Annotated in this window: 55 protein-coding genes, 1 tRNA gene and 1 other RNA gene (1 of these 57 only partly in view); 32 read left to right on the top strand and 25 right to left on the bottom strand. The window is 68.4% G+C overall.

The genetic code is table 11. From position 1 onward, the window contains the following. From KUV67_01780 to rplU, 4 genes are all read right to left on the bottom strand, one after another. On the bottom strand, nt 1-321 hold the start of the coding sequence (locus KUV67_01780) for a mucoidy inhibitor MuiA family protein (GenBank protein MBY6203597.1). It extends 1,347 nt beyond the left edge of the window; the window shows 321 of its 1,668 coding nt (coding positions 1-321); its start codon is at nt 319-321; its stop codon lies beyond the left edge, outside the window. 76 nt (nt 322-397) lie between these two features. Further along, nucleotides 398-1,528, bottom strand: coding sequence for a GTPase ObgE (obgE, locus tag KUV67_01775; protein ID MBY6203596.1), 1,131 nt, complete (start codon nt 1,526-1,528; stop codon nt 398-400). A gap of 114 nt (nt 1,529-1,642) precedes the next feature. Beyond that, entirely contained in the window at nt 1,643-1,903 is a 261-nt protein-coding gene (gene rpmA / locus KUV67_01770; protein ID MBY6203595.1) for a 50S ribosomal protein L27, read from the bottom strand. A 3-nt stretch (nt 1,904-1,906) separates the two neighbouring features. Then, nucleotides 1,907-2,218, bottom strand: a complete 312-nt coding sequence (gene rplU / locus KUV67_01765) for a 50S ribosomal protein L21 (protein ID MBY6203594.1) — start codon at nt 2,216-2,218, stop codon at nt 1,907-1,909. Between the two features lie 206 nt (nt 2,219-2,424). On the opposite strand from rplU, the gene KUV67_01760 reads away from it, so the two are divergent. From KUV67_01760 to KUV67_01735, 6 genes are all read left to right on the top strand, one after another. Next, the gene (locus tag KUV67_01760) at nt 2,425-3,027 is read left to right on the top strand and encodes a hypothetical protein (protein MBY6203593.1); all 603 of its coding nucleotides are present in this window, start codon (nt 2,425-2,427) and stop codon (nt 3,025-3,027) included. A 184-nt stretch (nt 3,028-3,211) separates the two neighbouring features. Beyond that, on the top strand, nt 3,212-6,064 hold the full coding sequence (gene uvrA / locus KUV67_01755; GenBank protein ID MBY6203592.1) for an excinuclease ABC subunit UvrA: 2,853 nt from the start codon (nt 3,212-3,214) through the stop codon (nt 6,062-6,064). A 102-nt stretch (nt 6,065-6,166) separates the two neighbouring features. After that, on the top strand, nt 6,167-6,568 hold the full coding sequence (locus KUV67_01750; GenBank protein ID MBY6203591.1) for an acyl-CoA thioesterase: 402 nt from the start codon (nt 6,167-6,169) through the stop codon (nt 6,566-6,568). Nucleotides 6,569-6,573: 5 nt separating this feature from the next. After that, nucleotides 6,574-7,740: a GGDEF domain-containing protein gene (locus KUV67_01745; protein ID MBY6203590.1), complete on the top strand. Its 1,167-nt coding sequence runs from the start codon at nt 6,574-6,576 to the stop codon at nt 7,738-7,740. Between the two features lie 110 nt (nt 7,741-7,850). Next, nucleotides 7,851-8,285 (top strand): hypothetical protein, encoded by a 435-nt coding sequence (locus KUV67_01740; protein ID MBY6203589.1) that lies wholly within the window; start codon nt 7,851-7,853, stop codon nt 8,283-8,285. A gap of 36 nt (nt 8,286-8,321) precedes the next feature. Further along, nucleotides 8,322-8,696 carry an RNA-binding S4 domain-containing protein gene (locus KUV67_01735; GenBank protein ID MBY6203588.1) on the top strand — a complete coding sequence of 125 codons (375 nt, stop codon included), beginning with the start codon at nt 8,322-8,324 and terminating at the stop codon, nt 8,694-8,696. 170 nt (nt 8,697-8,866) lie between these two features. Here KUV67_01735 and KUV67_01730 read toward each other — a convergent pair whose 3' ends face one another. Continuing rightward, nucleotides 8,867-9,331, bottom strand: coding sequence for a peptidylprolyl isomerase (locus tag KUV67_01730; GenBank protein MBY6203587.1), 465 nt, complete (start codon nt 9,329-9,331; stop codon nt 8,867-8,869). Nucleotides 9,332-9,458: 127 nt separating this feature from the next. Between KUV67_01730 and KUV67_01725 the strand changes: the two genes are divergently transcribed. Then, the gene (locus KUV67_01725; GenBank protein ID MBY6203586.1) at nt 9,459-10,064 is read left to right on the top strand and encodes a Slp family lipoprotein; all 606 of its coding nucleotides are present in this window, start codon (nt 9,459-9,461) and stop codon (nt 10,062-10,064) included. A gap of 74 nt (nt 10,065-10,138) precedes the next feature. Here KUV67_01725 and queG read toward each other — a convergent pair whose 3' ends face one another. Further along, on the bottom strand, nt 10,139-11,272 hold the full coding sequence (gene queG / locus KUV67_01720) for a tRNA epoxyqueuosine(34) reductase QueG (protein ID MBY6203585.1): 1,134 nt from the start codon (nt 11,270-11,272) through the stop codon (nt 10,139-10,141). Here queG and KUV67_01715 point away from each other — a divergent pair. Then, entirely contained in the window at nt 11,264-12,754 is a 1,491-nt protein-coding gene (locus tag KUV67_01715) for an NAD(P)H-hydrate dehydratase (protein MBY6203584.1), read from the top strand. The genes queG and KUV67_01715 overlap by 9 nt on opposite strands. A gap of 41 nt (nt 12,755-12,795) precedes the next feature. Further along, a complete protein-coding gene (tsaE, locus tag KUV67_01710; GenBank protein ID MBY6203583.1) occupies nt 12,796-13,221 on the top strand; it encodes a tRNA (adenosine(37)-N6)-threonylcarbamoyltransferase complex ATPase subunit type 1 TsaE in 426 nt (141 codons plus the stop codon). Between the two features lie 74 nt (nt 13,222-13,295). Here the strand turns inward: tsaE and KUV67_01705 are convergent, their stop codons facing one another. Further along, complete coding sequence (locus KUV67_01705) at nt 13,296-14,153, bottom strand: acyl-CoA thioesterase II (GenBank protein MBY6203582.1); 858 nt, start codon at nt 14,151-14,153, stop codon at nt 13,296-13,298. A gap of 211 nt (nt 14,154-14,364) precedes the next feature. Between KUV67_01705 and KUV67_01700 the strand changes: the two genes are divergently transcribed. From KUV67_01700 to KUV67_01690, 3 genes are all read left to right on the top strand, one after another. Next, nucleotides 14,365-15,327 carry a diacylglycerol kinase family lipid kinase gene (locus KUV67_01700; GenBank protein ID MBY6203581.1) on the top strand — a complete coding sequence of 321 codons (963 nt, stop codon included), beginning with the start codon at nt 14,365-14,367 and terminating at the stop codon, nt 15,325-15,327. Then, entirely contained in the window at nt 15,324-15,764 is a 441-nt protein-coding gene (locus KUV67_01695) for a hypothetical protein (protein MBY6203580.1), read from the top strand. Before KUV67_01700 ends, KUV67_01695 begins: the two co-directional genes overlap by 4 nt. A 64-nt stretch (nt 15,765-15,828) precedes the next feature. Further along, on the top strand, nt 15,829-17,529 hold the full coding sequence (locus KUV67_01690; GenBank protein MBY6203579.1) for an alkaline phosphatase: 1,701 nt from the start codon (nt 15,829-15,831) through the stop codon (nt 17,527-17,529). 46 nt (nt 17,530-17,575) lie between these two features. Here KUV67_01690 and KUV67_01685 read toward each other — a convergent pair whose 3' ends face one another. Beyond that, complete coding sequence (locus tag KUV67_01685; protein MBY6203578.1) at nt 17,576-18,259, bottom strand: nucleotidyltransferase family protein; 684 nt, start codon at nt 18,257-18,259, stop codon at nt 17,576-17,578. A gap of 102 nt (nt 18,260-18,361) precedes the next feature. Between KUV67_01685 and KUV67_01680 the strand changes: the two genes are divergently transcribed. Together KUV67_01680 and KUV67_01675 are read left to right on the top strand one after the other, a co-directional pair. Next, a complete protein-coding gene (locus KUV67_01680) occupies nt 18,362-19,642 on the top strand; it encodes a serine protease (protein ID MBY6203577.1) in 1,281 nt (426 codons plus the stop codon). Then, entirely contained in the window at nt 19,630-20,745 is a 1,116-nt protein-coding gene (locus KUV67_01675; protein MBY6203576.1) for an FHA domain-containing protein, read from the top strand. Before KUV67_01680 ends, KUV67_01675 begins: the two co-directional genes overlap by 13 nt. Here KUV67_01675 and KUV67_01670 read toward each other — a convergent pair. Next, complete coding sequence (locus KUV67_01670; GenBank protein MBY6203575.1) at nt 20,707-21,768, bottom strand: phosphotransferase; 1,062 nt, start codon at nt 21,766-21,768, stop codon at nt 20,707-20,709. The two genes, KUV67_01675 and KUV67_01670, sit on opposite strands and share 39 nt — an antisense overlap. Before the next feature lie 185 nt (nt 21,769-21,953). Between KUV67_01670 and KUV67_01665 the strand changes: the two genes are divergently transcribed. The 9 genes from KUV67_01665 (at nt 21,954) to KUV67_01625 (ending at nt 30,610) form a co-directional block, all read left to right on the top strand. Beyond that, nucleotides 21,954-22,421, top strand: a complete 468-nt coding sequence (locus KUV67_01665; protein MBY6203574.1) for an SUF system Fe-S cluster assembly regulator — start codon at nt 21,954-21,956, stop codon at nt 22,419-22,421. Between the two features lie 46 nt (nt 22,422-22,467). Further along, nucleotides 22,468-23,916 (top strand): Fe-S cluster assembly protein SufB, encoded by a 1,449-nt coding sequence (gene sufB, locus KUV67_01660; GenBank protein MBY6203573.1) that lies wholly within the window; start codon nt 22,468-22,470, stop codon nt 23,914-23,916. A gap of 82 nt (nt 23,917-23,998) precedes the next feature. Further along, nucleotides 23,999-24,763, top strand: a complete 765-nt coding sequence (gene sufC / locus KUV67_01655) for a Fe-S cluster assembly ATPase SufC (GenBank protein MBY6203572.1) — start codon at nt 23,999-24,001, stop codon at nt 24,761-24,763. Between the two features lie 4 nt (nt 24,764-24,767). Then, complete coding sequence (locus tag KUV67_01650; protein MBY6203571.1) at nt 24,768-25,982, top strand: SufD family Fe-S cluster assembly protein; 1,215 nt, start codon at nt 24,768-24,770, stop codon at nt 25,980-25,982. A 191-nt stretch (nt 25,983-26,173) separates the two neighbouring features. Next, nucleotides 26,174-27,424, top strand: a complete 1,251-nt coding sequence (locus tag KUV67_01645) for a cysteine desulfurase (GenBank protein ID MBY6203570.1) — start codon at nt 26,174-26,176, stop codon at nt 27,422-27,424. Between the two features lie 262 nt (nt 27,425-27,686). Further along, a complete protein-coding gene (locus KUV67_01640; protein ID MBY6203569.1) occupies nt 27,687-29,069 on the top strand; it encodes a class II fumarate hydratase in 1,383 nt (460 codons plus the stop codon). A 170-nt stretch (nt 29,070-29,239) separates the two neighbouring features. After that, the gene (locus KUV67_01635; GenBank protein MBY6203568.1) at nt 29,240-29,731 is read left to right on the top strand and encodes a PaaI family thioesterase; all 492 of its coding nucleotides are present in this window, start codon (nt 29,240-29,242) and stop codon (nt 29,729-29,731) included. Between the two features lie 31 nt (nt 29,732-29,762). Then, nucleotides 29,763-30,218 carry a hypothetical protein gene (locus KUV67_01630; protein ID MBY6203567.1) on the top strand — a complete coding sequence of 152 codons (456 nt, stop codon included), beginning with the start codon at nt 29,763-29,765 and terminating at the stop codon, nt 30,216-30,218. Next, nucleotides 30,215-30,610: a barstar family protein gene (locus tag KUV67_01625; protein MBY6203566.1), complete on the top strand. Its 396-nt coding sequence runs from the start codon at nt 30,215-30,217 to the stop codon at nt 30,608-30,610. The genes KUV67_01630 and KUV67_01625 overlap by 4 nt, the downstream gene beginning before the upstream one ends. Before the next feature lie 293 nt (nt 30,611-30,903). Here KUV67_01625 and KUV67_01620 read toward each other — a convergent pair whose 3' ends face one another. After that, a complete protein-coding gene (locus tag KUV67_01620) occupies nt 30,904-31,497 on the bottom strand; it encodes a GNAT family N-acetyltransferase (protein ID MBY6203565.1) in 594 nt (197 codons plus the stop codon). A 65-nt stretch (nt 31,498-31,562) separates the two neighbouring features. Here KUV67_01620 and KUV67_01615 point away from each other — a divergent pair, with 65 nt between their 5' ends. Then, on the top strand, nt 31,563-31,898 hold the full coding sequence (locus tag KUV67_01615) for a TraR/DksA C4-type zinc finger protein (GenBank protein ID MBY6203564.1): 336 nt from the start codon (nt 31,563-31,565) through the stop codon (nt 31,896-31,898). 84 nt (nt 31,899-31,982) lie between these two features. Beyond that, nucleotides 31,983-32,342 (top strand): hypothetical protein, encoded by a 360-nt coding sequence (locus tag KUV67_01610; protein MBY6203563.1) that lies wholly within the window; start codon nt 31,983-31,985, stop codon nt 32,340-32,342. Nucleotides 32,343-32,358: 16 nt separating this feature from the next. Here KUV67_01610 and KUV67_01605 read toward each other — a convergent pair whose 3' ends face one another. From KUV67_01605 to ffs, 6 genes are all read right to left on the bottom strand, one after another. Continuing rightward, entirely contained in the window at nt 32,359-33,192 is an 834-nt protein-coding gene (locus tag KUV67_01605) for a peroxiredoxin family protein (GenBank protein MBY6203562.1), read from the bottom strand. Next, nucleotides 33,189-34,049, bottom strand: coding sequence for a zinc-dependent peptidase (locus KUV67_01600; protein ID MBY6203561.1), 861 nt, complete (start codon nt 34,047-34,049; stop codon nt 33,189-33,191). Before KUV67_01600 ends, KUV67_01605 begins: the two co-directional genes overlap by 4 nt. Before the next feature lie 251 nt (nt 34,050-34,300). Then, nucleotides 34,301-35,743, bottom strand: coding sequence for a DNA polymerase Y family protein (locus tag KUV67_01595; protein MBY6203560.1), 1,443 nt, complete (start codon nt 35,741-35,743; stop codon nt 34,301-34,303). A gap of 13 nt (nt 35,744-35,756) precedes the next feature. Further along, the gene (imuA, locus tag KUV67_01590; protein ID MBY6203559.1) at nt 35,757-36,437 is read right to left on the bottom strand and encodes a translesion DNA synthesis-associated protein ImuA; all 681 of its coding nucleotides are present in this window, start codon (nt 36,435-36,437) and stop codon (nt 35,757-35,759) included. 297 nt (nt 36,438-36,734) lie between these two features. Then, on the bottom strand, nt 36,735-37,067 hold the full coding sequence (locus KUV67_01585; protein MBY6203558.1) for a ComEA family DNA-binding protein: 333 nt from the start codon (nt 37,065-37,067) through the stop codon (nt 36,735-36,737). A 281-nt stretch (nt 37,068-37,348) separates the two neighbouring features. Further along, an RNA gene (gene ffs / locus KUV67_01580) (signal recognition particle sRNA small type) lies at nt 37,349-37,445 on the bottom strand. A gap of 133 nt (nt 37,446-37,578) precedes the next feature. Here ffs and KUV67_01575 point away from each other — a divergent pair. Continuing rightward, nucleotides 37,579-37,671 (top strand) — tRNA-Ser (locus tag KUV67_01575). Between the two features lie 95 nt (nt 37,672-37,766). On the opposite strand, the gene KUV67_01570 is transcribed toward KUV67_01575, so the two are convergent. The 3 genes from KUV67_01570 to KUV67_01560 form a co-directional block, all read right to left on the bottom strand. Next, nucleotides 37,767-38,405: a MarR family transcriptional regulator gene (locus KUV67_01570; GenBank protein ID MBY6203557.1), complete on the bottom strand. Its 639-nt coding sequence runs from the start codon at nt 38,403-38,405 to the stop codon at nt 37,767-37,769. Nucleotides 38,406-38,609: 204 nt separating this feature from the next. Beyond that, a complete protein-coding gene (locus KUV67_01565; protein ID MBY6203556.1) occupies nt 38,610-39,848 on the bottom strand; it encodes an NAD(P)/FAD-dependent oxidoreductase in 1,239 nt (412 codons plus the stop codon). A 46-nt stretch (nt 39,849-39,894) separates the two neighbouring features. Next, on the bottom strand, nt 39,895-41,493 hold the full coding sequence (locus KUV67_01560) for an amidohydrolase family protein (GenBank protein ID MBY6203555.1): 1,599 nt from the start codon (nt 41,491-41,493) through the stop codon (nt 39,895-39,897). 239 nt (nt 41,494-41,732) lie between these two features. On the opposite strand from KUV67_01560, the gene dnaX reads away from it, so the two are divergent. From dnaX to pheA, 5 genes are all read left to right on the top strand, one after another. Further along, on the top strand, nt 41,733-43,508 hold the full coding sequence (dnaX, locus tag KUV67_01555) for a DNA polymerase III subunit gamma/tau (protein ID MBY6203554.1): 1,776 nt from the start codon (nt 41,733-41,735) through the stop codon (nt 43,506-43,508). Nucleotides 43,509-43,559: 51 nt separating this feature from the next. Continuing rightward, nucleotides 43,560-43,877, top strand: a complete 318-nt coding sequence (locus tag KUV67_01550) for a YbaB/EbfC family nucleoid-associated protein (GenBank protein ID MBY6203553.1) — start codon at nt 43,560-43,562, stop codon at nt 43,875-43,877. A gap of 19 nt (nt 43,878-43,896) precedes the next feature. Then, nucleotides 43,897-44,499, top strand: a complete 603-nt coding sequence (gene recR, locus KUV67_01545) for a recombination mediator RecR (protein ID MBY6203552.1) — start codon at nt 43,897-43,899, stop codon at nt 44,497-44,499. A 316-nt stretch (nt 44,500-44,815) separates the two neighbouring features. After that, complete coding sequence (serC, locus tag KUV67_01540; GenBank protein ID MBY6203551.1) at nt 44,816-45,883, top strand: 3-phosphoserine/phosphohydroxythreonine transaminase; 1,068 nt, start codon at nt 44,816-44,818, stop codon at nt 45,881-45,883. Beyond that, a complete protein-coding gene (gene pheA / locus KUV67_01535; protein ID MBY6203550.1) occupies nt 45,876-47,024 on the top strand; it encodes a prephenate dehydratase in 1,149 nt (382 codons plus the stop codon). The genes serC and pheA overlap by 8 nt, the downstream gene beginning before the upstream one ends. Before the next feature lie 322 nt (nt 47,025-47,346). Here the strand turns inward: pheA and KUV67_01530 are convergent, their stop codons facing one another. From KUV67_01530 to KUV67_01510, 5 genes are all read right to left on the bottom strand, one after another. Then, nucleotides 47,347-47,601 (bottom strand): hypothetical protein, encoded by a 255-nt coding sequence (locus tag KUV67_01530; protein ID MBY6203549.1) that lies wholly within the window; start codon nt 47,599-47,601, stop codon nt 47,347-47,349. 76 nt (nt 47,602-47,677) lie between these two features. After that, nucleotides 47,678-49,129, bottom strand: coding sequence for a hypothetical protein (locus KUV67_01525; protein ID MBY6203548.1), 1,452 nt, complete (start codon nt 49,127-49,129; stop codon nt 47,678-47,680). Between the two features lie 152 nt (nt 49,130-49,281). Continuing rightward, nucleotides 49,282-49,707 carry a hypothetical protein gene (locus KUV67_01520; GenBank protein MBY6203547.1) on the bottom strand — a complete coding sequence of 142 codons (426 nt, stop codon included), beginning with the start codon at nt 49,705-49,707 and terminating at the stop codon, nt 49,282-49,284. After that, entirely contained in the window at nt 49,704-51,074 is a 1,371-nt protein-coding gene (locus KUV67_01515) for a hypothetical protein (protein MBY6203546.1), read from the bottom strand. The genes KUV67_01520 and KUV67_01515 overlap by 4 nt, the downstream gene beginning before the upstream one ends. Nucleotides 51,075-51,120: 46 nt before the next feature. Beyond that, a complete protein-coding gene (locus KUV67_01510; GenBank protein ID MBY6203545.1) occupies nt 51,121-52,935 on the bottom strand; it encodes an endo-1,4-beta-xylanase in 1,815 nt (604 codons plus the stop codon). A 103-nt stretch (nt 52,936-53,038) separates the two neighbouring features. Between KUV67_01510 and KUV67_01505 the strand changes: the two genes are divergently transcribed. Beyond that, complete coding sequence (locus KUV67_01505; protein MBY6203544.1) at nt 53,039-55,450, top strand: tetratricopeptide repeat protein; 2,412 nt, start codon at nt 53,039-53,041, stop codon at nt 55,448-55,450. A gap of 71 nt (nt 55,451-55,521) precedes the next feature. Here KUV67_01505 and KUV67_01500 read toward each other — a convergent pair whose 3' ends face one another. After that, nucleotides 55,522-55,989, bottom strand: a complete 468-nt coding sequence (locus KUV67_01500) for a tRNA (cytidine(34)-2'-O)-methyltransferase (protein ID MBY6203543.1) — start codon at nt 55,987-55,989, stop codon at nt 55,522-55,524. Between the last annotated feature and the right edge of the window lie 104 nt (nt 55,990-56,093).

Genomic DNA, 56,093 nt, shown 5'->3' with positions numbered 1-56,093 from the left:
GAAGTCCAGCGCGCCGATCCGGAGGCCTTCGGGGCCGGTGGCACCGACGCGGAGACTGTCGCGATCCAGACCGACCGGCAGGTCGTCGATGACGAGTTCGGCCTGGGCGGGACCGACCCGTTCCGTGACCACGCGGGTCACGCTGGCGCGATCGGGATAGACCGTTACCGATTCGACTGCGGCCGATGCGGCCGGCACGGCAAGGAGCAGGGCGGCCGCGATCAGGCCGAAGGTCATCATCGGGCCGGCGGTCGTCGGGGTGGCCCGACGTGCGACCGGTCGTTGGAACAGGGCGGTGGAAGAGGGGGCGGGCGTCGGCATCGAATGCTCCTTGGGCGGCGGAAATCCGGGACCGGCGCTCCGGCCGCCGGTCAGGCCGTTGGAGTCGATCGCCGCCTCAAGGTTCCGCCGGATCGATGTTCGGCTGGTCGTCGGGCTTGTCGCCACGATTGTCGCGAGAATCGTCGCGAGAATCGTCGCCAGGCCTGCTGGCAGGGTCGTGGGCGGGCGATGCGTCGTCTTCACGGTCCAGAATGTGGCGGGCCATCTCCTGGACCAGCGACTTCAGTCCGTCGCCGCTGAGCGACGAGATGCCGAAGGCCGGGCCGTCCCAACGTAGCCGATCGACCAGGTCGGCCACGGCCGCGTCGCGGTCGTCCTCGGCGCGCTGGTCGAGCTTCGTGACCACCAGCCAGCGCGGTTTGCCGGCCAGCGCCTCGTCGTAACGCGCCAGCTCGGCTTCCAGCGCCCGCACCTGGTCGGCCGGGTCGCTGCTGTCGAGCGGATCGATCTCGACCAGGTGCAGGAGCAAGCCGGTCCGACCGAGGTGCTTCAGGAAGCGGTGACCGAGGCCTGCGCCTTCGGCCGCACCCTCGATCAGGCCGGGGATGTCGGCGATCACGAAGCTTCGGCCGGGCTCCAGGGAAACGACGCCCAGGTTCGGGTGGAGCGTGGTGAAGGGGTAGTCCGCCACCTTCGGCCGCGCCTTGGACACGGCGCGGATGAACGTCGACTTGCCGGCGTTGGGGAAGCCGAGCAGGCCGACATCGGCCAGTACCTTGAGCTCCAGCTGCAGACCGCGCTCCTCGCCGGGCGTGCCCTCGGAGAACTGGCGCGGGGTCCGGTTGACCGAGGACTTGAAATGGATGTTGCCGCGGCCGCCGACGCCGCCGCGCGCGACCAGCAAGCGCTGGCCGGGCTCGGTCAGGTCACCGATCAGCTCGCCGGTCTCGGTCGCCCGGACCTGGGTGCCCAGGGGGACCCGTACGATCACGTCCTCGGCCGACTTGCCGGTCTTCTGGCGGCCCGCGCCCGGTTGGCCGTTGCGGGCCTGGAAGAGTCGGGCGTGGCGAAAGTCGACCAGCGTGTTCAGGCCCGAATCGGCTTCCAGCCAGACGTTGCCGCCGTCCCCGCCGTCCCCGCCGTCCGGCCCGCCCTTCGGGATGTACTTCTCGCGCCGGAAACTGACGCAGCCGTGGCCGCCGCGGCCGGCACGGACTTCGATCGTGGCTTCATCGACGAATTTCATCGGCGTCCCTCGGTGACCTGCCCCGGGCGTGCTGCAACGATGCAGATGACAACGATAGCGCACGAAAAAGCCGGCGCAGGGCCGGCTCTTCCGGATCCGGATTGATCGACGACCTTATTCGGTCGGTTCGATCGAAACGAATTTCCGCGCGGGCTTGCCCTTCTCGCGGAACACGACCTTGCCGTCGATCAGCGCGAACAGCGTGTGGTCGCGACCGACGCCGACGCCCTCGCCGGCGTGGAAGCGGGTGCCGCGCTGGCGAACGAGGATGTTGCCCGCGTCGACCTGCTCGCCACCGTAGCGCTTGACGCCCAGGAACTTCGGATTCGAGTCGCGGCCGTTGCGTGTCGAACCGCCTGCTTTCTTATGTGCCATTGCTCAGCCCTCGATGCCGGTGATCTTGAGTTCGGTGTAGTACTGGCGGTGACCCATCTGCTTCATGGAGTGCTTGCGCCGGCGGAACTTGATGATCCGCACCTTGTCGCCGCGACCGTGCGCGACCACTTCCGCCTTGACCTTGCCACCTTCCAGGGTCGGAGCGCCGACGCGGATGTCGTCGCCATCGGCGACCATCAGCACCTCGTCGATCTCGACCGAGGAACCCATTTCGGCCGGCAGTTTCTCGACGCGCACGACGTCGCCGGTCGAGGCCTTGTACTGCTTGCCACCGGTTTTGAATACCGCGTACATGCTGGTTCGCTCCAGAAAATGCGTGACTAAAGAGCGGGAATGTTAGCGGAAACCGGAGGCTGGGTCAATATCCGGTTCCGTTCCGATTCCGAACGCCGCACCGTCGCCGGGCCGCCGGCCACTGGTATCCTGTGCGCGACCCGGACCGATGCCCCTCGGCCGGCGCGCTAGTGACTCCTCCGACGACCCTACAACCGGGAGATCCCGTGGACAAGGCAGCACGCAAGGACAGCAACGGTGCCCGCAAGAGCATGGACTTCTTCCGCGGCTTCCTGCGCAATCCCGGCCAGGTCGGCTCCGTGATCCCGAGCTCGCGCTTCATGGAGCGCCGGATCATCGAGTTCGCGAATCTCGAGCGTGCCCGCGTCGTCGTCGAACTGGGTCCGGGGACCGGCGGCACCACTCGCGCGCTTCTCGATGCGATGCCGGCCGACGGACGCTTGCTGGCCATCGATCTCGAGCCCCGCTTCACCGAGATCGTCGAGGCGATCGGCGATCCGAGGTTGATCGCGCACACGGGCAGCGCCGCGGACCTGCCGGCGATCCTGGCCGAGCACGGCCTGGGCGCGCCCGACGCGGTCGTCTCCGGAATTCCGTTTTCGACGATGCCGCGCGAGCTCGGCACGTCCATTCTCGCCGCCGTCCGCGACAGCCTCTCCGAGACCGGCGTGTTCGTCGCCTACCAATTCCGATCCGAGGTCGCGCGCCTGGCCCGGTCGGTGTTCGGACCGCCGGAACGGTCGGATTCGGTGATGCTCAACATCCCGCCGATGCGCATCTGGCAATGGGCGCGGCCCGACGCCCACTGATCGGGGCCCACGGCGCCGAGTCCACCGAGTCCGTCCCCGGCAAGCCCGGGCCGCCGCGTCGGCTCGTGCCTCAGCGGATCGGCACAGCGCCGACGAACTTCTTGCAGCGACCCATCCCTTTGCGCGTATTTCATCGCACCGGGTATAGTTGCTGGTTTAGCCGACCGGCGGGACCCTGAGCCACGTGGACAAGATCACCCTTCGCGGAGCACGCACCCACAACCTGGCCAATATCGACCTGGAGCTCCCCCGCGATCGCCTGATCGTGTTCACGGGGTTGTCGGGGTCGGGCAAGTCCTCGCTGGCCTTCGACACCATCTACGCCGAGGGCCAGCGCCGCTACGTCGAGTCCCTGTCGGCCTACGCGCGACAATTCCTGTCGATGATGCAGAAGCCGGACCTCGACCACATCGAGGGCCTGAGCCCCGCCATCTCGATCGAGCAGAAGGCGGCCAGCCACAATCCCCGGTCGACCGTCGGCACCGTGACCGAAATCCATGATTACCTGCGCCTGATGTATGCGCGCGTGGGGACGCCGCGCTGCCCCGAGCATGGCGAGACGCTGGATGCGCAGACCGTCAGCCAGATGGTCGACACGGTGCTCAACCTGCCCGAGGGGACCCGCATGATGCTGCTCGCACCGGTGGTCAGGAACCGCAAGGGCGAGCACGCCAACCTGCTCCAGGAACTCCGCGCGCAGGGGTTCATCCGCGCTCGGGTCAACGGCCGCGTCGTCGACCTCGACGACGGAATGCCGACGCTCGAGCTGCGCAAGAAGCACACGATCGAGGCCGTGGTCGACCGGTTCAAGGTTCGCGACGACCTCGCCCAGCGACTGGCCGAGAGCATGGAGACCGCGCTCGCCCTGACCGACGGCATTGCCGTGGTCGCTCCGATGGATGCGGACAGCGAACTGGGCGAACTGCTGTTCTCGGCCCGCTTTGCCTGCCCGGTCTGCGACTACAGCCTGCCGGAGCTCGAGCCGCGGATGTTTTCGTTCAACAACCCGAACGGCGCCTGTCCCGCCTGCGACGGCCTCGGTCACAAGCAGTTCTTCGACCCGAATCGAGTCGTGGGCAATCCGGAGTTGAGCCTCGCCGGCGGCGCCGTGCGCGGCTGGGATCGCCGCAACGCCTACTATTTCCAGATGATCCAGTCGCTGGGTCGACACTACGACTTCGACCCGGAGACGCCGTTCGGCGAACTTCCGGACGCGGTGCAGGACGTGATCCTGCACGGTTCGGGGAGCGACAAGATCGCCTTCCGGTACTTCGCCGACGGCGGCAGCCAGACCCGCAAGCACCCGTTCGTCGGGGTGATCCCGAACCTCGAGCGGCGCTACCGCGAGACGGATTCGCGGGTCGTGCGCGAAGAACTGTCGCGCTACATCTCCGAGCAGGCGTGCCCGGAGTGCGGCGGCCAGCGCCTCAATGCCGCGGCCCGCAACGTCTTCATTGCCGAGCGATCGCTGCCGGAAGTATCGGCCTGGTCGGTTGAGCAGTGCCTGACCTTCTTCGACGAACTGGACCTGGACGGCTGGCGCGGCGAGATCGCCGGGAGAATCCTCAAGGAAGTGCGTGAACGCCTGCAGTTTCTCGTCAACGTCGGGCTGGACTACCTCACGCTGGATCGCCAGGCCGATACGCTATCGGGCGGCGAGGCCCAGCGAATCCGGCTGGCCAGCCAGATCGGCGCGGGGCTGGTCGGCGTGATGTACGTACTCGACGAGCCGTCGATCGGCCTGCACCAGCGGGACAATTCGCGCCTGCTGGAGACGCTGACCCGCCTGCGCGATCTCGGCAACACGGTCATCGTCGTCGAGCACGACGAGGACGCGATCCGCTCGGCCGACCACATCGTCGACATCGGGCCGGGGCCGGGAGTGCACGGCGGGCAGATCGTGTATTCGGGCCCGCCCGACGGCATCGAGACCTGCGAGGACTCGCTGACCGGCGACTACCTGAGCGGCCGCCGGGAAATCGAGGTGCCGAAGAAGCGGACCAAGCCGAAGGCGAAGCGGATCTTCCGCCTCGACGGCGCGACCGGCAACAACCTCAAGAACGTCGACCTGGAAATTCCGGCCGGCCTGTTCGTGTGCGTGACCGGCGTGTCCGGATCGGGCAAGTCGACGCTGATCAACGACACGCTCTACAAGCTGATGGCGCGCGAGCTCAACGGCGCGTCCGAGAATCCGGCGCCGTACGTCCGGCATTCGGGGCTGGACCTGTTCGACAAGGTGGTCGACATCGACCAGAGCCCGATCGGCCGCACGCCGAGGTCGAACCCGGCCACCTACACGGGCCTGTTCACGCCGATCCGCGAGCTGTTCGCCGGCACCGGTGAGGCCCGGTCGCGAGGCTACAAGCCCGGACGATTCTCGTTCAACGTCAAGGGCGGCCGCTGCGAGGCCTGCCAGGGCGACGGCATGGTCCGGGTCGAAATGCATTTCCTGCCCGACATCTTCGTGCCCTGCGACGTCTGCCACGGCAAGCGCTACAACCGCGAGACGCTGACGGTCCACTACAAGGGCAAGACCATCCACGAGGTGCTCGAGATGACGGTCGAGGACGCGCTGCCGTTCTTCGACGCCGTGCCGGCCGTGGCCCGCAAGCTGCAGACGCTGATGGACGTCGGCCTGTCCTACATCACCCTGGGCCAGTCCGCGGTCACGCTGTCTGGCGGTGAAGCGCAGCGGATCAAGCTCGCGCGCGAGCTGTCCAAGCGCGATACCGGCAACACCCTGTACATCCTCGACGAACCCACCACCGGCCTTCATTTCCACGACATCAAGCAGCTCCTGAGCGTGCTGCATCGGCTGCGCGACGAAGGCAACACGGTGGTGGTGATCGAGCACAACCTCGACGTGATCAAGACCGCGGACTGGATCATCGACCTCGGCCCCGAAGGCGGCGTGCGCGGCGGCACGATCCTGGCCACGGGCACGCCCGAGCAGATCGCCGCCGAAGAGGGGTCCTGGACGGGCCGCTACCTGGCCGAGATGCCGGGCATCAAGCGGCGGCGGCGCAAGTTGGCCTGACGGCCGGGGCCTCGGCCGGCCCGCGCACGAGTACACTGTAGGTTCGGCCGCCCGGTCTCCGGGGTCGGCGGCTCATCGAATCGACTGCAAGGGGTTGGAACCATGTCGGATTTCAGCATCGAACTCGACGTTCGCTGGGGCGACGTCGACTCCTTCGGCCACGTCAACAACGCGGTGTTCCTGGCCTATCTCGAGCAGTGCCGAAGCCTCTGGATGGACAGCGTGCCGTGCCACTGGCAGGACGGCGATACCGGTCCGGTGGTGGCCAACGTCAACATCAATTACCGACGGCCCATCCACTGGCCCGAGCGCCTCGAAGTGACCCTCCGGCCGGAATCGCCGGGCCGTTCGAGCATCAAGTTGCACAGCGAGATCCGGTCGGTGCCGCAGGACAACGACGCGCAGCCGACGCGATTCGCGGACGCCGCCGTGACGCTGGTGTGGATCGACAAGACCAGCGGTGAATCGGTGCCGCTGCCGACCAGCATCCGCGAACTGGCCTGATCCCGATGCGACGAGGCAGGACGAAGGAACGGTGGACCGGAGCGATCCGGCGCCTCCTCGATCCGCCCGACGAACTCATGCTGGAGGCCGGCGCGATCGGCGAGGTGCTGGTGGCAAGGATCCGGCTCGTCGTGGTCAGCCTGATCGTGCTGATGCCGCCGATCGCATGGCTGAGCGGGGCGCGGATCGAGGAAGTGGTCACCGGCGGCGCAATGGCCTCCGTGGCGCTGGTCTTTGCCGTGGTGCTGCTGCACAAGGTTCGGCGCGATGGTGCGGCGGTCCGCTGGCGCTTCCTGTCGGCCGCCTTCGACATCACGTCCATTTCCCTCGTGCTTGCGCTGTTCCTGGTTCAGGGCCTTCCGCACGTGGCGATCAACAGCCGGGTGGTCTACGAGCTCTACCTGCTCTCGATCGCTGCGACCGCGCTGCGCGGCGACCGCCGCGTCTGCCTGTTCGCCGGCGGACTGGCGCTGGTCCAGTACGGCGCGATCATCGCGGCTGCAGTGAGCTTCGGCGACCTCAACGATGCGTCCTGGGCGCCGTTCCTGTACGGGTTCCACAGCTGGGGCGACCAGATGTCGCGGCTGATCCTGATCGCCGCGATGACCCTGCTCGCCCTGGCCTGCGTTCATCAGACCCGGAAGTTGCTGCAGCTCTCCAGCCAGGACCGGTTGACCGGGATCCGCAACCGCGCGTGGCTCGACAGCCGCCTCGAGCGTGAGCTCGGCGAGGCCGCGCTGACCCGTCGATCGGTGGCGCTGGCGATGATCGACGTCGACGACTTCAAGGAATTCAACGACCGGTTCGGCCACCTCGCCGGAGACGCCGCGCTGCGTTCGATCGCCGAACGGCTCGCCGAACGGATCGAGTCACCGGGCGTCGTGGCCCGTTACGGTGGAGAAGAGTTCACGGTGATCCTGCCGGATGTCGACCCGCCGGATGCCGGGCGTCGGCTGGACGTGCTGCGCGCGACCTTCGAATCCGACCGGATCGACCTGCCCGGAAACGAAAATCCGGTCGCTTCGCCGACGCTGAGCATCGGTGTGGCCGGCTGGGCGGCGGGAGATTCGGCCGAGGCGTTGATCGACCGGGCGGACCGTGCCTTGATCCGGGCCAAGCGGGCCGGGCGAAATCGGGTCGTCGTAGCGGACGCCGACGCGCCCGCAGCTTGACCGCCGGGGACCCGCGCGGGACGCCATCGTCGCCGCCACTGGCCCGGCCTTCGGTGTTGTGTCACGATTGGGACCGGCACCACGTTCGCTCGACCATCGAGGAGGGAGTCATGCACCAGGTCAATGCTCGCACGCCGATGCATCTTTGGATCGTCGGCATCCTGTCGCTGCTGTGGAACGCCATGGGAGCGTTCGATTACCTGGCCACGAAGCTGCGGCTGGAGTTCTACATGAACATGTTCACGGAAGCGCAGCTGGCGTATTTCTATGACCTGCCGCTGTTCTTCACCGTGTTCTGGGCCGTCGGCGTCTGGGGTGCGCTGTTCGGCTCGGTGGCGCTGCTGCTGCGCCGGCGGTGGGCGGTGGCCTTGTTCGCGCTCTCGCTGGTCGGCATGATCGTCGGCAGCATCTACACGCTGTTCCTCAGCGACGGCATCGAGATCATGGGCGCCGGGGGCGCGATCTTCTCGGCGGTGATCTTCGTGGTCGGTGTCTTCCTGCTGGTCTACGCGCGCAGGATGGCCGCCGCCGGCGTGCTGCGCTGACGCGCCGGGCGGGCGCAGCCTGCTAGCCTTGGGAGGATGGACTCGGTTCGTATCGACAAGTGGCTGTGGGCGGCACGCTTCTTCAAGACCCGATCGCTCGCCCAGGCGGCGGTCAGGGGCGGTCACGTGCAGGTCGACGGTCGGAGCTGCAAGCCGGCCCGGTCGATTTCCGTCGGGGATCGCCTGACCATCACCCGCGGCGAAACGGTCTTCGTGGTCGACGTGCGCGCGTTGTCCGAACGGCGCGGCCCGGCGCCGCAGGCGCGCGAGCTCTACGCCGAGACGGAGGCGAGCATCGCGGCACGCGAGCAGCGTGCCGAACAGCGGCGCCTGGCCGGTAACGTCGATCCCGGACGTCGCCCGGACAAGCGGCAGCGGCGCCGCATCCGGTCCTTCAGCGGAAAATCCTGACGCCCACCCGTCTGGTGCGCGTTCGCGCCGGACCCGGCCCGGACTCGCCGTGAGCGCCTGCTGCAACGAAAAACGCCGGGCGGGGCCCGGCGTTCTCGTCGAACTTCGGCGCAGCGGTCGACCTCGATCGGTCTACGGTCGAGCGACCCGCGCCTGCCGCAAGGGCGGGGTCAGCCGGTGACCTGGCCCGCTTCCTTCTCGGCGTCGGTGGCTTCGCGGATATCGCGAACGGTGACGGCGAAGTTCAGTTCCTTGCCGGCCAGGTCGTGGTTGGCGTCGATCGTGACCTGCTCGCCTTCGATCTTGGTGACCGTGACGACCAGCGGGCCCTGGGCCGATTCCGCGTTGAATTTCATGCCCGGCTCGACCTTGTCGATCCCGGCGAACGCTTCCATCGAAACGGTCTGGACGAGTTCCTGGCGATGCGGGCCGTAGCCTTCTTCGGGCTCGACCTTGACCTCGAGTTCGTCGCCTTCGCTCTTTCCTTCCAGTGCCTTCTCCAGGCCCGGAATGATGTTGCCGTGGCCGTGCAGGTAGGCCAGCGGTTCGCGACCTTCCGAGGTGTCGATCACCTCACCGTCGTTGTCGGTCAGGGTGTAGTCGATCGAGACCACGGTATCGGACGTTGCTTGCATGACAAAAATCCTGTCGTTGAAGTAGATGACCCCACAGGATAACACCCTGACGTTTGCGACCCCAGCGGTGGTTCCGCGGCCCGCCGTGATCTGGCAGGATGAAGGCATCCCGTACCGGAGCGCCGGAATGAACTTCATCGACCGCCCGATTCGCCCGTTTTCGCTGCCTTCGTCGATCGCGACCGTTTCACGCAGCTTCCGGTCTACAACAGTGCCTCGGTCACGCCCGGAGTCCCCGATCCGCGCCGCGCGGACGCGGCTCCTGCTGCCAGCCCTGCTGGCCGTCGTGCTGCTGGCCGCCGGCTGTGCGACCAGCCCCTTCTCCGGCGCCGGCCCGGTCGTTGCGAAGGGGCCTGCAGACGCGCTTCGCGGAGAGATCGCGCCCGGTGAACGGGTGCTGTGGGGCGGTCGCATCGTCGGCGTCGTCAACGCCTCGGACGTGACCGAACTCGAAATCCTGGCGCTGCCCCTGGACCGCGCCGACCGGCCGCGCGCGTCGGCCGAGGGCGGTGTGCGCTTCGTCGTTCGCTATCCCGGGTTCCTGGAACCGGTCAACTATGCGCCGGGCCGGTTGCTGACCGCGCTCGGGCGCTTCACGACGGTGGAGACGCGCACGGTCGGCGAGTTCGACATCGAGCAGCCGGTGATCGATGCCCGCCAGGTCGAGCTCTGGCCGGTCCGCGACCCGCGGCCACAGACGCAGTTCGGCATCGGGGTCGGGATCAGGCTCTGAACGGCAGGGAAGAGGGGAGAGGGACGAGGGGCGAGTGAAAGGCAGGGGGTGGGACGGGAAACGACGGGACCGCTCTAGGCTCCACGCGTTTCCGCTCCCCTTTTCCCGTTCCCCTTTCCCCTGCCCGGCACGCCGTGCTGGGCCAGCGCCCAGGCCACGTGCTCCCGGACCAGCGCCGAAGGGTGGTCCGCGCGGGCGCGCAGCGCCTCGAGCACCTCGGGCGAGGTCGGCGCATTGCCGAGGCCGACGGCGAGATTCCGCAGCCAGCGTTCGTGGCCGATCCGCCGGATCGCGCTGCCCCGGGTCCGGTCGAGGAACTCCTGCTCGCTCCAGGCGAACAGGTCGACGAGCTTCGGCGCATCCAGGCCCTCACGGGGCGTGAAGTCGCGTTCGCCGGTGAAGTCCGCGTAGCGGTTCCACGGGCAGACCGCCTGGCAATCGTCGCAGCCGTAGACGCGGTTGCCGATCGCGCGGCGGAACTCCACCGGGATCGCGCCCTTCAGTTCGATCGTCAGGTACGAGATGCATCGCCGCGCATCGAGCTGGTAGGGCGCGGTGATCGCGTCGGTCGGGCAGACGTCGATGCAGCGTCGGCAGGAGCCGCAGTGATCGCGCACCGGCTCGTCGGCCGGCAGGGCGAGATCGGTGTAGATCTCGCCGAGAAAGAACCAGCTGCCCGCATGGCGGTCGAGCAGGTTGGTGTGCTTGCCGATCCAACCCAGCCCGGCCTTGGCGGCGAGCGGCTTTTCCAGCACGGGGGCGGAATCGGTGAACACCCGGTAACCGAAGGGACCGATCCGTTCTTCGATCCGGCCGGCCAGGGACTTCAGCCGGGCGCGCAGGATCTTGTGGTAGTCGCGTCCCAGCGCATAGCGCGAGATGCACGCGCGATCGCCGCGCTCGGCCAGCTCGAGCGGGTCGGTCGCGGATTCGGGCAGGTAGTCCATCCGCGCGACGATGACCGAGCGGGTGCCGGGGACCAGTTGCTCCGGCCGGGAGCGCTTGTGGCCGTGCCGCGCCATCCACTCCATCTCGCCGTGCCGGCCGTCCGCGAGCCAGGCCTCGAGGCGGCGCTCGTCGGCCGCGAGATCGATGTCGCTGATGCCGATCTTCTGGAATCCGAGCGAGCGGCCCCATTCGCGGAGGTCGGACACGAGTCGCGCCGCGTCGAGCGGCGATTCGTTCTTATAATCGGAGCCATGCGACATGCCGACGGAGTATATCGGGCCGAGCAGGCCCGAGCGATCGACGCACGCGCGATCGACGAGCTGGGAATCCCGGGTCCGGAACTGATGGAGCGCGCGGGCCGCGCGGCCTTCGAAGCGCTCCGCGAGCGATTTCCGAAGGCGGGTCGGATCGTGGTGGTCTGCGGCGGCGGCAACAATGGCGGCGATGGCTATGTCGTGGCCTGGCACGCCCGGGCCGCCGGCCTCGCCGTCGACCTGGTCGCTCTGGCGAATCCCGATGGCTTGAGCGGCGAGGCCGCGAACGCGTGCGCGGCCTGGCGTCGGTCCGGCGGTGCGATCCACGCCGCCGAAGCACTGGGCGGGACACTGGACGGCGCCGACCTCGTGGTCGACGCGGTGCTCGGCACCGGGCTGGACCGGGCGGTTCGCGACGACATCGCCGCATCCCTGCGGGCGATCAACGAGTCCCCGGCCGCGGTGCTGGCGCTGGATGTGCCCTCGGGACTGAATGCCGATACCGGTCAGCCCATGGGTGTGGCCGTTCGCGCCGACGTGACCGTGACCTTCATCGCGATGAAGCGGGGCCTGCTGACCGGCTCGGCGGGGGACTGGACCGGAGAGCTCGTGCTGGCCCCGCTGGATGTTCCCGAGCAGGCCTTCGATGCGACCGAGCCGGACGCCGAGCGGCTGGACGCCGACGTCGCCGCGCGCTGGCTGACCCCGCGGCGGGCCTCGACCCACAAGGGCGATCTGGGCCACGTGCTGGTCTGCGGCGGCGACCACGGGATGCCCGGCGCCGCGCTGCTCGCCGCCCGCGCCGCGCTGGAGGCGGGCTCCGGCCTGGTGTCGGTCGCGACCCGGGCGGCGCACGCACCGGTCATGGCCTCGGGCCTGCCGGAGGCGATGTGGGCCGACGCCGAGGACGGCGATCGGCTCGATTCGCTGGCCGAACGCGCGGACGTCATCGCGCTGGGCCCGGGCCTGGGTCGGAGCGACTGGTCGCGGGCGGTCTGGGATCGACTGGTCCGGCGCGATACGCCGCTGGTGCTGGATGCCGACGGCCTCAACCGCCTGGCCGAGGGCCGTGACGGCCGCCGCCTGGAGCGCGATGGCTGGATCCTGACCCCGCACCCGGGCGAGGCGGCGCGCCTCCTCGGCGTCGACAGCCAGGAGGTTCAGAGGGATCGCTTCGCGGCCGCTCGCGAACTGGCCGGGCGCTATCACGCCGTGGTCGTCCTGAAGGGCTTCGGAACCCTGACCGCCGCGCCGGACGGCCGCCTGGCCGTGTGCCCCTTCGGCACGCCGGCGATGGCCACCGCCGGCATGGGGGACGCGCTCACCGGGATTCTTGCGAGTCTTCTCGGACAGGGCCTGGCGCCGTTCGATGCGGCGCGCGCGGGTACGGTGCTGCACGCACGCGCCGCCGAGGTCGCGGCCGGGGGTCGGCGCCAGGTCCTGGCCGGGCAGGTCATCGACGGACTCCACCGCGTTCTCCCGCGATGAACCCGGAATCGGAGACCCACCGCCCGGTCGGCGAGCCGGCGATGCTCGCGCTGGGCGAGACCCTGGCCACCCGCCTCGCGCCCGGGGTGCAGGTCTGGCTCTCCGGCGACCTCGGCGCGGGCAAGACCACGTTGGTTCGCGGCGTGCTGCGGGGGCTCGGCTACCAGGGCCGGGTCAAGAGCCCGACCTACGGCCTGGTCGAGAGCTACGACCTCACCGACGTCACGGTCCACCACCTCGATCTCTATCGCCTGACCGACCCCGAGGAACTCGACTTCCTCGGCCTGGACGATCTGATCGGCGCCGATTCGCTGCTGCTGGTCGAATGGCCCGAGCGCGGCCGCGGCATGCTGCGCGAGGCGGATGTCAGGATCTCCATCGAGCCGGCCGACGCGACGGACATCTCCGCGGGGCGGAACGTGACGGTGGAGGGGCTCGGGAACGAGGGGAAAGGGATCAGGGACTAGGGGCTAGTGCGATCGTAGCGAGGGTTTTACCCGTCTCGTTCCCCTGGTCCCTTTCCCCAGAATCCTGGCGCGCTTCACTCCCATACCCGGATCACGCCTTCCTGGACCGTCGAGGCCACCAGCGTGCCGTCGCGGGCGAAGATCTGGCCACGATTGAAGCCGCGTCCGTCGCCGGACGACGGGCTGTCGAAGGCGTAGAGCAACCAGTCGTCCACGCGGAACGGGCGGTGGAACCACATGCCATGGTCGAGGCTGGCCATCTGCACCGTCTTCTCGCCGAAGGGGAGCCGATGGGGGAGCGTCGCCGTGCCCAGCAGTTCGTAGTCGGACACGTAGGTCAGAAGCGTGCGATGGATCTCCGGGTCATCGGGAAGCCGGCTCCACGCCCGCATCCAGAGATGCTTGCGGGGCGGGCGTTCCGAGGGGTCGATCAGCTTCGGAGGCTCGACCGGCCGGAACTCGAAGGGCGGCTCGTGGGCCAGGAAGCGCCGCATCTTCTCGGGCACGCGGTCGAGCATCGATCGATTGATGTCGACCAGTTCGCTCAGGCCGTCCGGTCCTTCGACGTCCGGCATGTCGATCTGGTGCGAGGGGCCGTCCTCGGCACGCTTGAACGACGCGGCGAGGTTGAGGATCGGGCGACCATGCTGCAGTGCGACCACGCGCCGGTTCGAATAACTTCGGCCGTCGCGCGACCGCTCGACCTGGTAGACCACGGGTCGGTTGAAATCACCCGGCCGCAGGAAGTACGCGTGCAGCGAATGGGGCGCGCGGTCGTCGACCGTTCGGTGGGCGGCCGACAGCGCCTGGCCGAGAATCTGCCCACCGAAGACCTGAGGCGATCCGATATCGTGACTGCGGCCCCGGAACAGGTTGTCCTCGAGGCGCTCGAGTTCGAGCAGTTCGACCACGCGGGCCAGTACGGGGTTCATCGCTGCGTTCCTCGGGTTGGCGGGGCGGGCGTCGCCGGGTGGGCCGGAACCGCGGCTCGTCGTCTCCCCGGCGCCGCATCGTGCACCGGAGCCGATGGCGGTCCTTGTCTTCGGTCGTCCATCGGGCGGCGGAGCCTCGATGTCGAAGGGTACCCCGGGCGACCGCTGCATCGGGTACCTTGAAGGCTGGTGTGCGACGGTTCGAGATTCCATGACGACCTGGTTGGTGGGCAATCCGGCTGCGGGCGACGGCGATCGCGGAGTCGACTTCTGGCTGGAACGGCTGCGGGACGCGGACCTGGAGGTCGACGAGACGATCGATCCGGGCGGTCTGGACGGCGCGGCGATCGAACGCGACGACCGCGTGCTGGCGGCCGGTGGTGACGGAACGGTCCAGGCGGTGGCCGGAGCCTGCGCCCGCGCCGGGGCCGTGCTGGCCGTGCTGCCTTCGGGAACGGCCAATGACTTCGCCCGCAGCCTGGGCCTGTCCGGCGATCCGGACGAGGCCTGCCGGGCCGTGGTCGACGACCGCCGGGAGGTCGTCGACCTGGGCCGCATCGAGGCCACGAGCGGGCGCCGCTCGTTCATCAACGTGGCCCACATGGGGCTGGGCGCCGAGGCCAGCCGCGCGGTGGACGACCGGGACAAGAAGTGGTTCGGCGCTTTCAGCTACGCCCGCCGCCTGGTCGAGCGCTGGCGCGAACACCGCGGCACCCGGGGCCGGTTGCGCTGCGATGACCGGGTCTTCGGCGGCCGCTGGCTGGAGATCGCGGTGGCCAACGGCGCTTTCTACGGCGGCGGCAATCGCGTGCCGGAGGCCGTGGTCGACGACGGCGCCTTCGAGGTCTATGCGGTTCGTGCCGATCACCCACTGCGACTTGCCTGGACGCTCGTCGCCGTCCGGTTGCTTGGGCCAGAGCGAGTTCGCTCGCCCCGGGTCGTCCATCAACGGTGCCGGCGCGTGAGCCTGACGGCCAAGAAACCGATGGCGGCGACCGCCGATGGCGAGGACATCGGCGAGACCCCGGTCGAGGTCGAGCTCGAGGCCGGCGCGCTGACCGTGATCCGCGGCCCCGGGACGGGCGCCTTCGAGGCGGCGGAGCAAGACCCGGACGAGCACGAGTCGCCGCCGCAGCCCCCGTCGCAGAAGACATCGAAGGAGGATGCCCGATGAGCCTGATCCGTGATGACGACGAGGCCTGCCTGATGGAAGTCCACGCTCGCGGTGCCGAATTGCTGGAACGGTACCGGGAGCTGCTGGAGGACGGCGCGCCGCCCGCCGGGTTGGCCGACGCGCTGGGGCGGGTCGTGGAGGCTCGCGCGGCGTGTCTGGAGCAACTGGCGGACCGGCTTCGCGCGCGGGGCGTCCTGCCCAGTGCCGGCGACCCCGACCGGGCGTGGGTCCAGGCCTCGGCCGATCTGCTCGGTGCCGACGGAACGTCGCTGGGCGAGCGACTGGTGGCGGCCGAGGGGCGCTGGCGCGACACGCTGGATGCGGCCCTCGACCAGGCCGTCGAGCAGTCCTGGAACGACGAGGACGCGGCAGTGCTGGAGCGCCTGTCGGACCACATGGATGCATGCATGGAGCGGCTGAAGTCGGCTTCGAACTGATCATCGCGTCGACGGGGTGCACGCGACACCCGGTCGTCATCCGGGCCCGCCTACAATCCACGCCATGATTCTCGACCGACCTTCGACCCGGGCCGTGTTCGCGGCCATCCTGCTCTCCGGTGGCGCGGCGCTGGCCGATGCACCGTCGACAACGCCGGCGCGCGCGGCTGCGGCCGTTACGGCGGAGCGGATCACCGAGACACCTGGCCGCTGGTACCGCAGCGGGCAGGCCGAAATCGCGCGACGGCGCGAACGAGCAGGGGCGGGCACGGCGCGCAACCTGGTGCTGTTCGTCGGCGACGGAATGAGCCTGGCCACGATCAGCGCGGCGCGCATCCTGGCCGGTCAGCGGGCCGGCGGACCGGGCGAGGAGCACTCGCTGGCGTTCGAGGCGTTCGAATTCCTGGCGCTGGCCAAGACCTACAACACCAACCAGCAGACGCCCGACTCGGCCGGGACCATGACCGCCATGGCCACGGGGGTGAAAACCTTCGCCGGCGGCATCGCCGTGGACCAGCGCGCCGAGCGTTCGGACTGCGGCTCGGCCACCGGGCGCGAGCGCGTCTCGCTGCTCGACCTCGCCCGGCGGGCCGGTCTCGCGACCGGGATCGTCACCAATTCGCGAATCACCCACGCGACGCCCGCCGCGCTGTACGCCAAGTCGCCCGAGCGGCGCTGGGAGGACGACAGCGGTCTGTCGCCGACGGCCCGGGAGCTCGGTTGCCGAGACATCGCCCGGCAGCTCGTGGACTACGACGTCGACGGCTGGTTCGACGTGGTGTTCGGGGGCGGCCGGTCGGGGTTCCTGCCGGCCGAGGCCTTCGACCCGGAGTATCCGGATCGGCGCGGACGTCGACAGGACGGCGTCGACCTGACCGAGCGCTGGCAGGCGCGGTTCCCGAACGGTCGCTTCATCTGGAACCGCGAGCAATTCGAGGCGCTTCCCGAGGCGCCGGACGGCCCGGTCCTCGGCCTGTTCGATCGATCGCACATGCGCTACCGACACGACCGCGCCGACGACGGCGCCGGCGAGCCGTCGCTGGTCGAGATGACCGTCCGCGCGCTGGACCTGCTTCGGCAGCGGACCGCGGGCACCCCCGGGGAACGCGACGGCGGGGAAGGCCAGCCCGGCGGCTTCGTGCTCGTGGTCGAAAGCGCCCGCATCGATCACGCCCACCATGAAGGCAACGCCTTCCGCGCGCTCGACGAGACGATCCTGCTGTCCGAGGCCGTCGCCGCGGTGCTCGATCGCGTCGATCGCGCCGAGACCCTGGTCGTGGTCACCGCCGATCACGGCCATGCGCTCACCTTCGGTGGCTACGGAGGGCGTGGCAACCCGATCCTGGGCCGGACCCACGGCCCCGGCCCGGCCGGCGAGCCCCCGCGCCTGGCGCGTGATATCGACGGCAAGCCCTTCACGACGCTCAACTACATCAACGGCCCCGGCTATCGACCGGGGCCGCGCCCCGACCTGGCACCCGGCGAGCCGAGGGATCCGGACTACAAGCAGGAGGCGGTCTTCGGCGTGTCACAGTCGACCCACGGCGGCGAGGATGTCCCCGTCTACGCGACCGGACCGGGCGCCGAGGCGTTGACCGGCTCGATCGAACAGCACCTGATCTTCCACGCCCTGCTCCAGGCCCAGCCGGCCCTGCGGGATGCCGCCGAGTCGATCACCGGGGAGTCCGGCATGCCGGAATGGAGGAAAATCAGGGACCAGGGACCAGGGACCAGGGACCAGGGACCAGGGGTAGGGGACCAGTAGGGACCGGAAAACCGCCCGATTCCGAGGTTTTACCAGTCCCTGACCCCTAGTCCCTTGCCCCTTCCTCCTTCCCAAGCATGCCGTCCAGTTCCGCCAGCCGCTCCGGCGAGCCGATATCCATCCACGTGCCGCGATGGTGTTCGCCGGTGACGCGCCCGGCCGCGATCGCGGCGTCGAGCACCGGGCGCAGGGGCAGGGCGCCTTCGGGAAGCCGTTCGAAGAGGGCGGGCCGGAATACGCCGATGCCGCTGTAGGTTCGTTTCCGCATGCCGGCGGCGCGTACCCGGCCGCCGTCCAGGGCGAAGTCGCCGTCCGGGTTGTGGGGCGGGTTGTCGACCAGGACCAGGTGGGCATCGGCGCCCGGCTCCAGCGGGCCCAGACGGCTCGGATCGAAATCGCACCAGAGGTCCGCGTTGACGACGAGGAACGGATCCGGGCCGAGCAGCGGAAGGGCACGCCGGATGCCGCCCGCGGTCTCCAGCGCCGGCCACCCCTCCTCGGACCAGCGCACGGACACCCCGAGGCGCGCGCCGTCGCCGATCGCGGAACGAAGCGCGTCCCCCTGCCAGCCGGTGTTGACGACCAGGTCGGTCAGGCCGGCCTCGCGCAGCCGCACGATCTGCCATTCGATCAGCGGCCGCCCGCCGGCGGTCAACAGCGGCTTCGGGCGGTCGCGGGTCAGCGAGCGCATTCGCGCACCGCGTCCGGCGGCCAGGATCATCGCGCGCATGGCAAGGCGTCGAGAAAGGGACAGACGACGATTCTAGCCGCCGTCGACCCGCGCGGTCGGTCGGTGCGGTACGCTTCGAACGTCCCGTCCGGAAGCTCCCGCATGTCGCACCTCTTCCGTTGCCTGCTGTTTGCCCTGCTCGCGATCGCCGCGTCGTCGGTCCGGTCGCAGGACGGCGAGTACAGCGAACTGTTCGACGCGTTGAAGCCGGGGCTGTTCACGGTCGAGGTCGTCGACCGGATCAGCAACAACAAGAACGGCATCGGAAGCGCGTTCGCGGTCGGGCCGGACGGCCGCCTGGCCACCAACTACCACGTCGTTTCGGAATTCGTCATCGACCCGGAACGCTATGCCCTGCGCTACCGCGACGCCGCAGGCGCTTCGGGTCCGCTGGAGGTCCTCGACGTCGACGTGCTCCACGACCTCGCCCTGGTCCGCATGGCCGGCGACCGGACGGCGGAACCGGAGCCCTTCGCGCTGGCCGCCGAAGCGCCCCGCGACGGCGCGACGGTGCTGGCCCTCGGCAATCCCTACGACATCGGCATCAGCATCGTTCCGGGCACCTACAACGGCTTGCTGGCCAACCAGTACCGCAAGAACATCCACTTTACCGGGGCGCTGAATCCGGGCATGTCCGGCGGTCCGGCAGTCAACGTGCTCGGCGAGGTCGTCGGCATCAACGTTGCGGGTGCCGGCAACTCGGTGAGCTTCCTGGTGCCCGTCGACAATCTGGTCCGCCTGATCGACCGGGCGCCGGATCGGCCGCCTGCGCTGGCCGATCTGCGCAGGGACATCCCGAGCCGGATCCTCGCTCACCAGGATGCAATGCTCGACGACCTGCTTGCCGGTGACTGGACCCCGGAACCGTTCGGTCCGCTTCGGATCCCGCGCGAAATCCGGCCCTGGATGTCCTGTACCGGCGGCGGTCGCGAGCCGATGGAGGAACTGCCCTGGCGCGAAAGCCGCTCGAACTGCACGCTCAACGACCGGATCTACCTGTCGCGGACGCTGGATACGGGTCCGCTGGAAATCCTGGTCGCGTGGTACGCCAGCGACAGCCTCAACGACTGGCAGATCTCGCGGGTGTTCGAGCAGAACAGTTTCCTCGCATTCAACCGGACCGGTGAGGACGACGTCACCGAGTTCCAGTGCACCGAGGACTGGACCGCGCCGGCATCGCTGGCCCCGGTGCCGTTCAAGGCGACCTACTGCGCGCGGTCCTATGCCGACTATCCGGGCCTGTACGACGTCCTGTTCGTGACCCGGGCCCAGCGCCGGGGTGGCGAGGCGGTCTACATCCACTACACGCTGGCCGGCGTCGGGCGCGAGCAGGCCCGGAGTTTCCACGTTCGCCTGATGGGGTCGATCGAATGGAACTCGTGATCGAGCAGCTCGGCACCACCAACAACGTGCTCGAGCGGCAGAAGTTCGATCAGCACCAGGTCTGGCTCGGCCGCGGCTACGACAACGACGTCATCCTGACCGACGAACACGTGGACGCCCGACACGCCCGCCTGGTGTTCGACGGCGAAGGCGATCTCTGGATCGAGGATCGCGGCAGCATCAACGGCATCCGGCGCCCCCGGCACCGTGTGCACCTCGAGCGGGAGAAGGTCGCCAGCGGCGACGTGTTCCTGATCGGTCGTTCCCGCGTGCGCATCCTGCTCGGCGATCACCCGGTGCCGCCCGCGGTGCGGATCCGCTGGTCGGAGATCCTCCTGCTGTGGCTCGGAAAACCCCCGGTGCTGGTGGCGCTGGCGCTGGCCTACGTCGCGACCAAGATCGCGGCCTCGGCGATGACCACGATCGGTGAGTTCCGCTGGTCGCAGCTGGTCCAGCAGAATCTCTGGGAAATCATCGGGTTCACCGCGCTGGCGGTCGCTGTCTATTTCCTTTCGGTGCTGTTCCGCCGGGGCGGAAATTTCGTCGCTCACCTGAGCCTGCTGATCCTGCTGTTCTTCGTCGCGGGCGCCTTCGATCTCGGCCTCCAGATCGCGGTGTTCAACGCCTCCGACGCCGCCTATCCGCTGCTCGAGGGCCTGGCCGAGGCCCGCGGCTACCTCGTCCTGTTCCTGTACATCTGGAGTGTGCTGTACCTGGCCTTCCACCTTTCGTTGTGGCGACGCACCGCGATTGCATCGGCCGCGGTGGTGGCGTCGTTCACCGTCACGCACCTGCCCGACGATTCGAACTTCGCGTTCCTGGAAAACGAGACGATGCCGATGCAGCCGACCTTTCTTCCGCCGGCCCTGCGTCTGCGCGACGCCGGGCCGGCCGAGCGCGTCGATGCGGACCAGCGTGCAGTCTTCGACGCCGCGGACCGGGCCCGGGAAGAGTTGCTCGAAGAGCTGGCCGAGGCGGAGGCCGCGTTCGGATCCTCGTCGGGCGAAGCTGCAGCGACCGAACTGCCGGAAGAGGGGGCGACGCCTTCGCCGCCGGAGCCGCCGTCAGGCGCTGGCGGCGCGGCGCCGCCAGGCATCGAGTAGGCGATCCAGCTCGGTCAGCTCCGGATTGCGCTCGATGGCGTGGGTCAGGTAGCCGAAGAAGCGCGGCGCATCGTCGAGGTAGTGGGGCTTTCCGTCCCGGTAGCGGATCCTGGCGAAGATGCCGAGGACCTTCAGGTGGCGCTGGGTGCCGACGAAGTCGCAGGTCCTCCGCCATAGCTGGGGGTCGTCGGGCACCGGCAGGCCGATGTCGGCGGCGCGCTGGCGATAGCCTTCGAGCCAGCCGACCACGCGCTGTTCGGGCCAGCTCAGGAACGCGTCGCGGAACAGGCAGACCGGGTCGTAGGCGATCGGGCCGATCACCGCGTCCTGAAAGTCCAGGATGCCGGGGGATCGACGTCCGCTGCCGGCGTTGACGGCCATCAGGTTGCGCGGCATGTAATCGCGATGGCAGAACACCGTCGGCTGGTCCAGCGCCCAGCGAATCAGGGTCATGCACACCATTTCCCAACCGTCCAGCTCGTCCTCGGTCGGCTCGACACGCCAGTGGCGGGCAAGGAACCAGTCCGGGAAAAGCGCAAGCTCCTTCAGCAAGAGCGCGGCGTCGTAGGCCGGCAAGCCGTCGGTCGATGTCGAGCGCTGCATGTCGATGAGCGCGGTCAGCGCGTCGTCGAACAGCCGCGCGGCATTGGACGGGTCGAGGAGGTGGTGATAGGGCGTCGTGCCGAGGTCCGAAAGCAGCAGGTAGCCGTTTTCGCGGTCCTCGGCCTCGATGGCTGGAACGTTCAGGCCGGCGCGATCCAGTCGCTGCGCGACGTCGATGAAGGCGTCGAGGTCCTCGCGCTCCGGCGGCGCGTCCATGACGACGGCGGTTCGCCCGTCGACGACGATCCGGAAGTAGCGTCGGAAACTGGCGTCGGCCGAGGCCGGTGTCCAGCGGATCGCGTTCTGGCGCAGGGCGCCCTCGGCAAAGTCGCGGGCCGCTCGTTCGCGGGCGTCGGGCGTGGCGTCGCGGCACGCGGAGTCCTGTCCGGGGTCGCGGTCGGCATCGGCTCGGTCGATCATCCCCGCATTGTGCCTTCCCCGCCGTCCCCGGTGGCGCTTTCCGTTCGCCGCCGGCACCGCGAGCGGGCAGCGGCGTCGACGCGTTTCGGCTAAAATGTACCAATCTGGTCTTGATTAAGGACGGATTCGTCCCGGACCGGGTTGGTCCTCGGGCCGGCCGACACCATCTACAGGAAGGAGCGGGCATGCTGAGAATCGGCAAGTTGACCGACTACGCAACGGTGCTCATGGCCGAACTGGCCGAGGACATCGGCACCTGCCGGTCCGCGGCCCAGCTGGCCGAGACCACGCGACTCGAGCCGCCGACCGTGGCCAAGGTGCTCAAGACCCTGGCTCGATCCGACCTGGTCGAGTCGGTCCGCGGCGTACACGGCGGGTATCGCCTCCAGCGGGCCGCAGACGAGATTTCCGTGGCCGAGATCATCCGGGCGATGGAAGGGCCGATCGCCCTGACCGAGTGCGGCCTGGAAGCCGGGCTCTGCGCCCGGGAACAGGATTGCAGCCTGCGCGGCAACTGGCGCCGGATCGGCGAAACCGTCGAACGGGCGCTGGCCTCGCTTTCGCTGGCCGACCTCGCCGCGCCGCGCGGTCGCGGTGGAACGCCGGGCCTGAACGTCGTCACGCGGACCGACCCCGTCACCGGACGGTCCTGAAGCGGCCCCGAACAGGAAACACGCCATGAACCAGACCCAGACCGACATGCAGACCGACACGCAGCAGCAGGTCGAGCAGCTGATCACGAGCCGCTACAAGGCCGGCTTCTACACCGACATCGAGTCCGAAACCGTCGGCGCAGGCCTGAACGAAGAGGTCATCGCGATGATCTCGGCCAAGAAGGAGGAGCCCGAGTGGCTGCTGGAATGGCGGCTGAAGGCTTTCCATCACTGGCAGACGATGACAGGCCCGGACTGGGCCAAGCTCGACGTGCCGGGCATCGATTTCCAGAAGATCCACTACTATGCCGCGCCCAAGCAGAAGGATCGGCCGAAGAGCCTCGACGACGTCGATCCGAAGCTGCTCGAGACCTTCGACAAGCTCGGGGTGCCGCTGCACGAACGGGCGCGGCTTGCCGGCGTGGCGGTCGACGCGGTGTTCGACTCCGTCTCGGTCGGTACGACCTTCCAGAAGGAATTGAAAGAAGCCGGCGTCATCTTCTGCTCGTTCTCCGAGGCCGTGAAGGAGCACCCGGACCTGGTCCGCGAGTACCTCGGCTCGGTGGTTCCGTACCGTGACAACTACTTCGCCTGCCTGAACTCCGCGGTGTTCTCGGACGGATCCTTCGTCTACATCCCGCGGGACACCCGCTGCCCGATGGAGCTGTCGACCTACTTCCGCATCAATGCGCGCGACACGGGCCAGTTCGAGCGCACGTTGATCGTCGCCGAGCCGGGGTCGGAAGTCAGCTATCTCGAAGGCTGTACCGCACCGATGCGCGACGAGAACCAGCTTCACGCCGCGGTCGTGGAGCTGGTGGCCCACGAAAAGGCGAAGATCAAGTACTCGACGGTGCAGAACTGGTACCCCGGCGACGAGAACGGCAAGGGCGGCATCTACAACTTCGTGACCAAGCGCGGTGACTGCCGCGGCGACGATTCCCGGATCAGCTGGACGCAGGTCGAGACCGGGTCCGCGATCACCTGGAAGTATCCGTCCTGCGTGCTGCGCGGCGACCGCTCGGCGGGCGAGTTCTACTCGGTGGCCTTGACCCACAACCACCAGCAGGCCGATACGGGCACCAAGATGATCCACCTGGGGCGGAACACCACCAGCAAGATCATCTCCAAGGGTATTTCCTGCGGCAAGAGCTCCAACAGCTATCGTGGGCTGGTGCGGGTCGCGAAGAAGGCCGAGGGTGCGCGCAACTACACCCAGTGCGACAGCCTCCTGATCGGCAAGACCTGCGGCGCGCACACGTTCCCGTACATCGAGTCGGCGAATCCGACCGCCAAGATCGAACACGAGGCGACCACCTCGCGGATCGGCGAGGACCAGCTGTTCTACTGCCAGTCGCGCGGCCTCGACGAAGAGGAGTCCGTGGCGCTGATCGTCGATGGCTTCTGCAAGGAAGTCTTCAAGGAGCTACCGATGGAATTCGCCGTCGAGGCCAAGGCCCTGCTCGAGATCTCCCTCGAAGGCGCGGTGGGATAAGCAAACCAGGGACAAGGGGAAAAGGGGTCAGGGACTAGTCCCTTGCCCCTCGTCCCTTTTCCCGTATGACGAAGGAACGACAATGCTGAAGATCGAGAATCTGCACGTCGAAGTCGGCGGCAAGGAAATCCTGAAAGGCCTGGACCTGGAGCTCGGCGCGGGCGAGATGCACGCGATCATGGGGCCGAACGGTTCGGGCAAGTCGACGCTGGGCTACACGCTGGCCGGGCGCGACGGCTACGAGATCACCGAAGGGCGCATCCTGTTCGAAGGACAGGACCTGGCCGAACTGGAGGTCGAGGAGCGTGCTGCCGCCGGCCTGTTTCTCGCACTGCAGTACCCGGTCGAAATCCCCGGGGTCAACAACGCCTACTTCCTGCGCGCCGCCCTGAACGCCCAGCGCAAGGCGCGCGGCGAGGACGAGGTCGATTCCATGGCCTTCCTCAAGGCCGTGCGCGAGCAGCTGAAGGTGCTGAAGATGGACGAGGCGTTGCTCAAGCGTGCCGTCAACGAAGGCTTTTCGGGCGGCGAGAAGAAGCGCAACGAGATCGTCCAGATGGCGGTCCTGCAACCGAAACTGGCGGTGCTCGACGAGACCGATTCGGGCCTCGACATCGATGCGCTGAAGCTGGTCGCCGAGGGCGTGAACCGCTTGCGCGACGAGCAACGGTCGTTCCTGGTGATCACCCATTACCAGCGGCTCCTGGACTATCTCGAGCCGGACCGGATCCACGTGCTGTCCGACGGCCGGATCGTCGAGAGCGGCGACAAGTCGCTCGCCGAACGGCTCGAGCGCGAGGGCTATGCCTTCCTCGACGAGTCCGCAGACGCGACGGCGGGAGCGTGACGCGATGAGCGCATTGCTCGAACGACTGGCCCCGATCGACGATGCCCCGGACGACGGCTTCGGTGACCTGCGCAAGCGGGCGCAGAAGGTGCTGATGCAGCACGGCTTTCCGCATCGCAAGACCGAGAACTGGAAGTACACCCCGCTGACGCTGCTCGACCAGCGGACCTTCGACGAGGGCCGGACCTCGAGCGAACGGCCCGAAACGCCCGAGCTGCCGTTCGACGGCGCCGTGCTCCACGTGCACAACGGCGAAGTCGATCCCGCCGCGACGCGGCTGCCCCGCGGCGCCACGCTGACCGGCCTGGTCGAGGACGACATCGACGTCGACGCGCTGGTTGCCGACGGGCCGAACGATGCGTTTGCCTGGCTGAACATCGCCCGATTGGGTCAGGGCTGGAAGCTGGTGATCGACGAACCGATCGCCGAGCCGATCGTGGTTCTGCACTCGATCGATCCCGGCTTCGAGTCGGTCGTGCATCCCCGCCTGCACGTCGAGATGACGCCGGACAGCTCGCTGACCCTGATCTCGCTGCAGATCGGCGGCGGTGCGGGCCTGGTCAACGCGGTCCAGGACATGCGGCTCGGCGAGGGCGCGTCGCTGACGCACGTGATCGACCGTTCCGCGAACGACACGGCGTGGATCGAGCACGCCACGGTGCGCGTCGCGGCCCGGGCGACGTACCGCGCCTTCGCATCCGATGCCGGTGGCGCGCTGACCCGCCAGGACCTCCGGGTGTCGCTCGATGCTGCCGACGCGGCCGGCGCGATTCACGGTGTCGCGACCCTGGACGGTCGTTCGTTGGCCGACTACCACACGGCCATCGAGCACCACGTGGGCCCGACCCGGAGCCGCGAGGTGTTCCGGATTCTCGCCGACGACCGAGCGACCGGCGTGTTCAACGGGCGGATCCTGATCGTGCCCGGTGCCGACGACAGCCATTCGGAAATGAGCACGGGCAACCTGTTGCTGAGCGAGAACGCCCGGATCAACACCAAGCCCGAGCTGGAAATCCACGCCGAGGACGTCACCGCCAGCCACGGCGCGACGATCGGCCAGCTCGACGACGATGCGCGCTTCTACCTGCGCTCGCGAGGGTTGACCGACGCCGAGGCCATCGGCCTGCTCAAGTACGGCTTCGCCGCTGCCGCCTTCGACGACCTCGAAGCCGGCCCGATCAAGGACTGGCTGCTGGAGCGCCTGAAGGCGCGAGCCTGAAATTCTTACCGCAGAGGAACGCGGATGAACGCAGATGAACAGCGGAAAGGCGTCGATCCACCGAAAAGGGTCAAGACGTCCACCCCATTGGACCGGGAGAACAGCAACACGTCGTCACAAGAAATTCGGGTCCTGTTTTATCTGCGTTCGTCTGCGTTCATCCGCGGGTGACCATTCAGAGGTACGAGTTCATGGCACGAGCTGAAGACGAAGTTCTCACCCCGCCGCTGGATGTCGAAGCGGTGCGCGCGGAGTTTCCGATCCTTTCGCGGACGGTGCACGGCAAGCCGCTGGTCTACCTCGACTCGGCGGCCTCGGCGCAGCGGCCCCGGTGCGTGATCGACGCGACCTCCCGGTTCTACTCCGAGTACAACGCCAACGTTCACCGGGGCGTGCACCAGCTCAGCGTCGAGGCCTCGGAGGCCTTCGAACGGTCGCGTCAGCTCGTGCGCGATGGCTTGAATGCTTCCTCGGAGCGCGAGATCGTGTTCACCCGGGGGGCGACCGAGGCGATCAACCTGGTGGCCCAGGCCTGGGCCCGGCCCAGGCTCCGGCCCGGCGACGAGATCATCGTCTCGACGATGGAGCATCACTCCAACATCGTGCCGTGGCAGCTGGTCTGCGAGCAGACCGGCGCGGTGCTCAAGCCGGCGCCGATCAACGACCGGGGCGAGCTCCGGGTCGACGAGCTCGAGGCCCTGATCACCGACCGGACGAAGCTGATCGGGCTGGTCCACGTTTCCAACGCGCTCGGCACGGTCAACCCGGTCGAACGCGTCTGCGCGATGGCCCGGGAGCGCGGCATCGTCACGGTCATCGACGGCTGCCAGGCGCTGCCCCACACCGCGGTCGACGTGCGGGCGATCGGCTGCGACTTCTACGCCTTCTCGGCGCACAAGATGTACGGTCCGACCGGCATCGGCGCGCTGTACGGGCGCGAGTCGCTCCTCGAAGCCATGCCGCCGTGGCAGGGCGGGGGCGAGATGATTCTCCGCGTGTCGTTCGAAGGAACCACCTACAACGAGCTTCCGCACAAGTTCGAGGCCGGAACGCCGAACATCGCCGGCGCGATCGGCATGGGCGCGGCCTTCGAGTTCCTCGACCGCATCGGCATCGACGCGATCGCTGCCCACGAGCAGGACCTGCTGACCTACGCCACGGAGCGCATGCAGGCCATCGACGGCCTCCGCATACTCGGTACCGCCGAGCACAAGGGTCCGGTGATTTCCTTCGTCGTCGACGGCGCCCATGCCAACGACATCGGCACCATCGTCGACCACTTCGGCGTCGCCCTGCGCACGGGCCATCACTGCGCGATGCCGGTGATGCAGTTCTTCGACGTGCCCGCAACGGCCCGCGTCTCCTTCGGCTGCTACACCACCCGCGCCGAAATCGACACCTTCCTCGACGCCCTGAACCACGCCAGGACGATGCTGGCTTGACCGGACTGTCCAACTGCGAATCGAACCGCAGATGAACGCAGATGGACGCAGATGAAAAGACCAATGCACTGCATGCAGGGATTCTGGTGCGGCGATCCGGGAATGCGCACGAGTCTGGGCGTCCAGAGTTCTGCCTTTCCTTTCTCTATCTGCGTTCATCCACGTTCGTCTGCGGTTTCCCGAAGTTTTTCGATTCCGGGCTGGATCGCTCCGGGCCTATAATTACGGGCTGACTTTCTCGCAATCCGGACCCGTTTCCCCAATGACCGACACCCGTATCGAAAAGGACAGCATGGGCGAGCTCGAAGTGCCCGCCGATGCCCTCTGGGGCGCGCAGACGCAGCGTGCCGTGAACAACTTTCCGATTTCCGGCCAGCCGATGCCGGAAGCGTTCATCCAGTCCCTGGGGCGGGTCAAGCTCGCCTGCGCGCGGGCCAACCAGACCCTCGGCCTGATGGAGCCGGCCACCGCCGACGCGATTGCCGCGGCGGCCGAGAAGGTCATCGCCGGCGACGTCACCGACCAGTTTCCGATCGATGTCTACCAGACCGGCTCCGGCACCAGCTCGAACATGAACGCCAACGAGGTCATCGCCCACCTGTGCGCGAAGGCCGGCGACGACAGCATCCACCCGAACGATCACGTCAACATGTCGCAGAGCTCGAACGACGTGATCCCGACCACGATCCAGGTGTCGGCCTGTCTCGCCGCGAGCGAGGACCTGCTGCCGGCGCTGGACCACCTCGAAGCGACGATCCGCGCGAAGGCCGGCGAGCTGAAGGACACGGTCAAGACCGGCCGTACCCACCTGATGGACGCGATGCCGGTGACCTTTGGCCAGGAGCTCGGCGCCTGGGCCAGCCAGATCGCCTCCTGCCGCGCCCGCATCGAGTCGGCGCTGGTCCGCCTCAAGCGCCTGCCGCAGGGCGGCACCGCGGTCGGTACGGGCATCAACGCGCCCGCGAGCTTCGGTGAGCAGGTCGCGCAGGAGCTCAAGGTGCTCACGGGCTTCGATTTCGAGTCGGCCGCCGACAAGTTCGAGGGCATCGCGGCGCAGGACGGCGCGGTCGAACTCTCCGGCCAACTCAAGACCCTGGCCGGCGTGTTGATGAAGATCGCCAACGACCTGCGCTGGATGAATTCCGGCCCGCTGGCCGGCCTCGGCGAGATCGAACTGGAGGCCCTGCAGCCGGGCAGCTCGATCATGCCGGGGAAGGTCAACCCGGTGATCCCGGAGGCCACCTGCATGGTCGCCGCGCGCGTGATCGGCAACGATACGACGATCACCGTCGGCGGCCAGTCCGGCAACTTCCAGCTCAATGTCATGCTCCCCGTGATCGGCGCAACGCTGCTGGAGAGCCTGGCGCTGCTGACCAACGTCAGCCGCTTGCTGGCCGACAAGGCGATCGCGTCCTTCACGGTCCGCGAGGACAACATCAAGCGCGCGCTGGACCGCAACCCGATCCTGGTCACTGCACTGAACCGTGTGATCGGCTACGAGAAGGGCGCGGCGACCGCCAAGCAGGCCTACAAGGAAGGCCGGCCGATCATCGATGTCGCGATGGAGACCACGGGCATGAGCCGCGAGGAACTCGAATCGCTGCTCGATCCGCTGAAGCTGGCTCGCGGCGGAGTTTCCGAGTAAGGTTCGTGCATCGGCCCCGCACGCGCGGGGCCCGTATGCCAGTCGGCCCGTGGCATCGATGGACCGGGTCGAAGAACTGCATCGACGAGACGATCGATGGAACGACCGACGGAACGACCGACGGAACGACCGATGGAACGACCGATGGAACGACAGGGAGGACCGAGCCGATGACCGCGACGCTCCCCGACGGCACAGGGCTCCAGGAGTACTTCGCGCCGCACAACGCCTGCTTCGGCTGCGGGCCGGCCAACGAGAAAGGCCTGCGGATCCGCTCCGTGCCGGAGCGGGACAGCGAGCAGGGCCGGGTGGTCTGCCGCTGGACCCCGGCACCGCATCACGAGGCGTTCCCCGGCGTGCTCAACGGCGGCATCATCGGCGCCATTCTCGATTGCCACTGCAACTGGACCGCCGCCTGGCACCTGGCCCGGCAGCGCGACCTGGACACGCCGCCGTGCTGCGTGACCATGGAGTTCAAGGTCCAGCTGCGACGTCCGACCCCGTCGGACCGCGAGTTGACCCTCGTGGCCTGGCCGACCGACGTCGACGGCGACATCGTCACCGTCGAGTCCGAGCTGTCCATCGATGGCACGGTCTACGATCGCTGCACCGGTCGCTTCGTCGCGGTCAAGCCCGGCCATCCGGCCTACCACCGTTGGTAGACGACCGCGGACCGTCTCGCGGGTGAAGCCCTTGAAGAAGATCCTGCCGCTGCTGATCCTCGCGCTGGTCGCGTGGATCGCGCTGGAAAACCCGCAGTTCCTCGAGTCGGCTCCGCAGTCCGGCGCGCCCTCGTCCGAGTCCGCTCCGGCCGGGGACTCCGCCGGCCCGGTCGTTCGCGATGTGGTCGTTCGCGACCGCGACGGGCGCGTCGCCTGGCGCGGCGACATGGACCTCGGCCCGGCGATCGAACGCATCGAACGCGGCGAGTCCGATGAGCACCGCAACGACGGGGCCACGTTCCAGAATCGCGAAGGTCGGCTGCCGTCGAAGCCGCGCGGCTACTACCGCGAATTCGTGGTCCGTACGCCGGGCCTGCGCGGCGTCGGTCCGCAGCGGCTGGTGGTCGGCCGCGACGGCGATGCCTGGTACACGTCCGATCACTACCGCAGCTTCGTCCGCCTGAACATCGAAGTCCGGCCGCCGTGAGCGGCATCGACCTCGACGCGCGCCAGGGCATCGTTCGCCTCGATGATCCATTCGATGCCGACACGTTGGTCGGCCGGTTGAGCGCCGCCGGCTACGAGGCCGTCCGCGTCGACCGCGCACCCGTGTTCGACAGGGACACGCTGATGCACGCCCTCTACCAGGCCCTGGAACTCCCCGCCTGGTTCGGCTTCAATCTCGACGCGCTCGCCGACGCCCTGAACGCCCTCGAACCGAAACAGGGCAAACGCCGGGTGATGGTGTTCCAGGACTTCACCCTGCTCGAAGACGCCGACCCCGACCTCGCCGAAACCTTCTGCGAGATCGTCGACGAAGCCTGCCTGCTCCCCGAAGCCGGTCTCGTCGCGGCGATCCTGTTGCAGGGGAGGGGCTGATTTTCGGCTTCCCGGCAGCGTCCTTTAGATGATGAGCGCAAAGGCGCGAAGGGGCAAAGAGCGCAAAGAAGATCTTTCGTTGGGAAAAGCAGGCCCGCTGGTCGAAGTAGGACCAGGATTGGTCTCGCCGGCGTCAACGAGTCTCTTGCAGATGGGACTGGCTCCATGCCCACCTCTGAATTGCTCGAATTGGCGGTTCGAGTCCAAACCAATCGGCAATAACGGCTTCTCTTTGCGTCCTTCGCTCCTTCGCGTCTTCGCGCTCATCACCTAAAGAACCAGGCTTTTCGCTCTCAGAGGCCCCTCAGCCAGAACGTCAGGGTGTGCGGGGATTCGTGGGACTCTCCGACTTCCTTCCAATCGAAGGCGGCCTGCAGGTCGGGGCGCTTGACGTAGCCGCGGCCGCTCCAGAAGCCGTCGAGCGGGCGGTAGTCGTGCGGGCGTGCCGGGTGGTCGGGGGGGCGGTCGACGGCGCAGAAGGTGGTAATCGCAAGGCCGAGTCGCCTCGCATGGTCCTCGCGCAGGTCGAAGAAGCCGTGGCCGATGCCCCGGCCGCGATAGTCGGGCAGCAGCACCGACTCGCCGAAGTAGAAAACGCTCGCCGGGTCGATGCCGGCGGTTTCGAACGGCACACGGAAGGCGGCGTCGGCAGCCGTCAAGGGCAGGCCGGTCGACGCGCCGACCACGGTCTCGTCGTCGCCGTCCTCGTCGACCACCAGCAGCGTGACCGACTGGGGGCAGTCGACATAGGTCGCCAGGTAGTCGCGCTCGTAGGCCGTGCTTCCGTCGTACAGGTAGGGGTACTCGCGGAACACGGTCGTACGAAGCGTCGCGACCTCGTCGAGCCATGGGGCGAGGGCGGAGCCGGGAACAGTTCGAATTTTCATGGGCCGCGGTCGGTTGCTCCGGGATGCCTGCATAAAGCCTAGCGCGGCTGCGGTAGGCTCGTGGAATGAGTGACGTGGATTGGACGGCGCTGATCGAGGCCCGGCTTGCCGAGCTGCGGGTGGCCAGCGAGGCCTCGCGCGATGACCGCGAGCCGGTCGAGCTGGACCAGACGCGTCAGGGACGACTGTCACGGATTGACGCCATGCAGGGCCAGGCGATGGCGCAAGCTTCAGAAGCACGCAGGGCGCAGCAGATTTCACGACTGAAGGCGGCGCTGGAGCGGCTCGAGCGGGGTGACTTCGGCGAATGCCTCGACTGCGGCGAGCCGATCGCCGAGGCCCGACTGACCAACGACCCCGCAGTCACGCTGTGCATCGACTGCGCGGGCGCGCGGGAGTAGTTCGAGACAGCCGTTCGCGAGATTCCTGTTGAAATCCGCGACCGGCAGGAGTGTACTGGGCTCGGATCCACAGCCCAGGCCGCCATGTCCTCTCCGATCGTGTTCCTCGATATCGCCGGGCCGGACGACGAAGCGCTCCGGACCTTCTACAAGACCATCTTCGACTGGCGCTTCACGCCCACCGGTCAGATCGAGCTCGACGTGCTGCAGCCGCTGCGCGCGGCGATCCGCCGGGATCCGAAGGAGAAGCGGCTCTACGTCGGGGTCTCGGACGTGACGGCCTGCCTCGAAGCGATCGAGGATGCCGGCGGCAGCATCGACACGCCGCGCTTCGAAGTGCCGGGCCTGGTCGTCCTCGGCCTGTTCCGCGACCCGGCGGGCAATCCGATGGGCCTGGTCGAGATGGACGGCGACAAGCCGAAGGTGCCGCCGGCCGACGACTGAGCCGGCGTCAGCGCTTCTACGATTCGTCGAGCACCTGGAGGTAGACCGACGGATCGGGGCGGAGCCGGTAGTTGTCGGCCACCTCGACGAAGCGCACGATGCCCTCGGCGTCGATCACGATGACCGTGGGCACGGCGGCATCGCGCGGGTAGCCCAGCAGTTCGAGACCGGCCGGCGTCGCGCCGGGCGCGTGCAGGCCGAGCGTGCGCGCCGCCAGGCCGTCCGGGTCGCGCAGGAACGCACCGGACAGGTCGAAGTTCGCCGCGATCGCACGGGTCTGCCCCTGGCCCTGGTTGCTGATGAACCATAGGGTGGCCTCATCGGCCACATCGCGCCACGCGGCGACCAGTTCCCTGATCTGGGCAACGCACAGCGGGCACCAGTTGCCGCGGTAGAACACCAGCACCGCCGGCTTCCCGCGCAGCGCTTCGGACTCGATCGGCGCACCGTCCTCGGTCTGGAGCGTTAACGGGGGCAGCGGCTGGCCGGGCACCGGGGCGTTCGGTGCCGCCGGCTGCACCGAGTACCAGCGCAGGTAGATCATCCAGCCGATCAGCACGCCGATGCCGCCGGCGAGAAACATGTTCCAGACCTCGCCGTAGCGGTACACCGCCGCTGCGCACAGCACCGCGCCCAGGCCGATGATGGCCGAAACCAGCACCGGGTGACGGTCCGTTCGTGCCGGGCCGCCGATGAACAGCCAGGCGAAGAACCCGAGCGGCGCGGCCGCGGCGACGATCAGTCCGGCCGGTGCCAGCAGCGGCACCTCCGGGCGAGCCAGCATCAGCGCAGCGAACACCAGCAGCGCGACCAGCGACAGCAGGAACAGGGTGATGAACCAGCGCTTCATGACCGTTTTTCCTCGCGATTCACCCGGTGTTCTTCGCGTTCTGCAGTCCACCAGGCGAGTGGGTCGACGCCGAAGGCCCGCTGCATCTGCGCGTAGAGTTCCGGGTGGTGTTTCTCGAGCTGCATGGGCTTTTCGTAGAAGGTCTCGACCAGGACCGCGAAGAACTCGGCCGGGTTGGTTGCGCCGTAATGGTCCATGACGGTTTCGACATCACGGGCAGCGTACTCCTGAAGCCGATCGTACTCGGGCTGCAGGGTGCGCGCCCAGCTGACGTAGTGACTCTTCTGTTCGAGGATCGGCGCGCCGTCCATCGCGCCATCGGCCTCGTCGAGCTTGTGCGCGAACTCGTGCAGGATCACGTTGTGGCCGTCGTGGACGTCGCGCGCACCGTGCTCCGACGCGTCCCAGGCCAGGACCATCGGTCCGCGCTTCCAGGACTCGCCCAGCCGGGCCTGCCGGCCGACCTGCTCGACCAGGCCGTCGTGGTGCTTCTGCTCCGAGACAAAGGTGCCCGGGTAGACCAGCACGTTGGTGAAGTCAGCGAACTCGAGGTCGTCGCGGCCCAGCAGCAGGATGCAGGCCGTGCCCGCGATCGTCAGCCGGACTTCGTCGTCGATGGTCTGGCCCTTCAGGCCGTGGAAGCGCTTGTCGAACAGGAACACCTGGACGTGACGCTCCAGCTTGGCCTTCAGATCGTCGGGCAGGCGGCGGTACAGCGGGATGTTGTCGTGCAGGATCCGCCGCTGGACCTCGGACAGCGGCGTGGCCGCGGCGCGCTTGCGCTGGCGAAAGCGCAGGAAACGATGGGCGCCCCAGGCGAGCAGGGCGACGGCAACAATGACGAGGATCGCTTTCATCACGGTCCGGCGGCGTCGGCAGCGGGGAACGATAGCAGTAGGAGGGACCAGGGGGAAGGACCAGGGGGAAGGACCAGGGACGCGTGGGGAGCGGGGCGATGGGTGAGGCGCCAGTGGTGAGGGGCGGTGACCGAGGGCGGCCTCTTCGCTGCAGCGACTGGACCCTCGTCACTCGCCCCTCACCATTGAATCCTCAACGCCGGCCCATCCGCCCGGCCGAACTGTTTTTCACCCGTCCCTGACCCCTCGCCCTACCCGAAAACTCCATGCACGAACCAGCCGTCGCGCGGCTTGTACTCGCGGAACACCCACAGCCGGTGACCGCTCGCGTCGTGCGCTACCCAGTAGTCGCGGCGGCAGTCCTGGCCGTCCCACCAGCCGGTCTCGATCCGCTCGGGGCCGTCGATCAGGCGGAGATCGTCGAGGCGGCACGGCCGCGGGTCGGGCAGCAGCCAGGCCGGACGTTCCGGCGCGTCGTCGGCCACCGCGGTGGTGCCGGGCTTCGTCCACGCCCAGGCCTTTTCAGGTCGGTGGTCGGACTTCGGCGCCACGCCGCACAGGCCGTCCTCGCCGATCCGCGCCTCCAGCCGGTCGAGCAGTGCCGGCCAGGCATCGTTGATGTTGGTGCCGGACCAGAGATCGGCCTGCGGCGGGCGCTGGCCGCTGACGCTGTCGGCCTCGACCCGCAGCGTCTCGATGTCGGATTGGATGCGGATCGGTTCGAGCTTGAGCTTGAGGATCTCGAGCAGCCGGTCGCGCTGGAAGCCCGGCTGGCCGAGGCCGGCCGAGAACGCGATCTTCGGGCCCTGGTCCTCGGGCACCAGCGTCACGTGCAGGCGGGTCAGGCGCTGGTCGCGCACGCGCAGCCAGTGCTCCAGCCCGTCGAGCACGCGGTTCAGCGCGAAGATCAGCGCATCCGTCCGGCGCACCGGCACCGGCAGGTCGACGGTGCGGGCGAAGGTCTCCGGCGGCTGCCAGTAGACCAGCGGCGTCTCCAGCCGGCCGCGCAGCTGGTCCAGGTAGCGGCCCACGCCCTGGCCGAGACGGCGGTCGAGCTCGAAGCGCGGCAGGCGGACCAGGTCGCGGACCTGTCGGACACCCAGGCCGTCCAGCTTGCGCCGTTCGGCCGGGGCCAGCTCCAGATGCTCGATCGGCCAGGCGGCCAGCGTCTTCTCCAGCGCGTCCAGGGTCTCGGCGCGGCTGCCTGCGCGCGCCATCAGGCCGGCGGCCGCGGCCACCGGCGCCACGCCGAGCCGGGTGGTCACGCCCAGCGGGGCCAGGGCCTCGTCCAGGGCGTCCAGCAGCGTATCCAGCGGGCCGTGCAGCCGCCGGCTGCCACCGACTTCGAGCACCACGCCGTCGCCGGTCAGCGCGACCTGGTGGCTGAACCCGTAGGCGACCAGGGCCAGGTCCTCGAGCCAGGCGGCTTCCGCGCGCCGGTCGCGCGGCTGGCTGTCGAGCCGGGGAGCGATCGCCAGCGCATCGGTCAGCGCCTGGCCGGTGCGCACGCCCAGCCGGGCCGCGGCCTCGTCGACCGCGACCAGCCGGATCTGCCCGCCGACCGTGTCGTGCGCGGCCCGCGGCCGGTCGTCGGCGTTCTCGTCCGGCGCGCGCATCCGCCCGGCGGCTTCCAGCGCCAGGCGGGGGCAGACGACGCCGGTCCACAGCGCGGCCTTGCGAAGCGTTCCGGACACGCCACCGACCCGTTCAGGCGCGGCGTTCGAGCGCGTGCCGGCGCGCGGCCAGCGTCACCACGTTGTCCGGCGCCAGCCGGATTGGCCCGTTCGCTCTTCCTTGCGCGCTGCGCAGCACCTCGAGCTCGCCGCCGGCGTGCACCGCCAGCCGCAGCGCGGCCAGCGACGGCGGGGCGGGGCAGCCGGGCGGATAGCAGACGAACAGCGGCGCCTCGCCGTTCTCGGCGGCCAGCTGCAGCCGCCGTACCGCGCGCTCGTTGACCTGGTTGCGTTGCGGCCAGACCACCACCGCGCCGCACAGGCCGCTCTTCAGGCACTGCTCGGCGGCCCACAGTGCATGGTCCGGCGCACGCACCACCAGCACCCGGGCCAGGTCCACGCCGGCCCGGTGCAGCCGCTGGGGGCAGGGCACCAGCGGCGGGGCGGCGAGCACCACCGAGCGGCCCTCGCGGGTGCACTCGGCCAGGCAGGGCAGCAGCAGGTCCAGCTCGCCGCTGCCGGCGCGTTCGGGCACCAGCTCGGTCAGCTTGCCGCGCGGCCAGCCCCCGGTCGGCAGCTTCGCGTCCAGCGCGGCGTGGCCGGTCGAGCGGGCCGGGGCGGGCCGCCGCTGGCGGCCCCGCCACAGGTCGTCGCGGTCGGCCAGCAGCTGGCCCAGCGAGATGGGCTTCGAAATGGAGTTGGAATTCAGGGGCATGGCGGGTCTCCGTGCTCGGGTGTGGAGAACTGTATAGAAGTACAGTTTCTCAGATTCCGAGAACCCGCGGGTGAATACCGGGGCTGGACGCAGAACGCCCGGCGCGTGGCCGGGCGGTATCCATTTCCATTCAATGACTTGCGGCATCAATCTGCCGATCGGTTCAAGACCCCGGGCCGCGCCGGCCCGGATGGAGAGTGGGGCGCGCCGTTCCTGCCAACGCCGTAGCGGACGGCGCGCCCCGGTTGCCGGTGCAGCCCCCACGGCCCCCGGCATCGACGGTGCTTCGTCGCGTGGTCAGCCGTCGTCGCTGATGCCCAGCCGGATGCGCTCGCGGTTGTTGTCGACCGTGGCCATGCCGATGCCGCGGACGTTGACCAGCTCGTCGATGTGGCGGAACGGGCCGTTCTCTTCGCGGTAGGCGACGATCGCCTCGGCCTTCGACGTGCCGACGCCGACCAGGGTCTCGGCCAGCTGCTCGGCGGTGGCCGTGTTGACGTCGACCTGGGCCTCGTCGGCGGCCAGCGCCGCACCGCCCAGCGAAAACGCCAGGACCAGGGCGAGGACGATCTGCTTCAACGACGGTTTGAACGACGGCTTGAACGATTGATCGAACGATTGCTTGAACATGTGGTGCCTCCTTCGGATAACGATGTCTGGATATCGACGGGCGCCGGCGCCGTGCCGGTCACCTCGCGATCCAGTCTGTCGATCCGGCGGCGCACCGGCCATCGGAAACCGCCGCGTCCGCACGTCGGAAATCCACCCGACCGCATCGGGCGGATTGCGCAGGCTCGTAGGAAAATTCCGCAGGCGGGAACGGCCTGCACGGTGCGCCGCAGGCCGGCCGCAAACGAGCGCGGGCCGGCAGAACACCGGCCCGCGACCTGGAAAAGAGGGAAAGAGGTGGCCCCCGACCGCCCGATCCCGTCACCCACATCCCCCGCTGCCGCTGCTCCCTTCCGGGCCTGACGGGGTTCACGGGTTCGTGGTGCGGGGAGACCGACGAGGACCACCAGCGCGTATTGTCGCAAATTCCCGGCGGCGCGTCAGCCATTCGGGCGCTTGCGCGGTCGCATTCCGGTTTCGAGGCCGTTATAATCTCCGGCTCGCCTGGGTCCTGCCCGGGCGGCGATTTTCCGGAGAGGTGGCCGAGTGGCTGAAGGCGCTCCCCTGCTAAGGGAGTATGGGGTCAAAAGCCCCATCGAGGGTTCGAATCCCTCTCTCTCCGCCAACAAAGAAAACGCCCCGCCATCGTGCGGGGCCTGTTCTTTTTTGGGCGCAGAGCGTCATGGGCTTCCGGTACCGATCACGCTCCACTGCCTCCCATCAGCTGGCTGCCGGACGGCGCGTGGCAAGCAGCGCCGCATGCAGCTCGTCGAGCGCGGCGCCCGGGATGTGCTCGATCGGCATGTCGGCCAGTGCATCGTCGACGATGGCCTGCGCATCGGCCAGCATCTCGCGTCCCGCGTCGGTGAGGCGGGCCAGCGAGCTGCGCGAGTCGCGCTCGCTGCGGATGCTGGTGACCACGCCGATCTTCTCCAACGGCTTCAGTGCTCGCGTGATCGCCGACGGCGTCAGGCCGACTTCGGCCGCTAGGTCGACGCGCATCGCGCCAGCCTGCGGGAAGCGGGACAGGCTCTTCAGTATCCGGAACTCACGGAACGAGATGCCCCGGCGAAACGAGATTTCGCGGTCCAGTCGGCGTTCGATCAGGTCGGCGATTTCGATCAGGGTCATGGCGGCAGTTTCACTCGGTGTGCAGGTAGATATTTTCATGATGCGTGAATGATACTTGAGCGCGCAAATAAAAGCAACAAACTCGACCGAACGGCACGTTCGACAGAATGCGGGTGGGCCTTCAGGCACGATTCGTGAAGCGACGCCGCCGCCCGGTCCGGAACGATCACGGTGGGCGACCAAGTGTCTGATTCCATCGACGAAACGCCCCGGATGCGCTTCGCCCATCCGGGCTACGAACAGGGAGAGACACTGGGTCCCGCATCAAGTGCGGGACGACGGGGAGGGCGGGATCCCGGGTTCGATCTCCAGCTGCAGATTCGGTCTGCCAGGTGCCTGTGGGAGTGAGCTTGCGAGCGAAGAACGAGCCGGTCGTGGGCCTTCGCTCGCAAGCTCACTCCCACAGATCTGTCGATGTTCGATTCGAGATGATCAAGCGACTTCCCCCGCCGCATGCCCCGAGGCCCAGGCCCACTGGAAGTTGTGGCCGCCGAGGTGGCCGGTGACGTCGACGACTTCGCCGATGAAGTACAGGCCCGGGTAGTCCTTGCACTCCATGGTCTTCGACGACAGGGCGTCGGTGTCGACGCCGCCGATCGTGACCTCCGCGGTCGCGTAGCCTTCCGAGCCGCTGGGCCAGACGGTCCAGCGATGGACACGGTCGGCGATGTTCCGGATGTCGGCGTCGGACAGGTCGGCCATCTGCTTGTCGTCGATCCCCAGCGCGATCCAGCGTTCGGCCACGCGCTTGGTCAGGCGATCGCCGAGCCAGGTCTTCAGCGCTTTCTTCGGCTGCTCGCGCCGCGCGGTCTTCAATTCCGCCTCCAGGTCGACGCCGGGCGCCAGGTCAAGGGTCATCGGCTGCCCCACGTCCCAGTAGGACGAGGCCTGGAGCACGGCCGGGCCGCTGAGCCCCTTGTGCGTAAACAGCATGGCTTCGCGGAAGCGACCTTCTCCTGCGCTGACTTCGCTGTCGAGCGAGACGCCGGCCAGGTCGGCGATCTGCTCGAGCTTGCGGCCCTCGAAGGTCACGGGCACCAGCGCCGCGCGGGTGGGGTGGACCTTCAGGCCGAGCGAGCGGGCGAAGTCGAAGCCGAAGCCGGTCGCCCCCATGCGCGGAATCGAGTAGCCGCCCGTCGCGATCACCAGCGACTCGCAGGTCGCTTCGCGTTCCGTACCATCGACCGTCAGCCGCACGCGGTACGGTCGGCCTGCGCTCCGGTCACCCCGCTCGATCAGTTCCATCGGGCAGTGCGTTCGAACCGTCACGCCGGCCGCCTCGCACTCGGCCAGCAGCATGCGCACGATGTCCTTCGACGAGCGGTCGCAGAACAGCTGGCCCAGGGTCTTCTCGTGCCACGGGATGCCGTGCTTGTCGACCAGCGCGATGAAGTCCCACTGGGTGTAGCGGGCCAGCGCCGACTTGACGAAGTGCGGATTCGCCGACAGGAAGTTCTCGGGCCCGCAGTGCAGGTTGGTGAAGTTGCAGCGCCCGCCGCCGGACATCAGGATCTTCTTGCCGACCTTGTTGGCGTGGTCGGCGACCAGGACCCGCCGCCCGCGCTGGCCGGCGGTGATGGCGCACATCAGCCCGGCCGCGCCGGCGCCGATGACGATCACGTCCCAGGGTCGGTTCGGGTCGGGGGAGAGGGCGGACTCGGGCTCGCTCATGCGCGGAGTCTAGCGGCTCGCGCGTGCCGGATGCCTCCGGGACCGGTCAGTCGGCCATCTGCACGCGCAGCAGGGGGCTCCGGATCGCGGCGAAGAAGATCTTCAGGTTCTGCGACGGGCTGCCGGCGCGCGCCTCGGAGAACGCCAGCAGTGCATCGAGCGCGTCACGGTCGAAGTACCGTCCGGCGAGGAATACTCCGGCGATCTCGCGCGTATGGCCGATGTCCTCCAGCGGGTTGGCGTCGAGCAGCAGCAGGTCGGCGGTCCTGCCGGATGCAACGGTGCCGAGGCGGTCGGCGGCTCCGCTGTACTCGGCCGCGCCCAGCGTGGCCGCGCGCAGCACCTCGGCATTCGTCAGGCCGGCCTCGACCAGCGCTTCGAGCTCGTCGTGGAGGCCCGCGCCGGGAACGGAATAGGTGTCCATCGCATCGGTGCCGACGAGGATGTCCACGCCGGCGTCGTTGGCCTGGACCACGTGGCGCTGGGCCAGGCGGTAGAGCTCGCGCCGCACGTTGCGTCCGTCGTTGCCGACGGCCGAAGCGGCCATGCGGTCGGCGTCGGGGAACCACATCAGGCGGCGGACCAGCCAGGGCACGTAGCGCAGGCCGGCGTCCTTGCGGAAGTCGGCGTCGTCGGCGAAGCCTTCCATGCGCAGCGTGAGCAGGGTGGGCGTCCACGCGGTGTCGGAGGCGGCCATGCGCTGCATCAGCGCCGAGCAGCGCGCCGGGTCCTGCTCGTCGACCAGGCGGCGGCGCAGGTCGCCGTCGTAGGCGGCCATCGGTCGCTCCCGGGCCCGGAATGCCTCGGCGTCCTCGAAGCACTCGAAGGCGAACAGGCGGCCGTGCTCGATGCTGCGCTGGCCCGCGTCGATCACCTGTTCCAGCGAGACGCGGACCGGCCGGTGGCCGGCGACCGACATGCCGTGCTCGCGCGCAGCGCCGGCCAGTGCGGCATAGGCCGCGGGGCTCAGTTCCGAGTAGACCTTCAGCGTATCGACGCCGTGCTCGGCGTACCAGGCGGCCATCGCGCGCGCCTCGGCCGGCGTCGAGGCGCGGAAGAAGGCTTCGTAGCCCTCGGGCACTTCGCTGCCGCCGTTGATCTGGAAGCTGGACTGGCCGACGTAGCGCGGGTGCACACCGCGACCCTCGGCCAGCGCCCGGTTCCACCGCTGCCGATCCTCGGCGCAGGCGAAGAACGGGTCGGGTCGCGACATGCAGCCCCACATCTCGCGCACGGCCGTGACGCCGTGGGCGATGAACAGCGGATGCTGGAACTGCGGCGCGAAGGCGTTGGAGTGCGTGTGCATGTCCCACAGGCCGGGGACGAGGAAGCGGCCGCGCCCGTCGATCTCGACCGCGCCTTGGGGCACCGGCCCGGTACCGGTCGCCGAGATCGACTCGATCGTGCCGGCCCGAAGCATCACGTCGCGTCCGGGCCGCACCGTGCCCGTTTCGACGTCGACGACCGACACGTCACGGATCACGAAGTCGCCGCTCACGCTGCGATCGGGCGGGTCCGGCGCCGGCCAGGCGAGCAGGATCGCCACCAGCCCGAGGACGCCGAGCAGGAGCAGGACAGCGGCGATGGCCGTCCGCTTCAGAACGCGCCGCAGGGGCCGGGGTGGGGCAGCTTCGGGGTCGGGCATCGTCGAGCCGGTCCTGGGGAAAGGGCAAGGGAGCGAGTGCGCTGGACCACAGTCTGCTTTTTCCAACGACCCGCTGCACGTGCCGCAGGTCACGGAAAGGTGCCGGGCGGCCCTTCGGCCGACGGCGATCGGCCCGCGGCCCGCGGGGACGGTTGGTGTAGACTCGGTGAACCGGGTTGCGGTCGCCGATCGGGCTGCCGCGGACACCCCCTCGACCCCACCGTCTGCGGAAAAATATCTTGAGTTATCAGGTTCTTGCAAGGAAGTGGCGGCCCCGGACCTTTGCCGACCTGGTCGGCCAGCAGCACGTGGTCCGGGCCCTGTCGAACGGCCTGAACGAGGGCCGGTTGCACCACGCCTTCCTGTTCACCGGCACGCGCGGGGTGGGCAAGACCACGATCGCGCGGATCCTCGCCAAGTCGCTGAACTGCCAGACCGGGGTGACCGCCGAACCCTGCGGCGAATGCGAGCATTGCGTGGCGATCGACGAGGGCCGCTTCGTCGACCTGATGGAGATCGACGCGGCGTCGCGGACCAAGGTCGACGACACGCGCGAGATCCTCGACAACGTGCAGTACGCACCGGCCCGCGGCCGCTTCAAGGTGTACCTGATCGACGAGGTGCACATGCTGTCCACGCACAGCTTCAACGCGCTGCTGAAGACGCTGGAGGAGCCGCCGGAGCACGTCAAGTTCGTGCTCGCGACCACCGACCCGCAGAAGATCCCGGTCACCATCCTGTCGCGCTGCATGCAGTTCAACCTGCGTCGGCTCGGCGTCGACGAGATCGGCGGCCAGATCGAGCGCATCCTCGGCGCCGAGGAGCTTTCCTGCGAGGACGAGGCGGTGGCGCTGCTGGCGCGGGCCGCCGACGGCAGCATGCGCGACGGCCTCAGCCTGCTCGACCAGGCCCTGGCCGCAGGCTCGGGCAGGCTCGAAACCGGGGCCGTGGAGGACATGCTCGGCACGGTGGAGAAGCGCCACCTGCACGACATCGTCGAAGGCCTGATCGAGAACGACGCGGCGCGCGCGCTGGCGGCGGTCGACGAGGTGTTCAGCCTGGCCCGCGACCTCGCCCGGCTGCTCGGCGACCTGGCCGAAACGCTGCACCGCGTTTCCCTGATCCAGCATGTCCCCGACTACCGCGACGACAGCCGAAGCGACTGGGAGCAGCTGGTCGACTGGGCGAGTCGGCTCGACCCGGAAGACGTGCAGCTCTACTACCAGATCGCGGTCACCGGCAGGCGCGACCTGGGTCTCGCGCCCTCGATGCGGACCGGATGCGAAATGACCCTCCTGCGGATGTTCGCGTTCCAGCCGGCCGGCGAGGGCGGAGCGGCCCGGCCGGACAAGGTCGACAGCCAGTCCGCCTCGCCCGCGTCCCGGGCGAGATCCGCCGCACCGGCCGCGGCGTCGGGATCGAGCGCCAGCGCCGATGCGGTCCGCGAAGCGTCGCCGCCCGCAGCGTCGTCCACGTCGTCGTCCGTCCCGCCGCCCGCCCCGCCGCCGTCGCACCGGCGGCAGACGACGGACGACCCGCGACCGGAACCGCCGCCGCCCGAACGTGTCGAGCCGCGCCGCGAATCGCCGGCCCCGGCCGCGACGCCGGCGCCGAAGCTCGCCCCCGAGACCTGGGCCGAGGTCCTCGACAGCCTCGAACTCAACGGCTCGGTGCGCGCGGTCGCCGGCATGCTCGCCCTGGTCCGGGTCGACGAGGGCCGACTTGAATTTCACGTGCCGCGCGACGATCTGGTCCTGGTCACGGAACGCTTCAAGGCCAGTCTCGGCGAGGCCATCGAACGCCAGGCCGGCGGCCCGAAGCGGATCGACGTCAAGCCGGTCGATCACGACGACCTGGTCACCCCGGCGAAGCTGGCCCAGGACGACCAGGCCGAGCGCCAGGCCCAGGCCGAAGCGGCGGTCGCGAGCGACCCCGTGGTGCGCAACCTCCAGGACACCTTCGATGCCGAAGTCGTGCCCGGCAGCGTGCGTCCCGGCGAGCCGACGCGGCACTGATCGCACCGCGTTCGTCGATCACGAACTTTCTACAGATTCCCGGAGAAACCCATGAAAGGCAACATCGCGCAGTTGATGCAGCAAGCGCAGAAGATGCAGGAGAACATGAAGAAGGCGCAGGCCGAGATGGCCGAGCTGGAGGTCACGGGCGAATCCGGCGGCGGCATGGTCAAGGTCACCATGAACGGCCGCCACGCCGTGCAGAAGGTCGAGATCGAGCCGTCGGCCGGCGAGGACCTGGAAATGCTCGAAGACCTGATCGCCGCGGCGATCAACGATGCGGTCAACCGCGTGGCCGAGGTCAGCAAGGAAAAGATGGCCTCGATGACCGGTGGCCTGCCGATGCCGCCCGGCTTCTCCCTCCCCTGATCGCGGCGCGTCGACCCGAGTGAACGATCCGCTTCTCGATGAGCTGCTGACCGCGCTGCGCTGTCTGCCGGGCGTCGGTGCGCGCACCGCCCAGCGGATGGCGCTGCACCTGCTCGAGCGCGACCGGCGGGGCGGTCGCGAACTGGCCGACGTGCTCGGCCGCGCCATGCAGGACATCCGACGCTGCTCGCGCTGCCGCAATTTTACTTCCGACGAGCTGTGCGGCATCTGCCGGTCGGACAAGCGGGCCCGCGGCGTGCTGTGCGTGGTCGAGGCGCCCGGCGACGTGCTGGCGATCGAACAGGCCACCGGCTACGACGGCCAGTACTTCGTGCTGCTCGGCCGCCTGTCGCCGCTCGACGGCATCGGCCCCGAGGACATCGGGCTCGACCAGCTCGAGCAGCGCCTTTCCGACGAGCCGATCGACGAGATCATCGTGGCCACCAATTCCACCGTCGAAGGGGAAGCCACCGCACACTACATCGCCGGACTGGCGAACAAGCGCGGCATCAAGCTCAGCCGCCTCGCCCAGGGCGTGCCGCTCGGCGGCGAACTCGAACACACCGACTCCTCGACCCTGGCCCACGCCTTCGCCTCCAGACTCCCCGTCCGCGGCGACTGACATCGCCTCGTTCGTTGGCGTGCTGTCTTCCTTTAGAGGATGGACGCAAAGGCGCCAAGGGGCGAAGGACGCCAAGAAACAAGTCGTGCAGAGAATGAAAGACCTGTCGATCCGGACGGGCTGAACCAGCGGGAGGCTTTTTCCTGGAGCTGGTTGACGACTGCTTCCGAGGTTTGAAACCCGGTAATTGTTCCTCTTCGCGATCTTTGCTCCTTCGCGCCTTTGTGTCCATCCTCTAAACGGTCGGGGCACGACGGCCTGCTTTTCCTCGAATTACTGCTTCATACTGGACGCCTGAGCAAGGACGTCCGTAACGATGACGATTCACAATTTCAGTGCCGGGCCGTCCGCGTTGCCGCGGCCGGTGCGCGAGAAGCTGGCCGAGACCTTCGCGCTGGACGGGGACTTCACGCCGTCGGTGGTCGAGATTTCGCATCGCGGCAAGCCGTTCATGGCGCTGGCCGAGCGCCTCGAGGCCGGCCTGCGCCGCCTGATGGGCGTCGGCGACGAGCACGCGGTGCTGCTGCTGCAGGGCGGGGCGCACCTGCAGTTCGCGATGCTGCCGATGAACTTCGCCCGCGATCGCACCGCGGCGTTCACGATCACCGGTCACTGGGGCGAGAAGGCCTTTGCCGAGAGTGCGCGGATCGTCGAGACGCGCCTCGTGGCCAGCGGCTCCGACCAGGGCTATCGGGACCTGCCCGAGCTCGGCCACCTGCCGGCCGACGCCGCCTACCTGCACTACACCGGCAACGAGACCATCCACGGGGTTCAGTACGCCGAGCCGCCCGCGGCGGCGGTGCCGCTGGCGGCCGATCTTTCCAGCGAGTTCCTGTCGCGACCGTACCCCTACGCCGACCTCGGCATGATGTACGCGGGCGCGCAGAAGAACCTGGGCGTGGCCGGGCTCACGGTGGTGCTGGTCCGTCGCGACCTGCTCGAGCGAATCCCCGAGGACCTGCCGAGCTACCTCGACTACCGCACCTGGGTCGATTCCGACTCGATGAAGAACACCCCGTGCACCTTCGCCTGGTACGTGGCGCTGGAGGTGATCGACTGGATCGAATCGCTCGGCGGGCTGGGCGCGATCGGCGTACGCAACCGCGACAAGGCCGACCGCCTCTACGCCGCGATCGACGCCTCGGAGTTCTACGCCAACTCGGTTCACCCGGACGCACGCTCGATGATGAACGTTCCCTTCGTGCTGGCCGACGAGTCGCTGACGATGCGCTTCGTCGAGCAGGCCGAGGCCGAAGGGATGCCGGGCTTGAAGGGCCACCGCGCGGTTGGCGGCCTGCGGGCCAGCCTCTACAATGCCGTGGAGCCGGACGCGGTCACCGCGCTGGTCGAGTTCATGCACGAGTTCGAGCGTCGCCATGGCTGAAGCGTCCGACAAGCCCGATCCCGCCCGCCTCGCGGAGATCCGCGAGCGTATCGACGCGCTCGACGCGAAGATCCAGGCCGCGATTTCCGAGCGCGCGAAGCTCGCGCTGGAGGTCCGTGCCAGCAAGGGTGACCTGGGTCGCGGCGCGGAATACTACCGGCCGGATCGCGAGGCGCAGGTGTTGCGCAACGTCATTGACCGCAACGACGGCCCGCTGTCCGACTCGGTGATGCTGCGCCTCTTCCGCGAGATCATGTCGGCCTGCCTGGCCCAGCAGGAGCCGATGAAGATCGCCTACCTCGGCCCCGAAGGCACGTTCACCCAGCAGGCGGTCTACCGCCAGTTCGGCCACTCGGTCCAGGCGATCGCCGCCGAGAGCATCGAGGACGTGTTCCTCCAGGTGCAGAGCGGGGAGGCCGACTTCGGCGTCGTGCCGGTCGAGAACTCGACCCAGGGCATGGTCAGCCACACGCTGGACATGTTCCTGAACGTTGAGGTCAAGATCTGTGCCGAGGTCGAGCTGCGCATCCACCAGCACCTCCTGACCCAGGCGAAGTCGCTCGGCGACATCGAAATCGTCTACGCCCACGCCCAGTCGCTGGCCCAGTGCAAGCACTGGCTGCGGGCGCACCTGCCGAAGACGGAGCTGGTCGCCGTGTCCAGCAACGCCGAGGCGGCCCGGCGCGTTCGAACGCGGCCGGAAGCCGCGGCGATTGCCGGGCGTCATGCTGCCGAGGTCTACGGCCTGCCGGTGCTGTTCGGCAACATCGAGGACCACGTCGACAACACCACGCGCTTTCTCGTGCTCGGCCGCGACCTGCTCGAGCCGTCGGGCGACGACAAGACCACGCTGATGGTCGCCGGCCGCGACGGTCCCGGCGCGCTGCTCGACCTGCTCGAACCGCTGGCCCGTCACGGGGTCAACATGAACCGCATCGAATCGCGCCCGTCGCGCCAGGGTCGCTGGGACTACGTGTTCTTCATCGACGTCGACGGCCACGTCACCGACGAGCGGCTCTCCGGCGTCCTCGGTGAGCTCGAGGGCGAAGCGCGCATGGTGAAGATTCTCGGTTCCTATCCGCGCGCCGTGCTCGGCCGCGAACCCGACGCCGCGCGCGAAGAAGACAGCGGCCCGGCCTGAGTTCGAAGCCGAACGCGAAGCTGAACCGATTCGCGCGCAAGCGCCCTCCAACAGGCGATCAGTTCGAACGGCGTGGTGTTCCTGTGGGAGGCCGCTTGCGGGCGAAGGGCGGGGCTTCCTGTGGGAGCGAGGGCCGCATGCACTCGATCACCTCGCAGTCACCTCCTCGCCTTCGTAGGTGTCCCGGAACAGGAGGTCTCTCCGAATTTCACAGCCCAGGACCGACCGGACAGCGTCCATCCAGCCGTAGTTTGTCGTCCCGCACTTGATGCGGGACCCAGCGACGTTCCTGAATTTTGCGCGAGCCAAAGGGCACGGCAACCTATCGCACCGGCACATCCACCCCTTCGTAGCTGTCCTCGAACAGGAGGTCCGTCTCTTCGATGTTCACACCCCAGAACCCGCCGGTCAGCGTCCATCCGTTGCCGGCCAGGTCGATCAGCTCCGTTGCATCGGGCTGGCCGATCGTGCCCGAGAGCTGCCATTGCTGGTCATCCGACTCGGACAGGATTTCGCCGCCGCCGTCGGTCGTGTGCCAGTCGACCGAAAAACTCTGGGCGAGGATTGGAGAGGACATGATCAGAACCAGGCTTGCGGACGCCAGCAAATCGCGCCGCACTCGCCGCAAGTAAGCATCCGCGTCGTTCCGTACGTCAAAGAACATCTCGAAGCTCGTATTCGATTCGTATGCTGTGGAGGGTGGTGGATCCCAGGTTGCACCCTCCGAAGAACGTTACGAAATAGGCGTAGTTCTCGTTATCGATGACGGGAGTAGCGATCGATGCATCCTCGAAAACACGGGGTGAACTGTTCGCACCCGCTGTCACAATGGATGCCATGAAATCGTCCCAATCGCCATCCTCGCGCACTCTTCGTAGCTCGATCCGCAGGTTCGCGTCGCTATCGTCCTCGGTCAGGTGTGCGCGGAATACGCGGACAATCGCACCATGGGGGATTTGCACCGCGCCGCGGAAGCTGTTCGCGCCAATCGAACAGAATGCAGGTTCATTCAGGGTCAATCCACCGAAGTTATGGCTGAAGTCATAGGAAGAAGCGCTCCCAAAGCCCTGCACAAAGGAGCCGGAACTCAGCATCAGCCATCGAGTCCGCGGTTGCGAGTACCGAATATCGCCATTTACGAGTAATCCATTTGCCGGGGGTCCGGAATTCACGCCGACCGAGATTCCGCCGTTGTCGTGGATGCGGAATCGCGTCTGTCCTCCGATCTGCACACGCATCGCGTCACCCGAAGGAATGGAGATGTGCAGCTGATCGCTCGGATTGTTCGTTCCGATTCCGACACCGCCGGCGGCGTCGATCAGGAACTGGTCCGGTCCCGTGGATGCGAACGAGCCCCCGTCGTTCCAGACGAAGACGTTGGAGTGGTTGGCCTGCGCACCTCGCCCCATGGCGACGCTGTCGTTGCCGTCGACCTGGTTCGATCGGCCCCCGGGGATCACGGACCAGTTTCCGTCGACGACATTTCCGATACCGCCACCGATGGCGCTGCCGTTGCCGACGATGGAGTTCGGTGCGCCGGCCAACCCGCCGCCGGCGATCACTGAAGCTTCGTTGGTGTCAGGAATCGAGTTCGCGTCCACTCCGCCGATGATGTTCGGCGCGCCGCTGCTGCTGAAGCCCCACTCGTAGCGCATCGCTCGCTTGCCGTCGACCCGGATGTTCATCGGGGTCGCGTCCGCCGTGCCGAGGTAGGCGCCGGCGGAAAGCCCGGCGTTCCCGCCCAGGTTCCAGGCGGTCCCGCCCGAATCCTGGTCGACCTCGCAGACCACGTTGCCGGACTGTAGAACCTGCGCGATGTACTGGCCCGGCGGGCAGGTTCCGGTAACGCGAAGCTGCACTGCGGTTGGATCGACGCTCCCGCCGCCGACGGATCCCGCAGCCAATCCGGTCGCCAGCAGCGCATACGGCGTGGCCGTGATCTTCTGCCTCGGGCTCAGCGGGGCGCCGTCGACGGTGATCTCGAGGAACCGGTCGCTGCCGTCGAAGGCTCCTCCGCCGAAGTTCAGCTCGACCTGGAACAGGCCGTCCTCGACGGGCCACTGGCCCCGCGCCTGCACGCTGCCGATCTGGGTTCCACCGGTCAACTCGTCGTAGAGCCGGAATTCGAGGTCGGCGATGCCGGTGAAGGGCTGGCCGGCGTCGCGGAGCTGGCCCTGGTAGGTGAAGGACGCGGACTGTGCTGCAGCGCCGATGGAGGCGAAGTAGACGAGGACTGCCAGCATGCGGCGAATCGAGTTCATGGTTGCACTCCGGGAAAGGAAGAGTGAACGGGCGCCCGGGCGCCGAACGCGCCGATGCCAGGACGCGATGCGAAGCGGGCGCCCGCATCGGCGCGGACCAGGGGCCGGCGGGGCGGGACCGGCTGGAACGCTGCATAAGGGCGTGCATGCGGGCGGATCGCGACTTCGACGATGCGCGCGCTCATCGGAATCTGCGATGCGTCGACCGGAAGTTCGAACGCGCCGTCGTCGAGGTCGACGGCCCGATAGCGACGTTCGGCCAGCGGCGTGTCCATGCTGCGGTCGTAGAAACGGATGCGGATGTCGAGCCGTGCATCGAGCGCGGCGAGGTTGCTGAACCGGCCGCGGAGCTGGTCGCCCGATGCCGGAGCTGCCAGCGCGACCCCGAGCGCGAGGCAAAGCACGAAGGCTGCGCGTTTCACGGTCCGCCTCCCTCGAAGCCGTCGATGAACAAGGCGTTTTCCCGCCCGACCAGTCGCACTACAGCAATGCGGTTCCTGTCGAGCGCTTCGTTTTCCGTATAGCCAGTAACGAGGATCTGCTGGCCGTCGCCGCTGACGTCGACGGTCTGAATGAGGTCGAACTGGGGACCCAGCGCCGGATCGAACGCGAAGACGATCGCCTCGCCGCCGTTGAACATCGTGTTCGGCGCGCCGGTCGACCTCAGCACGGTGACGGCGGCATCGATGTCGGTGCGTTGACCGCCGACCGGGCGGCTCCAACCGGCCACGTAGATGCGCCAGGCGTCATACAGGATGTCGTTGATCGAGGATTCGGTGTTGCCGAGCGCAAGGGAAACGAGCCCGCCGTTTCCGAAACCCGTATCCAACGCGCCGTTTTCGGTCAGGGCCACGATCGTCGCCTCGCGCCGGTCGACCGCCTTGAACGCGGTGCCGCCGATCAGGATTCGTCCACCCCCTGCCAGATCGATCGACGCCGCGAATTCGTCAAGGCCTCCACCGCCGTCGTAAGTCCAGACACCGTCGCCGTCGAAGGTCGAGTCCAGCGCCCCGTCCGGCTCGAGGCGGAGGACCAACATGTCCTGATCGCCCTGAGATAACCGCGAACGACCGGCGACCAGGATCCGATCGGCCGGGTCGACGACGACGTCGAAGGCCTGGTCCTCATCGCCGGCGCGGTCGAAGGTGAAGGTCCCGCCGGAGCCGAAGGTGGGGTCGAGTACGCCAGCAGGGGTAAAGCGCGCGACCGAGACGTCGAAGGCCTCGTTGCCGAGGGCCGGCCCTTCCGTGAACCCGACCGCGATGATGCTGCCGTCGGACTGCTCGCCCAGCGCACGGATATACGCGCGCTGGTTGTCGAAGGGCACGCGGTCGAATTCTTCGACCAGTCCTCCGGAAGGCGCGAGCTGGAGCGCGTTGAAGAGCCGAGGCCGGCCGCTGCATCCCTCCTGCACATAGCCAGCGCCGAGATAGTCGCCGTTGCTCAGCCGGATGCCGGTAAGAAAGGACCGGGGCACTTGACAGCCTGGCCATTGCGCATCGAAGCGCTCGAGCGCTCCGGGGGTGCCGTCGGCGAAGATGCGCTGGAAGATGGCTTCGCGAGCGCTGGCGCTGCCGTCATCCGATTGGCCGAACAACAGGATTTCGCCCGTGTCGTCGATCACGCCGGCGCGGGCTTGCGCTCGGGTGCCCGGTTCCAGGATCAGCCTTCCATCCCCGGCGAACGTCGGATCGAAATCGAGCGGTTCCGGAGTCGGACCCGCCTGCGCAAGCGTCGCCACGGCCGTGCCGGCGGCAAAGACGATGCTTCGCGGAAGTGCGGTGTTCATGTGCAGCTCTCCTTGGGGTAGTAAACCGAAGCGCGGGCGGTGGTGGTCAGGGAAGCGACTCGAATCCGTCGGTGTGCAGCACATCGAGGTCGACGGTGATCTGCAGCGGCCCGCTGTCTGCCGGGACGCCGACGGTCAACTCCCGGGCCGGGAAGCCCGCGGCCGTGACGTCGATCCGGTACGTGCCGTGGAACACGCGCGCATCGGCCGCACCGGCGAGGTCGGTGGTCACCGTCTCGTCGCTCCACCATTCGGCCATCAGGGCCTCGAAGCGCTGGCCGGCGGCGTTGACGGTCCAATCCAGATCGATCAGGGCTGCGTCGGGGCCGCGCCAGTGGGAGCCGGCCCAGAAGCCCCACAGCACGATGCCCTCGACGGCCGGGTGGCTGTAGGCCATGCGGAAGAAGTCCTCGAGCGCGTCCGCGTGGTCGTTCTCGTCGGCCTGGACGACGTCGAACTCGGTGATCCAGACCGGCTTGCCCAGGGCGCCCAGCTTGTCGAGACGGACCTTGACGCCCCACGGGTCGACGTCGGTGAAGTGGCCCTGGGCGCCGATCGCGTCGACCGGGATGCCGGCGGCATCGAAGTCCTGGATGAAGCGCACGTAGCGATCGGTCTTGGACGAGGACGAGACCACGTTGAAGTCGTTGACGAACAGCTCGGCCGACGGGTCGAGTTCACGCGTGCGCTCGAACATCCAGCGCCGGATGTCGGGGCCGAGGCGATCCTGGTAGAAGGAGCCGGCCAGCATCTCGTTGTTGACGTCCCAGTGGCGGAAGCGCCCCGCGTAGCGGCTGACCAGGTCTTCGAGCCGGTCGTCGACCTCGGCGGCCAGCGTCGCGTCGTCGAGGCCCGGCACCCAGTTCGGCTGCCACTGCTCCGGCGCCCAGAAGATCGTGTGACCGCGGACTTCCAGGCCCTCGGACTCGGCCCATTCGAGCATCGTGTCCGCGGTGGTGTAGTCGACCTGGCCCTGGACCGGCTCCGTGGCGTACCACTTGATCGCGTTCTCGTGCACGGTCCAGTTGAAGTGCTGCGTGATGTAGTCGCGGTACTGCGGCTCGGTGTCCAGCGGCCCCGCGGCCATCACCGTGCCGATCGGAAAGCCGCGCTCGAGCTGTTCGATGTCGACCTGGGCGCTGGCGACCGGCTGGCCCTGGCCGTCGACGACGAGAATTTCCAGGTCGCGCTTGCGCAGGGACTCGATGCGTGCATCGGCCTCGGACTGCCAATCGAGCGGCAGCGGCTCGAAGCTCAGGTCGTCGACCAGCAGGTCGATGCCCGGCCCGGGGCCGTGGACGTAGAAGTCGAAGCGGGTCAGGGTGCCGGTGACTTCATGTGTATAGACCTCGTCGAGCTCGACCCAGCGGTCGTCGAAGCCGTCCGCGTCGAGAACGCGCGGAAAGGTCAATCCGTCGCCGTCTTCGCGGGCGATGGTCATGGCCAGCGGCGCGGTCGCGGCCCCTGCGATTCGTGCCCAGGCCCGCACGCGGTAGCTCCGGCCCGGCTCGAGCAGCCCGACCGGGATGGCCTGCACCGCGCCCTGCCACTCGGCCGTGCGGCCGGTGACCTCGGCGGCGTACTGGCCGGAGTGGACGACCTGGTCGGTCTGCGCGATCGATGCATCGCCCCAGGCCACCCAGGGTGCGATGCCCGCTTCGAAACCGGGATTGTCGAGCAGGTTGCTGCCGGCCAGCGCCGCGGTGCAGAGCAACCCGCCGACGAGAACGGCAAGGACCCAGCCGGCCGGCGCCCATCGATCTCGAGGGCCCGGATCGGACGCCGGCCGGACGGGAGGAGTGGCCCGGCGGAGATTGCCGGGGCGCGGTTCGTGGTGGGTCGTGACGGGCTGTGTCTTCATGGCGTACTATCCTGAAACCGCAGGCCTATCGAATCTTGACGGCAGCGTGACCGACCCCTGACGGCATGGCATTTCGACGACTTCCGGGCGGACAGAGCGGGGCATGACGGACGAGAGCACTCCCATCGACCACGACACGTCGCCCGAGCCGGCCCTGCTGCGCTCGAACGGCATCGAGGTCGATCCGGGTGCGCGCGAACTGCGCCTCGACGGCGAGCCGGTCACGATCGAACGGCGCGCCTTCGACCTGCTGGTCCACTTGATGCGCAACGCGGATCGCGTCGTGGACAAGGACGAGCTGCTGCGCGAGGTCTGGCACTCGCGCCCGGTGTCCGAATCGACGGTGGCCCAGGCGGCCAGTCGCGTTCGCAAGGCGCTCGGCGGAGAGCCGGACCAGTGGGTGGCCACGGTCTACGGCGTCGGCTACCGCTTCACCGCGCCGGTGGAAACGATCGAGACCGGCGGTCGTTCGGCGCCCCTGGCGCAGTCGGCGTCGTCATCGTCTCCGTTCTCGCCTCACCGTCGCGGCCCGAGTTGGGGTCGGCGGATCGGACTGCCGCTGCTCGCCACGGCGCTGGTCGCGCTCCTGGTCCTGTCCTGGACCCGGCTGCAGACGCCGGACGAGGAGACGCTTCGCATCGCGGTCCTGCCGGTCGACAACCGGACCGGCGATGCACGGCTCGACTGGGTGGAACTCGGCGTGCTGCCGCTGCTCGACCGTGCGCTGGAGCAGGGCGGCGTGCAACGGGTGCAGACCTCGCAGGTGCTGTCGACGCTGCGTCGCTATCCGGACGCCGAGGATCCGGCGGCGCAGGCGCGCGTGCTGAAGCTGAACACGCGGGCGGACCGCGTTCTGGTGCCGCAGCTGGAGCTGGCCGACGGCGGCTACCGCTTCTCGCTGCGCAGCGCCGACGGGACGACCGAGCGCTACGACCTCGACCTGCAGGGCGCCGACGTGGCCGTGCTGGCCGTGGCCGCCGGGACGACGCTGTCGGAATCCCTGTCGCGCTGGCAGGGTTCCGAGCGGGCGCGGCGCGGCCTGGTCACCGACGATCCGTTCGTCAACGAAGCCTTTGCCCGCGGCCTCGATGCGCGCCTGCGCGGCCGCTGGGAGGAGGCCGCGCGCTTCTTCGACACGGTGCTCGCGGCCGCGCCCGACCTCCTCGATGCGAAGTACCACCTGGCCCTGGTCACCCGCCGGCTCGGCGACTGGGACTACACGGAGCGTCTGCACCGGGAACTGACGGAAGAGGCGGAGGCGCAGGGGGATCGCGGCATGCTCGCCAGCGTGCAATCGGTGTCGGGCACCCTGGCGTGGCGGCGCGGCGACAAGGCGACGGCGGAGGCGATGTACCGAAAGTCGCTCGAAGCCTTTGCCGAACTGGGCAACGAGGACTACGTCGCGAATGCCAAGTCGAACCTCGGCATCCTGGCCGCAACGCGCGGCGAATTCTCGCAGGCCGAGGCGCTCATGGGCGAAGCCTTGGACCACTATCGTGCCGTCGGCGACCGCTTCAATGAAGCCACCGCATTGAAGAACATCGGAACGTTGCAGGTCGACCAGGGCCGTTTCGACGATGCCGAACGCACCTTGCTTGCTTCGCTGGACATCCGTCAGACGCTCGAACTGCCGCTTGAAGTCGCCATGACGCTACTCGTGATCGGTGATGTCGAGATGGCCCGTGGGCAGTGGTCGCAGGCGCTCGCCTACGAGCAGAGAGTGTTGGATACGGCGCGTGAGTACCAGAGCCCGAACCTGGAGATCCAGGCCTTGGCAAACCTCTCCTCCGTTCTTCGGCGAATCGGTCGGCTCGAGGATGCGGTTGCTCGGGCGGCCGAAGCCCATGCGCGTGCGATCGAGTTGGGCAGCCCGACCAACCAGGCATTCGCCCTGCTCCAGCAGGGGCGTGCGGAACTCGACCGCGATCGGGCAGCTCAGGCAGCCAGCCTGTTCGAACGCGCCCGGGACCTGTACCTCGACATCGACCAGGCACCCGGCGCCGAGCGGGCGCGGATTGCCCTGGTCGAGGCCCTGATCGCCGCCGATCGATTCGACGAGGCGGAGCAGCAGCTGCAGGAGGCGACGGACCGCCTGGACGGCTCCGAACTCGATCGCCTACGACCGCAGATCGCCCGGGCGCGCGCTCTGCTGGCCGAAGGCCGGGGCGACCTCCAGGGCGCTGTGAACGCGCAGCGCGAGGCCTATCGATTGACGCGTGAGGGCAACGCGCCGATCGAGACCGTGGATTCCGCTGGCCAGCTGGGTCTGCTGCTGCTCGGGGTCGATCCCGGCGCCCCGGACATCGATACTCTGGTCGCCGAACTCGAGCCGCATGCGGAGAACAGCGCCAGCGCGCTGGACTTCCTCGCCCGCCGTCTCGCTGAATCGGACCCCGCGCGCGCCGTCCAGCTGGCCGAACGTCGCCGGGAACTGGTCGGTGAGGGCTGGACGTCCGAGGACCAGGCATCGCTGGACGAGCTTCGTGCAGGTCTGGGAGGCGGCCCGGGCTCCTGACTCGCGAGCGAGGCTTGCGCACACATTTCGCCTCTGACGCCCGGGCCCTTGATCCCCTCGCCGGTCTGCGGCTAGTCCGCGCCTTCGAACCCCAGCTGTCGCCACGCCTCGTAGATCGCGACGGCAACCGAGTTGGAGAGATTCAGGCTTCGCGAGCCGGGGCGCTGCGGAATCCGCACCCGGCGATCCTCGTCGAATTCGGCCAGCACGCCTTCCGGCAGCCCCTTCGTCTCGGAGCCGAACACCAGCACGTCGTCCGCGCGATACGCCACCCGGTCGTACCGTACCGCGCCGCCGGTCTCCACGGCCAGCCATCGGCGGTGGGTGCCCAGGGCCTGCCGGCAGGCGGCGAAATCCGCGTGGACGGCGAGCCGTTCGCGCTCCACGTGGTCCAGCCCGGCCCGGCGGAGGCGGCGATCGTCGAGCGCGAATCCCAGCGGCCGGACCAGGTGCAGGCGGGCGCCGGTGTTGGCGCACAGGCGCAGGATGTTGCCGGTGTTCGGCGGGATTTCCGGGGCCACCAGAACGATCTCCGGCAGCACGGTCCGGTGGGGCGTGGCGGGGAATTCCGATGAATCAGTCACTTGGGCTTTTCCGTTCGAATCAGGCGTCGTTCCCATCGAAAATCGACGGAGAATCTTCT

The organism is Halomonas denitrificans, from assembly GCA_019800895.1.
Lineage (GTDB): Bacteria > Pseudomonadota > Gammaproteobacteria > Xanthomonadales > Wenzhouxiangellaceae.
This window is presented reverse-complemented; position numbering and strand designations above follow the sequence as displayed.

Bases quoted from the DNA above. Each gene is read 5' to 3' on its own strand.
- KUV67_01600 (MBY6203561.1), bottom strand. From the start codon at position 34,049: ATGAAAGCGATCCTCGTCATTGTTGCCGTCGCCCTGCTCGCCTGGGGC.
- KUV67_01515 (MBY6203546.1), bottom strand. From the start codon at position 51,074: ATGAACACCGCACTTCCGCGAAGCATCGTCTTTGCCGCCGGCACGGCC.
- KUV67_01670 (MBY6203575.1), bottom strand. From the start codon at position 21,768: ATGATCGACCGAGCCGATGCCGACCGCGACCCCGGACAGGACTCCGCG.
- pheA (MBY6203550.1), top strand. From the start codon at position 45,876: ATGGCTGAAGCGTCCGACAAGCCCGATCCCGCCCGCCTCGCGGAGATC.
- queG (MBY6203585.1), bottom strand. From the start codon at position 11,272: ATGTCGCATGGCTCCGATTATAAGAACGAATCGCCGCTCGACGCGGCG.
- rpmA (MBY6203595.1), bottom strand. From the start codon at position 1,903: ATGGCACATAAGAAAGCAGGCGGTTCGACACGCAACGGCCGCGACTCG.
- KUV67_01725 (MBY6203586.1), top strand. From the start codon at position 9,459: ATGAACTTCATCGACCGCCCGATTCGCCCGTTTTCGCTGCCTTCGTCG.
- KUV67_01635 (MBY6203568.1), top strand. From the start codon at position 29,240: ATGACCGCGACGCTCCCCGACGGCACAGGGCTCCAGGAGTACTTCGCG.
- KUV67_01750 (MBY6203591.1), top strand. From the start codon at position 6,167: ATGTCGGATTTCAGCATCGAACTCGACGTTCGCTGGGGCGACGTCGAC.
- KUV67_01705 (MBY6203582.1), bottom strand. From the start codon at position 14,153: ATGAACCCCGTACTGGCCCGCGTGGTCGAACTGCTCGAACTCGAGCGC.
- KUV67_01610 (MBY6203563.1), top strand. From the start codon at position 31,983: ATGTCCTCTCCGATCGTGTTCCTCGATATCGCCGGGCCGGACGACGAA.
- KUV67_01700 (MBY6203581.1), top strand. From the start codon at position 14,365: ATGACGACCTGGTTGGTGGGCAATCCGGCTGCGGGCGACGGCGATCGC.
- KUV67_01505 (MBY6203544.1), top strand. From the start codon at position 53,039: ATGACGGACGAGAGCACTCCCATCGACCACGACACGTCGCCCGAGCCG.
- imuA (MBY6203559.1), bottom strand. From the start codon at position 36,437: ATGCCCCTGAATTCCAACTCCATTTCGAAGCCCATCTCGCTGGGCCAG.
- KUV67_01650 (MBY6203571.1), top strand. From the start codon at position 24,768: ATGAGCGCATTGCTCGAACGACTGGCCCCGATCGACGATGCCCCGGAC.
- KUV67_01530 (MBY6203549.1), bottom strand. From the start codon at position 47,601: ATGTCCTCTCCAATCCTCGCCCAGAGTTTTTCGGTCGACTGGCACACG.
- KUV67_01640 (MBY6203569.1), top strand. From the start codon at position 27,687: ATGACCGACACCCGTATCGAAAAGGACAGCATGGGCGAGCTCGAAGTG.
- KUV67_01585 (MBY6203558.1), bottom strand. From the start codon at position 37,067: ATGTTCAAGCAATCGTTCGATCAATCGTTCAAGCCGTCGTTCAAACCG.
- KUV67_01695 (MBY6203580.1), top strand. From the start codon at position 15,324: ATGAGCCTGATCCGTGATGACGACGAGGCCTGCCTGATGGAAGTCCAC.
- KUV67_01690 (MBY6203579.1), top strand. From the start codon at position 15,829: ATGATTCTCGACCGACCTTCGACCCGGGCCGTGTTCGCGGCCATCCTG.
- KUV67_01570 (MBY6203557.1), bottom strand. From the start codon at position 38,405: ATGGGCGAAGCGCATCCGGGGCGTTTCGTCGATGGAATCAGACACTTG.
- KUV67_01730 (MBY6203587.1), bottom strand. From the start codon at position 9,331: ATGCAAGCAACGTCCGATACCGTGGTCTCGATCGACTACACCCTGACC.
- KUV67_01550 (MBY6203553.1), top strand. From the start codon at position 43,560: ATGAAAGGCAACATCGCGCAGTTGATGCAGCAAGCGCAGAAGATGCAG.
- KUV67_01620 (MBY6203565.1), bottom strand. From the start codon at position 31,497: ATGAAAATTCGAACTGTTCCCGGCTCCGCCCTCGCCCCATGGCTCGAC.
- sufC (MBY6203572.1), top strand. From the start codon at position 23,999: ATGCTGAAGATCGAGAATCTGCACGTCGAAGTCGGCGGCAAGGAAATC.
- KUV67_01745 (MBY6203590.1), top strand. From the start codon at position 6,574: ATGCGACGAGGCAGGACGAAGGAACGGTGGACCGGAGCGATCCGGCGC.
- KUV67_01645 (MBY6203570.1), top strand. From the start codon at position 26,174: ATGGCACGAGCTGAAGACGAAGTTCTCACCCCGCCGCTGGATGTCGAA.
- serC (MBY6203551.1), top strand. From the start codon at position 44,816: ATGACGATTCACAATTTCAGTGCCGGGCCGTCCGCGTTGCCGCGGCCG.
- KUV67_01675 (MBY6203576.1), top strand. From the start codon at position 19,630: ATGGAACTCGTGATCGAGCAGCTCGGCACCACCAACAACGTGCTCGAG.
- sufB (MBY6203573.1), top strand. From the start codon at position 22,468: ATGCAGACCGACACGCAGCAGCAGGTCGAGCAGCTGATCACGAGCCGC.
- KUV67_01715 (MBY6203584.1), top strand. From the start codon at position 11,264: ATGCGACATGCCGACGGAGTATATCGGGCCGAGCAGGCCCGAGCGATC.
- KUV67_01605 (MBY6203562.1), bottom strand. From the start codon at position 33,192: ATGAAGCGCTGGTTCATCACCCTGTTCCTGCTGTCGCTGGTCGCGCTG.
- KUV67_01560 (MBY6203555.1), bottom strand. From the start codon at position 41,493: ATGCCCGACCCCGAAGCTGCCCCACCCCGGCCCCTGCGGCGCGTTCTG.
- KUV67_01565 (MBY6203556.1), bottom strand. From the start codon at position 39,848: ATGAGCGAGCCCGAGTCCGCCCTCTCCCCCGACCCGAACCGACCCTGG.
- KUV67_01735 (MBY6203588.1), top strand. From the start codon at position 8,322: ATGGACTCGGTTCGTATCGACAAGTGGCTGTGGGCGGCACGCTTCTTC.
- KUV67_01510 (MBY6203545.1), bottom strand. From the start codon at position 52,935: ATGAAGACACAGCCCGTCACGACCCACCACGAACCGCGCCCCGGCAAT.
- KUV67_01685 (MBY6203578.1), bottom strand. From the start codon at position 18,259: ATGCGCGCGATGATCCTGGCCGCCGGACGCGGTGCGCGAATGCGCTCG.
- KUV67_01615 (MBY6203564.1), top strand. From the start codon at position 31,563: ATGAGTGACGTGGATTGGACGGCGCTGATCGAGGCCCGGCTTGCCGAG.
- obgE (MBY6203596.1), bottom strand. From the start codon at position 1,528: ATGAAATTCGTCGATGAAGCCACGATCGAAGTCCGTGCCGGCCGCGGC.
- tsaE (MBY6203583.1), top strand. From the start codon at position 12,796: ATGCTCGCGCTGGGCGAGACCCTGGCCACCCGCCTCGCGCCCGGGGTG.
- KUV67_01680 (MBY6203577.1), top strand. From the start codon at position 18,362: ATGTCGCACCTCTTCCGTTGCCTGCTGTTTGCCCTGCTCGCGATCGCC.
- KUV67_01740 (MBY6203589.1), top strand. From the start codon at position 7,851: ATGCACCAGGTCAATGCTCGCACGCCGATGCATCTTTGGATCGTCGGC.
- rplU (MBY6203594.1), bottom strand. From the start codon at position 2,218: ATGTACGCGGTATTCAAAACCGGTGGCAAGCAGTACAAGGCCTCGACC.
- KUV67_01665 (MBY6203574.1), top strand. From the start codon at position 21,954: ATGCTGAGAATCGGCAAGTTGACCGACTACGCAACGGTGCTCATGGCC.